41 protein-coding genes and 8 tRNA genes (2 of these 49 running past the window's edge) are annotated in these 57,671 nt (G+C 27.7%); 27 read left to right on the top strand and 22 right to left on the bottom strand.

Features of this window, described 5'->3' with window-relative positions:
- The 3 genes in view from argS to HNP63_RS01290 are tightly spaced (at most 45 nt apart) and all read right to left on the bottom strand, a layout consistent with a single transcriptional unit that may run on beyond the window.
- Nucleotides 1-473, bottom strand: the beginning of a protein-coding gene (gene argS / locus HNP63_RS01300) for an arginine--tRNA ligase (protein ID WP_004789483.1). It extends 1,285 nt beyond the left edge of the window; 473 of the gene's 1,758 nt are visible here — the first part of the coding sequence; the start codon lies at nt 471-473; its stop codon lies off the left edge, out of view.
- Between the two features lie 45 nt (nt 474-518).
- Nucleotides 519-1,118 (bottom strand): hypothetical protein, encoded by a 600-nt coding sequence (locus HNP63_RS01295; RefSeq protein ID WP_183227027.1) that lies wholly within the window; start codon nt 1,116-1,118, stop codon nt 519-521.
- Between the two features lie 21 nt (nt 1,119-1,139).
- Nucleotides 1,140-3,287, bottom strand: a complete 2,148-nt coding sequence (locus tag HNP63_RS01290; RefSeq protein ID WP_015055671.1) for a methyl-accepting chemotaxis protein — start codon at nt 3,285-3,287, stop codon at nt 1,140-1,142.
- Between the two features lie 267 nt (nt 3,288-3,554).
- On the opposite strand from HNP63_RS01290, the gene HNP63_RS01285 reads away from it, so the two are divergent.
- Nucleotides 3,555-5,762 carry a methyl-accepting chemotaxis protein gene (locus HNP63_RS01285; RefSeq protein ID WP_183227025.1) on the top strand — a complete coding sequence of 736 codons (2,208 nt, stop codon included), beginning with the start codon at nt 3,555-3,557 and terminating at the stop codon, nt 5,760-5,762.
- Nucleotides 5,763-5,766: 4 nt separating this feature from the next.
- On the opposite strand, the gene murB is transcribed toward HNP63_RS01285, so the two are convergent.
- Entirely contained in the window at nt 5,767-6,678 is a 912-nt protein-coding gene (murB, locus tag HNP63_RS01280; RefSeq protein WP_004789888.1) for a UDP-N-acetylmuramate dehydrogenase, read from the bottom strand.
- A 51-nt stretch (nt 6,679-6,729) separates the two neighbouring features.
- On the opposite strand from murB, the gene HNP63_RS01275 reads away from it, so the two are divergent.
- Genes HNP63_RS01275 through HNP63_RS01260 form a run of 4 tightly spaced genes read left to right on the top strand, consistent with a single transcriptional unit; the run spans nt 6,730 to nt 11,764 of the window.
- Nucleotides 6,730-8,172 (top strand): cysteine--tRNA ligase, encoded by a 1,443-nt coding sequence (locus HNP63_RS01275; protein ID WP_011601116.1) that lies wholly within the window; start codon nt 6,730-6,732, stop codon nt 8,170-8,172.
- Nucleotides 8,173-8,175: 3 nt separating this feature from the next.
- Entirely contained in the window at nt 8,176-9,732 is a 1,557-nt protein-coding gene (locus HNP63_RS01270) for an IPT/TIG domain-containing protein (protein ID WP_004789633.1), read from the top strand.
- On the top strand, nt 9,732-10,985 hold the full coding sequence (glyA, locus tag HNP63_RS01265) for a serine hydroxymethyltransferase (RefSeq protein ID WP_004789393.1): 1,254 nt from the start codon (nt 9,732-9,734) through the stop codon (nt 10,983-10,985). Before HNP63_RS01270 ends, glyA begins: the two co-directional genes overlap by 1 nt.
- A 26-nt stretch (nt 10,986-11,011) precedes the next feature.
- Complete coding sequence (locus tag HNP63_RS01260) at nt 11,012-11,764, top strand: J domain-containing protein (protein WP_004789851.1); 753 nt, start codon at nt 11,012-11,014, stop codon at nt 11,762-11,764.
- 60 nt (nt 11,765-11,824) lie between these two features.
- Here HNP63_RS01260 and HNP63_RS01255 read toward each other — a convergent pair whose 3' ends face one another.
- Together HNP63_RS01255 and HNP63_RS01250 are read right to left on the bottom strand one after the other, a co-directional pair.
- Complete coding sequence (locus HNP63_RS01255; protein WP_183227023.1) at nt 11,825-13,684, bottom strand: integrin-binding adhesin P66 family protein; 1,860 nt, start codon at nt 13,682-13,684, stop codon at nt 11,825-11,827.
- Nucleotides 13,685-13,922: 238 nt separating this feature from the next.
- The gene (locus tag HNP63_RS01250; protein WP_183227021.1) at nt 13,923-15,425 is read right to left on the bottom strand and encodes a lactate permease LctP family transporter; all 1,503 of its coding nucleotides are present in this window, start codon (nt 15,423-15,425) and stop codon (nt 13,923-13,925) included.
- An 84-nt stretch (nt 15,426-15,509) separates the two neighbouring features.
- Here HNP63_RS01250 and HNP63_RS01245 point away from each other — a divergent pair, with 84 nt between their 5' ends.
- The 13 genes from HNP63_RS01245 (at nt 15,510) to HNP63_RS01185 (ending at nt 27,169) form a co-directional block, all read left to right on the top strand.
- Nucleotides 15,510-16,715 carry a D-alanyl-D-alanine carboxypeptidase family protein gene (locus tag HNP63_RS01245; protein ID WP_183227019.1) on the top strand — a complete coding sequence of 402 codons (1,206 nt, stop codon included), beginning with the start codon at nt 15,510-15,512 and terminating at the stop codon, nt 16,713-16,715.
- Nucleotides 16,716-16,731: 16 nt separating this feature from the next.
- Nucleotides 16,732-17,223: a chemoreceptor glutamine deamidase CheD gene (cheD, locus tag HNP63_RS01240; RefSeq protein ID WP_004789631.1), complete on the top strand. Its 492-nt coding sequence runs from the start codon at nt 16,732-16,734 to the stop codon at nt 17,221-17,223.
- A complete protein-coding gene (locus HNP63_RS01235; protein WP_110482905.1) occupies nt 17,223-19,205 on the top strand; it encodes an ATP-dependent helicase in 1,983 nt (660 codons plus the stop codon). Before cheD ends, HNP63_RS01235 begins: the two co-directional genes overlap by 1 nt.
- Before the next feature lie 112 nt (nt 19,206-19,317).
- Nucleotides 19,318-20,748, top strand: coding sequence for a beta-Ala-His dipeptidase (pepD, locus tag HNP63_RS01230; RefSeq protein ID WP_183227017.1), 1,431 nt, complete (start codon nt 19,318-19,320; stop codon nt 20,746-20,748).
- A 130-nt stretch (nt 20,749-20,878) separates the two neighbouring features.
- Nucleotides 20,879-20,951, top strand: a tRNA-His gene (locus HNP63_RS01225).
- Nucleotides 20,952-20,974: 23 nt separating this feature from the next.
- Nucleotides 20,975-21,048 (top strand) — tRNA-Arg (locus HNP63_RS01220).
- Between the two features lie 79 nt (nt 21,049-21,127).
- Nucleotides 21,128-21,208 (top strand) — tRNA-Leu (locus HNP63_RS01215).
- A gap of 5 nt (nt 21,209-21,213) precedes the next feature.
- A tRNA-Gly gene (locus HNP63_RS01210) sits at nt 21,214-21,285 on the top strand.
- Between the two features lie 40 nt (nt 21,286-21,325).
- Nucleotides 21,326-22,684 carry a trigger factor gene (gene tig / locus HNP63_RS01205; protein WP_011601123.1) on the top strand — a complete coding sequence of 453 codons (1,359 nt, stop codon included), beginning with the start codon at nt 21,326-21,328 and terminating at the stop codon, nt 22,682-22,684.
- Between the two features lie 14 nt (nt 22,685-22,698).
- Nucleotides 22,699-23,283 (top strand): ATP-dependent Clp endopeptidase proteolytic subunit ClpP, encoded by a 585-nt coding sequence (clpP, locus tag HNP63_RS01200; RefSeq protein ID WP_014486401.1) that lies wholly within the window; start codon nt 22,699-22,701, stop codon nt 23,281-23,283.
- Between the two features lie 24 nt (nt 23,284-23,307).
- On the top strand, nt 23,308-24,600 hold the full coding sequence (clpX, locus tag HNP63_RS01195) for an ATP-dependent protease ATP-binding subunit ClpX (RefSeq protein ID WP_004789356.1): 1,293 nt from the start codon (nt 23,308-23,310) through the stop codon (nt 24,598-24,600).
- Nucleotides 24,587-26,977 carry an endopeptidase La gene (gene lon, locus HNP63_RS01190; protein WP_157866533.1) on the top strand — a complete coding sequence of 797 codons (2,391 nt, stop codon included), beginning with the start codon at nt 24,587-24,589 and terminating at the stop codon, nt 26,975-26,977. The genes clpX and lon overlap by 14 nt, the downstream gene beginning before the upstream one ends.
- A 39-nt stretch (nt 26,978-27,016) precedes the next feature.
- On the top strand, nt 27,017-27,169 hold the full coding sequence (locus tag HNP63_RS01185) for a hypothetical protein (protein ID WP_183227015.1): 153 nt from the start codon (nt 27,017-27,019) through the stop codon (nt 27,167-27,169).
- A 61-nt stretch (nt 27,170-27,230) separates the two neighbouring features.
- Here the strand turns inward: HNP63_RS01185 and rpsD are convergent, their stop codons facing one another.
- The 3 genes from rpsD to HNP63_RS01170 form a co-directional block, all read right to left on the bottom strand.
- Nucleotides 27,231-27,857 carry a 30S ribosomal protein S4 gene (gene rpsD, locus HNP63_RS01180; RefSeq protein ID WP_014486402.1) on the bottom strand — a complete coding sequence of 209 codons (627 nt, stop codon included), beginning with the start codon at nt 27,855-27,857 and terminating at the stop codon, nt 27,231-27,233.
- A gap of 28 nt (nt 27,858-27,885) precedes the next feature.
- A tRNA-Met gene (locus HNP63_RS01175) sits at nt 27,886-27,958 on the bottom strand.
- 67 nt (nt 27,959-28,025) lie between these two features.
- Nucleotides 28,026-29,381: a cation diffusion facilitator family transporter gene (locus HNP63_RS01170; protein WP_183227013.1), complete on the bottom strand. Its 1,356-nt coding sequence runs from the start codon at nt 29,379-29,381 to the stop codon at nt 28,026-28,028.
- A gap of 120 nt (nt 29,382-29,501) precedes the next feature.
- Between HNP63_RS01170 and HNP63_RS01165 the strand changes: the two genes are divergently transcribed.
- Nucleotides 29,502-29,870, top strand: coding sequence for a hypothetical protein (locus HNP63_RS01165; protein ID WP_004789641.1), 369 nt, complete (start codon nt 29,502-29,504; stop codon nt 29,868-29,870).
- A gap of 22 nt (nt 29,871-29,892) precedes the next feature.
- On the opposite strand, the gene cdd is transcribed toward HNP63_RS01165, so the two are convergent.
- Entirely contained in the window at nt 29,893-30,333 is a 441-nt protein-coding gene (cdd, locus tag HNP63_RS01160; RefSeq protein WP_004789821.1) for a cytidine deaminase, read from the bottom strand.
- A gap of 119 nt (nt 30,334-30,452) precedes the next feature.
- Here cdd and HNP63_RS01155 point away from each other — a divergent pair, with 119 nt between their 5' ends.
- Nucleotides 30,453-31,415, top strand: a complete 963-nt coding sequence (locus HNP63_RS01155; RefSeq protein WP_004789454.1) for a DHH family phosphoesterase — start codon at nt 30,453-30,455, stop codon at nt 31,413-31,415.
- Here HNP63_RS01155 and HNP63_RS01150 read toward each other — a convergent pair.
- On the bottom strand, nt 31,393-32,988 hold the full coding sequence (locus HNP63_RS01150; RefSeq protein WP_004789639.1) for a glycoside hydrolase family 3 N-terminal domain-containing protein: 1,596 nt from the start codon (nt 32,986-32,988) through the stop codon (nt 31,393-31,395). The genes HNP63_RS01155 and HNP63_RS01150 overlap by 23 nt on opposite strands.
- A gap of 211 nt (nt 32,989-33,199) precedes the next feature.
- On the opposite strand from HNP63_RS01150, the gene HNP63_RS01145 reads away from it, so the two are divergent.
- Together HNP63_RS01145 and HNP63_RS01140 are read left to right on the top strand one after the other, a co-directional pair.
- Nucleotides 33,200-33,273 (top strand) — tRNA-Met (locus HNP63_RS01145).
- A 13-nt stretch (nt 33,274-33,286) separates the two neighbouring features.
- Nucleotides 33,287-33,841, top strand: a complete 555-nt coding sequence (locus tag HNP63_RS01140; RefSeq protein ID WP_004789758.1) for a DJ-1 family glyoxalase III — start codon at nt 33,287-33,289, stop codon at nt 33,839-33,841.
- A gap of 61 nt (nt 33,842-33,902) precedes the next feature.
- On the opposite strand, the gene HNP63_RS01135 is transcribed toward HNP63_RS01140, so the two are convergent.
- Both HNP63_RS01135 and mfd read right to left on the bottom strand, forming a co-directional pair.
- Complete coding sequence (locus tag HNP63_RS01135) at nt 33,903-35,120, bottom strand: acetate kinase (RefSeq protein WP_048830655.1); 1,218 nt, start codon at nt 35,118-35,120, stop codon at nt 33,903-33,905.
- Between the two features lie 24 nt (nt 35,121-35,144).
- Nucleotides 35,145-38,519, bottom strand: a complete 3,375-nt coding sequence (gene mfd, locus HNP63_RS01130) for a transcription-repair coupling factor (protein WP_183227011.1) — start codon at nt 38,517-38,519, stop codon at nt 35,145-35,147.
- Between the two features lie 96 nt (nt 38,520-38,615).
- On the opposite strand from mfd, the gene HNP63_RS01125 reads away from it, so the two are divergent.
- From HNP63_RS01125 to HNP63_RS01115, 3 genes are all read left to right on the top strand, one after another.
- A complete protein-coding gene (locus HNP63_RS01125; RefSeq protein WP_015055693.1) occupies nt 38,616-39,578 on the top strand; it encodes a hypothetical protein in 963 nt (320 codons plus the stop codon).
- On the top strand, nt 39,538-41,634 hold the full coding sequence (locus HNP63_RS01120; protein ID WP_014486405.1) for a LysM peptidoglycan-binding domain-containing protein: 2,097 nt from the start codon (nt 39,538-39,540) through the stop codon (nt 41,632-41,634). Before HNP63_RS01125 ends, HNP63_RS01120 begins: the two co-directional genes overlap by 41 nt.
- A 40-nt stretch (nt 41,635-41,674) precedes the next feature.
- Nucleotides 41,675-41,746: transfer RNA gene (locus HNP63_RS01115), tRNA-Asn, on the top strand.
- On the opposite strand, the gene rnmV is transcribed toward HNP63_RS01115, so the two are convergent.
- On the bottom strand, nt 41,728-42,273 hold the full coding sequence (rnmV, locus tag HNP63_RS01110) for a ribonuclease M5 (RefSeq protein WP_011601133.1): 546 nt from the start codon (nt 42,271-42,273) through the stop codon (nt 41,728-41,730). The two genes, HNP63_RS01115 and rnmV, sit on opposite strands and share 19 nt — an antisense overlap.
- Before the next feature lie 2 nt (nt 42,274-42,275).
- Nucleotides 42,276-43,547, bottom strand: a complete 1,272-nt coding sequence (locus tag HNP63_RS01105; protein WP_183227009.1) for a M18 family aminopeptidase — start codon at nt 43,545-43,547, stop codon at nt 42,276-42,278.
- An 84-nt stretch (nt 43,548-43,631) separates the two neighbouring features.
- Here HNP63_RS01105 and HNP63_RS01100 point away from each other — a divergent pair, with 84 nt between their 5' ends.
- Nucleotides 43,632-44,357, top strand: a complete 726-nt coding sequence (locus HNP63_RS01100) for a hypothetical protein (protein ID WP_004789504.1) — start codon at nt 43,632-43,634, stop codon at nt 44,355-44,357.
- A 27-nt stretch (nt 44,358-44,384) separates the two neighbouring features.
- Here the strand turns inward: HNP63_RS01100 and HNP63_RS01095 are convergent, their stop codons facing one another.
- Nucleotides 44,385-46,250, bottom strand: coding sequence for a fructose-specific PTS transporter subunit EIIC (locus tag HNP63_RS01095; RefSeq protein ID WP_183227007.1), 1,866 nt, complete (start codon nt 46,248-46,250; stop codon nt 44,385-44,387).
- Nucleotides 46,251-46,339: 89 nt separating this feature from the next.
- Here HNP63_RS01095 and pfkB point away from each other — a divergent pair, with 89 nt between their 5' ends.
- The gene (pfkB, locus tag HNP63_RS01090; RefSeq protein ID WP_183227005.1) at nt 46,340-47,263 is read left to right on the top strand and encodes a 1-phosphofructokinase; all 924 of its coding nucleotides are present in this window, start codon (nt 46,340-46,342) and stop codon (nt 47,261-47,263) included.
- Nucleotides 47,264-47,311: 48 nt separating this feature from the next.
- Here the strand turns inward: pfkB and HNP63_RS01085 are convergent, their stop codons facing one another.
- The 6 genes from HNP63_RS01085 to HNP63_RS01060 all read right to left on the bottom strand — a co-directional run.
- Nucleotides 47,312-47,629 (bottom strand): hypothetical protein, encoded by a 318-nt coding sequence (locus HNP63_RS01085; protein WP_006433772.1) that lies wholly within the window; start codon nt 47,627-47,629, stop codon nt 47,312-47,314.
- A gap of 152 nt (nt 47,630-47,781) precedes the next feature.
- Nucleotides 47,782-47,855: transfer RNA gene (locus HNP63_RS01080), tRNA-Asp, on the bottom strand.
- Between the two features lie 37 nt (nt 47,856-47,892).
- Complete coding sequence (gene recD / locus HNP63_RS01075) at nt 47,893-49,725, bottom strand: exodeoxyribonuclease V subunit alpha (RefSeq protein ID WP_004789467.1); 1,833 nt, start codon at nt 49,723-49,725, stop codon at nt 47,893-47,895.
- Nucleotides 49,722-53,234 (bottom strand): exodeoxyribonuclease V subunit beta, encoded by a 3,513-nt coding sequence (gene recB / locus HNP63_RS01070; protein ID WP_183227003.1) that lies wholly within the window; start codon nt 53,232-53,234, stop codon nt 49,722-49,724. The genes recD and recB overlap by 4 nt, the downstream gene beginning before the upstream one ends.
- 5 nt (nt 53,235-53,239) lie before the next feature.
- A complete protein-coding gene (locus HNP63_RS01065; protein ID WP_183227001.1) occupies nt 53,240-56,479 on the bottom strand; it encodes a PD-(D/E)XK nuclease family protein in 3,240 nt (1,079 codons plus the stop codon).
- 3 nt (nt 56,480-56,482) lie between these two features.
- A protein-coding gene (locus tag HNP63_RS01060) for a nicotinate phosphoribosyltransferase (RefSeq protein ID WP_183226999.1) crosses the window boundary here: on the bottom strand, nt 56,483-57,671 show its 3' portion. The gene runs 257 nt beyond the window's last position; the window shows 1,189 of its 1,446 coding nt (coding positions 258-1,446); its start codon lies beyond the right edge, outside the window — the gene reads right to left on this strand; the stop codon is at nt 56,483-56,485.

The following is a 57,671-nucleotide window of genomic DNA, read 5'->3' as shown; positions in this document are numbered from 1 at the left end:
ATTTTTGCACCCACAGCTTTTAATATTCTTGACAGACTTTCCCCTATTACGTCATTTCTAAGATGTCCCACATGCAGTGGTTTGTTTGTATTTGGCGATGAAAATTCTAATATTATTTTTTTATTGTCTAGATATTTACTTGTTCCATAGGTGTCTTTTTGAGCATTTACCATTTGTATTGTATTGTGTATATATTCTTTTCTGGGAATTTTGATGTTTAAGTAAGGCCCCATAGCTTTAATTTCGTATTTAGCTTTAAGAGCTTTTATTATTTCTTCAGAGATAGTTTCAATGGGAAGCTTTAAGGTTTTGCTAAGTTCAAATATTAATATGGAAATATCTCCCAGATCACTTTTTGGAGGTTTTTGAATATTTATATTGATTTCGTCTAGCTTTATGTTTTTTGATAATGCTAGATTGGTAACTATAATATTAATTTCGTCTTTAATATTTTTTTTAACATTTTTAGTCATTTTTTTCCTCTTTAACACTTTTAATATTTTTTTTAAAAAACACTTTTAGTTATTTTTTCCCTCTTTAATGTTTGTTAGCATATTGATTAATAGTAAAATTAAAGACGCTGCAATAAAAATGTTTGAGCTATGGGCTGACATTTTTGTATTTATAAGCTCTTTTATTATAGGTATCTCTTTGTTAAAAAGTTTTAAGCTCCCTGTGTTTAATATTTCTCTAATAAGTGAAATTGTTGAGCTTAGAGTAATGAAAATTAAAATTGGAATTTTAGAATATTTAATTATCATCGATGGATTTTTTAAGATTTTAAAAGGTTCGTTTTTATGGAATGATATTATTATGGTTATTAAAATGGGTATTGAAAATTTGAATTCTTTGTATAGGGTTGGTGTTAAATGGAGCATGAATAAGTAAGTTAGGCTAGTAAAAATTCCTATTATTAATAGATATATTCCCAGTATGTGGCTTTTATGTTTTTTTAGTTCTATTTGATTGATTATTAAGGCAGGAAATATAATGCATAGTGAAATCCAAACAGATATGATACTAGCATCTAAAAAGTTTTTTGTATAAGCAAAAATAGGAAATAACATTAAGTGACTTTTAAGATATTTTTCAGTGCTATAAAATGTCTTTTTTTGCATATTATTTCCTTTTAATCTATTTTATTTAGTTTTAAATTGATTTGTACTCTCACTAATTCCAGAAATATGGCTTGAGTTTGTAGTTCCTAAAACTTTAATACGCTCAATTGCTTCTATTAGTTTATTAATCTCTTCTTTTAAGCCTTTCATTGAGTTTGAGACCGTAATATTAATTTCTCCTAGCAGTTTAACAGTGTTAATAATTTCTTTGTTGCCTCTAAACATATCATTTGATCCAATTTTTACTTCATATGTTATTTCTCTCATTGTATTTAAAGCCTTTAATATTTCTTGGCTACCTATTGATTGTTCTTGCATTGTATGATTTATTTCTTCTATTACTTGAACAACTAGATTGATTGAATCGAATATTTGGTTGAAAGCTTTATTTGTTAATTCAGAAGTGTTTACGGTTTTGGTTATTGAATCCATTATTTCGTTAATTGATGAGGCAACCGATTCTGATTGTGATGTTACTTGTTCTGCTAGGTCTTTTATTTCTTCTGCAACAATTGCGAATCCTTTCCCAGCTTCACCGGCATGAGATGCTTCAATTGCAGCGTTCATTGATAGTAGGTTAGTTTGACTAGCTATAGATGAAATTAAAGAGTTTGCTTCTTGCAATCTTGTTGAGTTTTTGAAAATCTCTTTGATTTGAGCAATAACTTCTTCTTGTTTTTTTCGCCCATCATCAGAGAATCTTTTTAGTTCTTCTGTGCTTTTTGCAGCTTTTTGAGTTATTTCTGTTATTGATTGTATTCCCCCTATCATTTCTTCAATAGCTGATGAGGACTGTTCAACGCTTGCGGCTTGAGTTTCAATTGAGTTGTCAAGAGATGAAATATTTTTTGAAAGACTTTCAATTACGTTTGTTGTATTAGAGATGAATTCTACTTGTTTTTCCACTTCTTCTTGTGTTTTTTCTATGTATTGATTTGAATTTTTTATTGTATTGTGGGTTTTATTTATTTCGCTAAATAAATGGTCTCCGTTTTCTTTTAGCAGCCTCACTCGCTCTTGTAGTGAATTGATTACATTTTTTAGATTTTCAATAAAATGACCAAAAAGATTTATTGTTGAGCTTATTGAATCTTTGCCTTTTGATTCGATTTTAAATGTTAAATCGCCGTTTTTAACCTTTGGAATGACAACATTGAGTTTATCTATTTTTGATATTATTAAAGTTTTTATGGTTGATATCATTATTAATATGAAAATTATTACTAAAATAAATATAATGGAAAGTGAAACCAATCTCATATTTTTAAATTCTTTTGAGAATATGCTATTATAATCTATTTTTATTCCCAAGTACCAATGGGATGTTGTGATCCTTGCTAAGGAGATTATTTCATTTGAATTGCTTGTATTGTAGTTTGCTTTTCCTTGAGACAATGCGTTTAATATTTGAGTTAATGTTTTTGCGTTAAAGCCAAATATGTGCTTTATATTTTTCAAAACCTCATCTTTTCCTCCAAATGCATCCCCACTGCTGTTTATTATGTATATATTAAAGTATTTTGATGAGTTTTGGCTGCTTGCATTTTGTTCTAGCAGTGAGTTTTCTAAAAGCAGTAAAAGATATTCTTTTAGTTCAGAAATTTTTTCTGAAATGTCAGCATATAAAATAATATATCCAATATTAGATTTTTTTGAATCTGTTATTTTATATGCTATTGGAATATAAAAATTGTTATTTATTTTTGTCAAACTGTTGTGAAGAATTGAAATTTGAAATGCAGTTATAGCTTTGCCCAAGATCAATTCTTTTAAGCTCATATATTGACCGGTTCGTTTTTTTTCACTTGATGCGATTATATATCCATCTTTGTTTGCATATTCTATTATTTTAATAAAGGATGGCAGTGTAACTAAAATCTTGTCAGATACCAAGTGTTCCTCACTTTTGTTATTTAGAATTGCAGATTTGTAATCATACCTAGCTGTTAATGTACTTAAAGCTTTTATTATTTCTCTAGATTCATCAGAAAAACTTTTAATCATGGCTTGGTTGATGAATCTAGTAAAGTCTTGAAGTTCTTTTGTTATGATTTTTTTATAGCCCTGATCTAGTAATAAAAAGGTTGTTGCAATAATGATTATTGTATATGCTAAAATTATAAAGTTAAATTTATAAAAAAGATTGGAGTTAAGTTTCTTTTTTTTCACTAAGTTCCCTCAAAAATTTTGATTTTTCATAAAATTTTTAAAATATTAAATTTTTAGTATTCCATATGTTTTATTATATAATTATATATGCATGTAGCTAAATAATAAAATAATTATTTGCAAATATTTGGGGATTTAATCTTTAAGATTTAAAAAGAAAAGTCTAATTTGCTAATTGTTATTAGTAATTATTTATATGTGATTTATGAAGGTAAAAGTTTTGTTTTAAGGCTTTAATAATATTAATGTTATGTTTGGAGAGCTTTTATGCCCGATGAGAATTTAATCGATGTTAATTTGAAAAATACTAAACGATTTCTTTATCTAGTTTTATTTGGATTTCTTCTTTTTAATATTTTATTTATAGGTTATTCATATGTTAATCATAAAAATGAATATTTAGATCGCTTTAAATTTGATTCTAAGTTATTTTTAAACAGTGTGTCTGCTGTTATTAAGGCCAAATACTTAGAATCCTCTAGGGTTCTTGAAGAGCTTGTAAAAGATAGCTATAGGTTTGGGATATTGGTGAATTCTTCAAAGAGCTTTCTTTTGTCTTCAAGTTTAAAATTGAGCGATAGTTTAGATGAAAATAGTGATTTGTTTTTAAAGTCAAGAGAATTTAGTTCTATAGATAAAATTTTTAAAACTATTCCTTTGACAGAAAATTCACTTGAAGGTATATTTTATATTCCTATAGGAAAGAATGTTTTAATATCAAATTCAAATTTTTCATCTTTGGGATTAAAAGATGTTAGATTGGATCCAATTTATTCTGTTCCTGTAGAAAAAAATTCTAAATATCATTCAAGGTATATGAGAATAGATGGGAAAATTTATTCTGTAGTAAGCTTTCCTGTTAGGGATTCTGTTGCAACATTGGGTGTGATAGGGATTCTAGTATGCTTTGATGAGGCGTTTGATATTATTGAAAATCAACTTTATTCTTCTCTTAAATTTAGCAGTAATAATTATAATTTTTTTATGCTTGACAGAAATTATATGCCTATTTTTTTAAACTTTAATAATCTTAAGGCCAAATCTTTTTCTACAGTTTATAGTGAGAATGTTTTGAGTAAAGCTACAGCTTATACTAAAAAAGATTCTTCTACTTCTCAGTACACCTTTAATTATGGAGGCGATTTTTATTTTTTAAACTTTGCAAAAACCGAGGATTTTTTGATTCAAGGATTGATTTTAAATGCCAATTCCATTCCTATTATGTTTAAGTCAAATTGGATTGTATTTTTTATATTTTTGTTATCATCTTTTGCTATCATGTTTTATTTATGTAATACTTTTATTTTTTCATTAATCAATGATTTTAATAGAATTGTTGATTATCAAAAAGCAAAAAGCGATCCTTTTAGTCTTGAGTCTCCTTTAGAGGTTAGGTATTCTTCAGCTATTATTTCTTATATTAGTTCAAAGCTAGACAAGCTGTCGTCTAAGGGTAGTGAATCTTTTAAGAAGATAAAATTTTATTCTAAAGATTTAAATGATTATTTAGAACAAATAGAAACTGCCATATTAAATACTCAGAGTATAGATTCTAGCATTTTAGCTTATGAGCAACTAAGAGATACTTTTTCTAGATTTGAAAAGTCAATTGTTGATATTTTAAAAGGATTTGAATCTGTTACTGATCCGATTAATGACCACAATAAGTATATGTCAGAAATTTCCTCAAATTTTGAAGAGAATGTTAGTTTTTTTTATAGTATAGATAAAAATTTAGAAATTTTTAATAAAGTTGCTACTACAAATTCTGCTGATATTGAAAGCATTAAAAGTAAAGTTTTTGATTTAAATATTGTTTTTGAAAATGTGAATAAAAATTTTGCAGATCTTTTGTCTCAAACAAACAGCTTGCAAAGTGTAAATAAACTTTTAGTTTCAATTTCAGCTCAGACTAATATGCTTGCTATGAATGCAGCAATTGAAGCAGCAAAAGCAGGTGATGCAGGTAAAAGTTTTGCAGTTGTTGCTGAAGAGATTAGAAAGCTTGCTATTAATTCTGGAAAATATTCTAAAACTATTAAAGATGAACTTAAAACGGTTGATAGCATTATTGCAGTAATTAATTCAGAGATTGATACAATTTATAAAAATTTCATAGATATTCAAGATAATGTGGACAGCAATTTTTCAAGACATGAGAAGGTAGATCTTACTCTTGCTAAGCATTTTAAAGAAATTGGTGAGTTTAAAGAAAGATATTTGTCTCATGACACTAAGATCAGAGATGCTAAGAATATGTATAAAGAAATATTTAATAACCATTTCTTTATTAGTAGTAAGTTTAATAACTTTAGTCAGGATTTAAAAGAGCTTAAAGCTTCTAAGATGAATTTAGATGTAGTAAACTCTCTTCAAGAATATTCATCTTTGATGAAATCTTCTAAGGATAAGATATTAAAGACAAAGGAATTGATTCAAAAAATCAATGCTGAGATTAAAGATGTTCTTTTTTAGCTTTTTAATTTTTAAATCCTATGTAAAGGACTTCTTCTTCGAGTAAAAGTCCAGTTTTAAGGTGGACTTCAGTTTTTACTTTTTCAATTAAACTTTTTACGTCATTAGAAGTGGCATTGTTAATATTGATAATAAAGTTTCCATGATATTGGGACACTAAAGCGCCACCAATGCTTAGACCTTTGAGTTTACACTCTTCAATTATTTGTCCACTAGGTTTGAGGAATGCTTTATTATTTTTAAAAGTGCTCCCACTACTTGGGAATAAATAGTGTCCTTTGTTTATTCTTATTTGTTTGTTTTTATTCATTTTTTCTTCAATATTTTTTTTATTTTCTTTTTTTAAATTCAATTCAACTTTTAATATGAGAGAGTTTTTATTTTGAAAAGGTGATACTTTATAATTAAAGTCTTCTTTTTTAAATTCTTTGCAAATAGTTTTCCCTTTGTCGTTTATAAATGTAATTTTTTTTAGTATTTCAGAGATTTCATTTCCAAAGCATCTGGCATTCATCCATACAGCGCCTCCTAATGTTCCAGGTAGTCCATAGATAAATTCTAAACCGCTTAAGCTATTGTCTAGTGCAATTTTACATAAATTTTCGAAATTTGCACCGCATTCGGCGACAATTTTATTTTTGTGAATTTCTATTCTGTTTAGATATCCAGTGTATATTATTGGAAAATCAAGTTCTTTCTCGTCATTGACTAAAATATTAGATCCTCCCCCAAGAATAAATAGTTTAATTTTTTCTTCTATTGCTGCTTTAAAAATACTTTCGGCTTCTTGTATATTTTTAGGAATAAGAAATAATTTCGAAATGTTTCCAATTTTATATGTTGTATAGTCAATCAGATTTTTTGTTTGAGGCTTTATATTGATTTTTTTAAAAAAATTATTTAGGCTTTTAAGCATACTTACTTAATAATAGATTAGACTTTTTATTTTTTCAATTTTGAGAAATGTATGATTTTAAAGTTACATAATACTAGAACAAAGGATTTTTCAGAATTAACAAATTTTGATAATGTTAAAGTGTATGCTTGTGGGCCTACTGTTTATAATTATGCGCACATTGGAAATTTTAGAACTTATATCTTTGGAGATTTATTAATTAAAACTTTAAGGTTTTTAGGGTATAAAGTTAACTATGCGATGAATATTACAGATATTGGGCATTTAACGGGCGATCTTGATGATGGAGAAGATAAAGTTGTCAAGACCGCAAGAGAGAAAGGTCTTACAGTTCAAGAGATTAGTGAATTTTTTACGGAAGCTTTTTTTAAGGATTGTAGAAAATTAAATGTTGTATATCCCGATAAAGTTCTTATTGCAAGTAAACATATTCCCATCATGATAGAGGTTGTTAAAATTCTTGAAGAAAAAAAAATTACTTATTTTTCTAATGGTAATGTATATTTTGATACTTCTTGTTTTAAAAGCTATGGGGAGATGGCTGGCATTGATTTGATTGATAAAGACATGACTTTTTCTAGGGTTGATATTGATAAATTTAAAAGAAATAAAACCGATTTTGTTTTGTGGTTTACTAATTCTAAATTTAAAGATCAGGAAATGAAATGGGATTCTCCTTGGGGGTTTGGTTATCCGAGTTGGCATTTAGAGTGCGCTGCTATGAATTTGGAGTATTTCAAAGATACACTTGATATTCATTTAGGAGGAGTTGATCATATTGGAGTTCATCATATAAATGAAATAGCAATAGTAGAGTGTTTCTTAAATAAGAAATGGTGTGATATTTTTGTTCATGGAGAATTTTTGATCATGGATTACAATAAGATGTCAAAGTCACGTGGAAATTTTATTACAGTTAAGGACCTAGAAGAGCAAAATTTCTCTCCTCTTGATTTTAGATATTTGTGTTTGACATCACACTACAGGAATCAATTAAAATTTTCATTAAATAATCTTCAAGCAAGCAAGATTGCTAGGGAAAATATGATAAACAGGCTAAGTTATTTTTATGCATCTTTAGATCCAGTTGCTTTAGGTGTGCTTAATAAGGATTTAAAAAATTTTGGTTTTAGTGAAGAAAAAGAATATTATGATTCTTTTATAGAAAAAGTTTCTTTTGATTTGAATATTTCTCAAGGATTGGCTTTGCTTTGGGAGATAATTAAATCTGAAAATCTAAGCTTTGTTTCAAAGCTTAGATTGGCTTTTATTTTTGATGAGATTATGTCGCTTAATTTGAGAGAAGAAATTTTAAAAAATTTAGAAAATCATGATGTAGTTGTTGATGAGAATATGAAAACTTTGATTGAAGAAAGAAGAATAGCTAAATGTGAAAAAAATTTTAAGCGTGCTGATGAAATTAGAGACTTTTTTGCTAAAAAAGGTTTTGTTTTGGTTGATACTAAGGAAGGAACCAAAGTTAAAAGAGGCTAATGTTTGGCTATTTTTTTTAAAAACAAATATTTTTATTTAAGCTTAATTTTTCTTCTTTTTTTATTTTTATTTGTTTTTTCTGGATTTTTATTTTATTCAAGGCCAATTATTTATGATATATCCCCAATTCCTACTTCACACAAGGATATCATTGTTATTAAAGGAAACAATTTAGGTTATAGTACAGGCGATATTAATATTAACAATAATTATTTGGTTAAAAGTAGTATCATTAGTTGGAATAACACAGAAATAGTTTTTAAAATTACAGACGAAGTAAATTCCGGACTTATTTTTGTAAAAAGTGAAAGTGGAACTAGTAACGAACTTTTTCTTGTTATTAGTAGACAAGTTCCTGTTAAGCTTAATAGAGAAAATATACCTTTTATTTTTTCACAGGATGAAATAATTTTAAATGCGAATTCTTCAACTTTATTGCAAGGTATGAATTTGTTTTCACATTCTAGCGCTATTAAAATTTTGCTTGAAACTAAGGATAAACTTTATACAATTTTGCCTCAAAATATTTTAAATATTTCTGAGAATAGAGTAGAATTTATTTCTCCTAAAACTTTAAATTCTGGTGGGAAACTTTATGTTTTATTGGACAATCTTCAAAGCAATAAAGTTCCGTTTTCTTTTAAAAATGATTTTTTTCAGTGGACTTTAAGTGATTCAAAAGAGTTTGCAATAATTGAAGAAATTTATTTTTCTCAAGATATTAGTAGCAATCTTGATTCAATTCCCAAAGATATTAATTTTAATGTCTTTTATTTAAAACCAATTGAGAATGAACGTCAAAAAATTACAAAGTATAGCAATGAGCATCTTGATTTTAATATTGGCAATTTATTTTTTGAAAACCTGAAAACAAATAAATTTATTTTTAAGACTAAGTTAAAGACTTATAAACTTAATTTGAAATTTTTGGATACTAAATATTTAGAAAGTATTGAGGCTAATAAAGATATTAATAATCAAGAGTACAAAACTTATGTTCAAGACAAAAAACAAGATTATTTATCTTACAGCTCTGTTGATTTAGGGTCGTTAGATTCTCTAATCTTATCAATTACTGCTGGGAGTAATTCAGTTTATAGGTTGGCTAAAGCAATCACTGATGTTTTGACTTCAAATTTTAAAATTGTTGAGAATAATTTAAGTTTAAAAGATTCTATTAAAGAAAGAAAAATTTCATCTAGCAATTTAATAGTTCTTACGAATTTATTATTTTTAAAGTACGATATTCCACTAAGAAATATAGTTGGACTTTACTATGATTCTAATTCTCTTAAATTGAATGAGCATTTTTGGTTTGAATTTTTTTTGGCTGGGGTTGGTTTTGTATATTTTGATATAATAAATGCAGTATTATTTAAGGATAATTCTAAGTATTTTTTAAATATGTCTGAGAACTATATTCAATATGGGTGCAAAGAGGACTATGATAAAAATGAATTTTTTAATGGATATTCAGATTATAGGTTTTTAAAGTACAAAAGCTTGACAAACGGATCGTATTCTTTGATGCATAGGTTTGTTTTGGAGGATAATTTTTAATGAGAGATGATCAAATATTTAATTTAATTGAGAAAGAGAAATTAAGAGAAAAAGAGCATATTGAGCTGATTGCGTCCGAAAATTTTACATCTTTAGAGATAAGGCAGGCTGTTGGGAGTGTTTTAACCAATAAGTATGCTGAAGGATATCCGTTGAATCGATATTATGGAGGTTGTTCTTTTATTGATGAGATTGAAACCTTAGCAATTTTAAGAGCAAAAGAGCTTTTTGGTGCAAAGTATGCTAATGTTCAACCCCATAGCGGATCTCAGGCTAATATGGCTGCTATAATGGCCCTTATTAATCCGGGCGACAGGATTCTTGGTATGCAATTGTCTCATGGAGGGCATTTAACTCATGGCAGTAGGGTGAATTTTTCTGGTATATTTTTTAACACCTATTTTTATGGTGTTTCTAGAGATTCTGAGTTGATTGATTATGATGAGGTTCTTAAAATAGCCAGAGATTGTAGACCAAATTTAATAATAGCTGGGGCTTCTTCTTATTCAAGAGAAATTGATTTTAAAAAATTTAGAGAAATAGCAGACGACGTTTCCGCTTATCTTTTATGTGATATTGCGCATATTGCAGGTCTTATTGTTGCTGGTTTTCATAATTCTTCGATTGATGTGGCGCATCTTACTACAAGTACTACGCATAAAACTTTAAGAGGGCCAAGAGGTGGAATAATACTTTCTGGAAAAGATTTTAACAAATTAGTAACCTTTAATGGGAAAGAGAAAACTTTGTCTAATGCTGTAAATTCTACAGTTTTCCCTGGAACTCAAGGGGGACCCTTAGTTCATGTTATTGCAGGCAAGGCTATTGCATTCAGAGAGGCCCTTCAAGAAAATTTTAAAGAATACATTTCTAATGTAATAAAAAATACTAAAGTTATGGCTGAATATTTCAAATCGGAAGGATTTCGGATTGTCAGTGGAGGCACAGACAATCATTTATTTTTGGTTGATCTTAGTAGTTTGGATCTTACAGGCGCTGATGCTGAGAAATTGCTTGAGAGGGTAAATATTACTTTAAATAAAAATGCTATTCCTTTTGATAAAAAAAGTCCCGCCTTGGCTTCCGGTATTAGAATTGGAGGTGCTGCTATTACTTCTAGGGGCCTGAATGAAAGTGATTCTTTAAATGTTGCTAAATTTATTGTTAGAGCTTTAAAAACAAGGTCTGATATTGAATTAAAACAAATAAAAAAGGAAGTTGTAAGATTTATTAGAGATTTTGACATGCCTTAATTATGTTTGGAGGTTATGATTAATAAATGCCAAGCTTAATTAGAATCTTTTTTTTAGTGTTGTTTTTTATTTTTATTTTTAATCCCATTTTAATAGGGATGCTTTTTATATTATTTCCTTTTTTTTTGATATTATTTAGTTTTTTAGGTGTTTTTAGAATCTATTTTACAAGAGATTACTCATATTCTAGATCTAGAGAGTTTGAATTTTATAAACTTTCTTTTTTATTAATGGCTAAGTTACTATCTATTTTGGGAACTGTAACGGGAGAACAGCTAAATTATGTCAATTTTATTATCAATTCTTTGAATTTATCTGAACGTGGTAAATCAGAATTGTATACTATTTTTCATTCTGCTATTACTAAAAATAATAATGCAGATAAAATTTTATATACTCTTAAGCTTGGCTATTTCCAACATAAAGATCTTTTTATATGGCTTTTTGCTTCTCTTAAAGAAATTAACAGGCTTTCTAGGTATAAAAACTTAGAAGCTGAAAAATTTATTTCTTATGTTGGCGTTTTTCTTGAACTTGAATCTGATGGTTATGAAGCTTATAAAGATATTAATATTAAAATTGTAAATCCCTATAGTGTTTTGGGGTTGACTTATAGTGCTAGTGATGATGAGATTAAAAAGGCTTATAAAAGCCTTGTTATAAAATATCATCCTGATAGGTTTGCAAATGATCCTGTAAGGCAAAAAGATGCGAATGATAAATTTATTAAAATTCAAGATGCTTATGAAAAGATTTGCAAAGAAAGAAATATTAAGTAATTAATTGATTAATTTGTTTTTAAAGATAAAAAAGAAGGGCTTTTGGCCCTTCTTTTGCTGTTAGCTTCCGCTGTAGGCTATTTTGAATTGCAAGAAAGCACTGCCAATAGCAGCATTATTTGCGTTTTTATTAGCAAGTTCTATAATATTATTTGAATCCCATCCAAGAGAAATTGTTGTAAATCTTATTAGTTTTTCAAGGCTAAGTCCTGTTTTTAAATAAATTTTTGTAGCATCGCTTGATATTTTATTAGAAGGTCCTAAAAGGTATGCTCCAATATATGGTACTACATATGCTTCTGTTGAAATGGATTCTATTGGAATTGCATAATCAAGATATAAAGCTATGCCTAGTTTCATTGCGTCTTCAAATGTTAAATTAGGTGTTATGGCTTGTGTGCCTGTTGAACTTTGTCCAGCTTGATTGTTCTCATTAGCACTTAAGGTTGATGTAGGATAGTTTTCTACAGATTTTTGTCTTAAAATATCATAAAGACCGATAGATGTTATCCAACCCAGTCCATTCATAAGCCCCTTTTTGTTGTCTTCATAGCTTGAGATTTCAACATTTAAGCTTTGAAATGCATTTTCAGATATGGTTTTTAATCTTTTTTCTGTATCTTTAGATCTGTAAAGATTTTGCCCATAGCTTATTCCTAATGCAACTCCAGATTTTTTGTCTTGTTCTCCAAATAGTCTTGTACTGTAGGAATCAGATCCTTTAACTTTCCAAGATTCTTTTTCACCGGCGTCTTTATTCCAAGCAAGCCCTATGCTTGCTCCTGTTGAAAATGCAATGCCCAGTTCTGTATTTTTATTGAAATTAAGGGCATTGCCATTTGGATCAAATATATCCTCGGCTTTTTTACTAGGATCTAAAGATATTCCTTTTTTCAAATTTGCTGCTTTTGAGATGTGTCCAAATACAGAAAAATCGCTTGCAAAAGGATCTATTCCAAAATCAGTACCCATTTGTAAAATAAGATAGGTATTTTTATTATTGATTTTTGTTAATCCAAGCTTATATTGAGCTCCAAAAGATGCCAAAATTGCAGAATTTGATAAAGTTGGGCTTAATAAATCGTTACCAATTAGGGATTTATCTTTTAAAGAGTATGTTATTGATGAATTATTGAATGTTTCATTTCCATAAGCTCCTGATAAGCCAAAGTTTAATTCAAAAGGTGTTTCTGCAATTACAGATTGAGTATCTTCGTTTTGATCAAGTATATTTTTTATTGGCTTCCATGTTGCTTGAATTCCATAAAGGATTCCTTGATAGGTTTTATTGTATGGAGTGTCTTTGTCATTCTCTTGATTTCTATTACCTGTGCCTGTTCCTCCTATTGCAAATGTAAGGTCGATTTGTGGGAGTTTGTATCCCAGTTGAATTGTTCCTATGTTTTTAGAAGTACCTCTTGCAAGAATTGTCCCTCTTACTGCTCTATCATTACTTGGGAATCCATAGTAAGTGCTTTTGAATCCAGTCATAGGCGCAAAGCTAAATAAAGATTCTTTATTAAAGTCAAAATCTGTCATAGTACTTATTTTAATAAAAAAATCGTATATATTAATTTGGGCTGTTATATCTCCTACATCGATTTTGAATTGAGCGTCTTTTTTGCCTTCTGCTTTTAATGCAAGATCTTCCACTTTAATGTAAGCTGAAAATGGATCGTCTTTGCCTAATTCTGGATTAGCTTCAAATGGTTTAAGTTTAATAGTAATTTTACTTTTGTTTTCAAACCCAGGGACAAGTTCATCCATATCAAATCTGAATTCACTTGTGTTTTCAAATCCAAATGTCGGTATCCACGGGTTTATTTTAAATATATCTTTTTCCTTTAATGCGTCTGCTGCAAATATTGCTGCAGATGTGGTTAAAAATATAATTAATTTATATAAAATATGATTTTTCATAATTATACCTTCCTGTTGTAACTATAAACTTTTTATTAGTTTTAGTTATTTATTAAACGTCTTAATAATATATATATAATACATATTACTTATTGTACATAATAACATGTATACAATATTAAAACTATTAGATAAAAATTCAATATCATATTGGTATTTTGTGATTTTTATACTATTCAAATTTATAAATAAGATTAATTGTATTGTCAACTAATCTTATTTATTTTAAATGATTAATTTATACTAAATAAACTAGTAATCCTGTTGCTAGAATGTAGTATAAAGCGTAAGTTATTGTTTTTGATAAAAGTTTGCCCTCTTGTCCAATTAATCCGGCAGTTGTTGTTGCTATTGTGATGTTTTGGGGAGAAATCATTTTCCCTCCAGTTGCTCCTGTTGTATTTGCTGCCGCAAGCCAGTAAGGATTTGTTCCAATATTTTCTGCCATTTGTGTTTGTAAAGGTCCAAAAAGAACGTTTGAAACTGTGTCGCTTCCTGTTAAAAATGTCCCAATAGCTCCAATTAGTGGACTAAATAATGGGCCAAATTGACCTGTTATTATTGAGATTCCATTAGCAAGATCTCTTATCATTCCACTGTGTGTCATTAATCTTGATATTGCAACAATGCATATGATTATAAATGAAGATAATGCCATTTTTTTCAAGGTTAGTATAAATATTTTTAGTTGTTTTAATATTGGGACTCCTCGCATTGAATAGGATATTATTGTTGCAAGTATAATCAAGAAGCCTGGAGAGGTAATCCATTTAAAGTGTAGGGGATTTGCTTCTGGATAAATACTAATAGTGCTTTGAAAAGTTATAAGGTATTCGTGAATTTTGTTAAAAAGAGGAGATACAAGTACTATAAATGCTACTATTAAAATGTAGGGTGAGCAAGCAATAATTCCTTTTGATAAAGGTATTGTGCTTTTATTTTTGTGTTCGTGAGTGTCTTTATTTTCAAAAAACTTTGCATAAACTATTGTTATTGTCATAGAAAGGATGCTTCCAAGGATTGCAGGAAGTTCTGGGCCTAAAGCTTTTGATATGAATACTTGAGATATTGCCATTGACATGCCTGAGAGTAGGGTAAGAAGAAAAACCCCTTTTAATCCTTTAATGCCTCCTCCTGTAAGAATTACTAATACAAAAGGTATTGTTAAGGTTGGGAGTATTAGTTGCAATGCAATCTCAGATGAAAGCTTGTTAGCATCTAAGTTAGTTGCTTGAGCTAAAGATATTATAGGAATTCCCACAGATCCATAAGCGGTCGAAGAGGTATTCATTATTAAACAGATTAAGCAGGCAAAAAATGGTTCAAATCCCATTGCTATTAATATTGATACAGGAATTGAAACAGCAGTTCCGTATCCGGCAACTCCTTCTAAAAAATTTCCAAATCCCCATGCTACTAGTAAGACTATGATTCTTTTATCAGAAGATACGTTTGATAATATATTTTTAATAGTTTCTATGTCTTTTTGATCTTCTGACATTTTATATGTAAATATGGCAGCAATAATTACGGTTACTATTGGCCATATCCCCATTAATGTGCCTTCAAGTACTGCAAGACTTGTGTTTACTATTCCTAAGTTTTTATAAAATATAACTATAGCAATAGTGGTTATTAATGATATAGGTATTACATAGTAAGCAGGTTTTTTTATTATGCCAAGTCCAATAATTATTAGGATCATTGGTGCCAAAGCTGCTATAAAATCATAAAAATTCATGAAAAATGACTCCTTTTAAATTGTATTATGATTAGCGATCAATAAATATTATATAATAATATATATTTTAATATTACTTGCTATATGAATAGTATTTGTGTTGTTGAAAAGTTGTTATTAACTTTATTTTTATTTTTTTTCTTACTTTGTGATGATCTTTTTGCAGTTAATTTAGCTGAGATTAATAAATTATCACAGTATGCAAAATCAATAGTTTTAATGGATTTTGATACTAAGAGGGTGCTTTATTCTAAGAATCCTAATTTGGTTTTTCCTCCAGCATCACTTACAAAGATTGTTACAATTTATACAGCTTTAATTGAGGCTGAAAAGCGAAATATAAAATTAAAAAGCATAGTTCCTATTAGCGATTCTGCTTCATATTATAATGCGCCTCCGAATTCTTCTTTAATGTTTTTAGAAAAAGGTCAAATTGTTAATTTTGAAGAGATTTTAAAAGGACTTTCAGTTTCGTCAGGCAATGATGCTTCTATTGCAATTGCTGAGTTTGTAGTAGGCGATTTAAATAGTTTTGTTAATTTGATGAATATTAATGCCTTTAATTTAGGACTTTTTAATATGCATTTTGTTGAACCTTCTGGATATAGCAATGAAAATAAAATTACAGCACTAGATATGGCCTTTTTTGCAAAATCTTATGTAGAAAAGTTTAAATTTATGCTTAATATCCATTCCTTAAAGTATTTTGTTTATCCAAAGAGTAAAAATTTAGGAACTACTTTATCGTCAAAATTTTTAAACTTAAAACAAAGAAATGCTAATCTATTAATAGATGATTATCCTTATTCAGATGGTCTTAAAACGGGATATATTAAGGAATCAGGCTTAAATCTTGTTGCTACTGCTTTAAAGGGCGAAAGAAGATTGATAGCAGTTGTATTGGGAGTTGAAAAAGGAATTAATAGGTTTGGAGAGAAAATGAGAACTTTGATTGCAAAAAATTTATTTGAGTATGGATTTAATGAATATTCTAAATTCCCTTTAATAGTAAAATTAAAAGAAAAAGTCTATAATGGTACAGTAGATACAGTTGCTCTTTTTTCTAAAGAGCCTTTTTATTATGTTTTGACTAAAGATGAATTTGATAAAATTAATATAAGTTATACTGTTGATAAACTGGTTGCCCCTCTTAGTGGGGATATGCCTGTTGGGAGGGCTATGATTTTTTTAGAAAATGAAAAAGTAGGAGATGTTGCTTTGTTTAGTAGCGAAGTGGATAAATTAGGGTTTTGGCAAGGTCTTTATAAGAGTTTTGTAAATTTTTTTTAAGAGAGTATTAAATTTTATGTTAAATCATTTTAATTTTAAATTGAAACGAGATGTTACAATAATAGTTCCAGGTGAAGCTTTTGTTTCAAATAAAAGAGTTATTTCTACAATTCTTGGTTCTTGTGTTGCTGTTGTGCTTTGCGACGAATCAAGCAATTTAATTGGAATGAACCATTATGTTCTAGTTAAGTCAGATCTTGATATATCTCCTGCTCAAAGGGGAAGGTATGGGATTTATGCTATTCCCATGTTGATAAATGCAATGTTAGAAAATGGTGCTAATAAAAGTAATCTTAAGGCTAAGCTTTTTGGGGGAACTAATTTTATGGCAAAAGGATCGGTTAAGGTGGGACTTGAAAATTCAGAGTTTGCTATTAATACATTAAATAAGTATCGTATTCCAATCTTAGCTAAAGATTTTGATCAATCTAAGTCACGAAAGATTTTTGCTTTTCCTGAAAGCTTTAAAGTTATTGTGGAATATCCAGATGGAACAAAGGTTTTTTAATCTTGCCTGATGATTTTTTTAAAAAATCTCTCAATCAATTTCAGTATGAAGCAGTTACCACTATTGAAGGTGCCCTTTTAATTATTGCTGGTGCTGGTAGTGGAAAAACAAGAGTTGTTACTCATAGAATAGCTTATTTGCTTTTAAAAGGCATTGCTCAAAAGGAAATTTTAGCCTTAACTTTTACCAACAAGGCGGCTAATGAAATGAAGGATAGAATTAAAAAAATTTTAAAAAGTCCTCTTAGCAATCTTATGGTTTCAACTTTTCATGCTTTTGGACTTTTCTTTTTAAAAGAAAATTATAAATTGTTAGGATATAGAAAAAACTTCAGCATTTATGATGATAATGATAGAATTTCTCTTCTTAAAGAGATTTTACTTGATGAGGGCCTTTTAAATAAAAAAGTTTCCTTAAATTCACTTAGTAATGTTATTTCACTTTTTAAAAATGGAATTCTTACCCTTAATGATTTAAAGGAAGAAGATATAAATATTTTTAGACTTTATGAAGAGCGATTAAGGCTTTATAATTCTTTTGATTTTGACGATTTGATTTTAAAACCAAAAGAATTGTTAAGTAATAATTCTGATATTAGAAATAAATATTCTAAAAGATATAAGTATGTTTTGATTGATGAGTTTCAAGATACTTCTTTGATTCAATATAATTTTATTCGTCTTTTGATAAATCATAGTAATTTATGTTGTGTTGGAGATGATGATCAATCGATATATTCTTGGCGTGGGGCTAGTTATAATAATATGTTGCAATTTGAAAAAGATTACAACGCTAAAGAAATAAAGCTTGAACAAAATTATCGTTCTGCAAAAAATATTTTAGATGTTGCCAATTCTGTGATTTTAAATAATAAAAATAGGAAAGAAAAGACTTTGTGGTCTTCAAAGATGTGTAGCAAAGTTATAGATTTTTTTATATTTGAGGATGAAATTCAAGAATCTGAGTTTGTTGCAAGCCAAATCATAGAGCTTTCAAAGCTAGAAGGTTTTCAATCTAAAAAGATAGGAGTTCTTATGAGAACTAATGCTCTTTTTAAAAACGTTGAAATGATTTTTAAAAGACAGGGCATAAAATATAAAGTTTCAGGGGGAACATCTTTTTTCCAAAGAAAAGAAATAAAAGATATTATTTCTTATTTAAATGTAATAATAAATCCTAAAAGTGATTATGATCTGCTTAGAATCATTAATATTCCAAGAAGGGGGATTGGCAAGGAATATTTGAAAAAAATTAGAGATATGGCAGACAAGAAAGGCTGTTGTATTTATGATGCTCTTTGTGATATTGCTTTTTCTTTTGCAAGCATTTCTAGTTATGATAAAGTTTTAAATAAACAAGTCATTGAAAGTATAGAAGATTTTGTATCTTTTATTGAAGAGTATCAATATAAATTTAGCATAAAAAAAAACACGTATTCTAATATAATCAAAGAAATGATAGAAAGTATTGAATATTGGGGATTTTTAGTTAGTGAAAATCCTAATTCAATTAAAGTAGCTGAATATAAATATCAAAATATAGAAGGGTTTTTAAGTATAATTAAAAATTGGGAATCTAAACAATTAGGTGAATTGAGAGATTTAAGTAGTTTTTTAAACTATATAGTTCTTCAATCTAATGAAGTAAGTGAGGAATCTGAAAATATCAATATTAATTTAATGACAGTGCACTCTGCTAAAGGCTTGGAATTTGATTATGTATTTTTTATTGCTGTTGAAGACAATATTATTCCTCATCATAGAATCATTGAAGATAGTGAACTTGACTTAGAAGAAGAGAGGCGAGTTTTTTATGTTGCATTAACTCGTGCAAAAGATTCTCTTGTTATTACTATGGCTAATAAGCGAAAAAAAGATAGGCAAATTTTTGAGCAGTTGCCTTCAAGATTTATTTCAGAAATTCCCAAAGAATTTTTAAATTTTAATTATTATGCAGATTTTATTGAAAATAAAGCCCGATAAACATTATTGAATTTATTGAATGAATTTAAAGATTGATTTAGTATATTATATGATTAATTATAATTTAGTATAAGCATATTTATAAATTTAATATAATCAAAGGAAAATTATTATGAGTATTGTAATTGATTCTTTTAGAGAAATATCAAAAATTCCAAGATGTTCAAAAAATGTCAAAGGAATTATTAATTTTATTAAGGAGAGAGCCAAAAAATTTGGTTATTCTTTTAAAGAAGATAGTGTTGGTAATATTGTGGTGCAGATAAAATCTAATAATAACATTGATATGCCTCCTATTATTTTACAATCTCATGTTGATATGGTTTGTGAAAAAAATGAATCAAGTTTACATAATTTTGAAACAGATCCAATTAAAATTGTTGAAGAAGATGGATATCTTAAAGGAGTAGGGACTACTCTTGGAGCTGATAATGGGATTGGGGTAGCTATGATGTTGGGCATTATGAGTGAGGCCGATAGCTTCCCCCATCCCGATTTAGAACTTCTTTTTACCGTTGATGAAGAAATAGGTTTAATAGGTGCTCTTGGTCTTGATTCTAAATTATGTAATGGTAAAAGCCTTATTAATCTTGATGGAGAGGAAGAAGGATATTTTTTAGTTGGTTGTGCGGGATCAAGACTTGTTGAGATTGTTTTTTCTCCTCAATATAATCTTGCAACAAAAAAAACAAAAGTGGAAATTTTGCTCAAAGGACTTAAAGGTGGTCATTCTGGGGCAGATATTCATTTAGATTTGGCAAATTCTTTAAAATTAATGTTTTTTGCTCTTTTTGAAATTAAAGCAAATATTGATTTTGAGATTGAAAGTATTTTTGGTGGAGAGAGCAGTAATGCAATTCCAAATGAAGCTAAGGCTTTAATCTGTATCAATGATAGTGATTATGAATTATTAAGTAAAGAGCTTAAACTTTTTGTATTTAAAGTTAAAAGTATATATTCTCTTGAAAATGAATTTGACATTATTGTTAATAAAAAAGAATTTTCATCAGTTAAAGTTCTTGATGAAAATAGCAAAAGCAGGCTTTTGAATATGGGAATGGGATTTTTACATGGAGTTCAAAGAGTAGAAAATCATGAAAATAAGCTTATCAAGACCTCTTTAAATTTTTCAAGTCTTTTAAAAATGCAAGATGAGTATATTTTTACTTTTTTAATAAGATCTTTATTGGATTCAGACAAAGAGTATGTGTTTAATCATTTACAATCAATAAGTGATTTATCAGGAGCTAGTTGGCGTATAATTTATGATTATCCTTCTTGGAAATCCGATAAGAATAGTAGTCTTTTAAAACATCTTCAAGGCGTTTATAAAGAGATGTATCTTGAAGATGCTAATGTTTCTTTAATACATGCAGGGCTTGAAACAGGTATAATATCTTCTAAGTTAGGAGGCATAGAGTCTGTTACTCTTGGACCTTGGATTGAGTCGCCCCATACTACTAGAGAAAGGGTAAATATTTCTTCGGCTATTAGAGTTTATGATTTTTTGAAAAAAAGTTTAGAAAGATTTCAAAAATTTTAGTTTTAAAAGTTTGATGTTTTAACATTTATTTTATAATAAAAGTTGTGTGACTTTTATTGTTCTTGTCTTTTATTGACTTAGAAATTAAATATCTATAAAATATTATAGTAAATATAGTCACTCGTTATTGGTGGTTGTAGCTCAGTTGGTAGAGCGTCGGGTTGTGGTTCCGAATGTCGCGGGTTCAAGCCCCGTCAATCACCCTGTAATAATTTTCTTTTTAACTGCATTCATAGCTCAATTGGATAGAGCAGTGGACTTCGAATCCGAAGGTTGCAGGTTCGAATCCTGCTGAGTGCGAAAATATTATTTATTTGATAGATTAGGCATACTTGCAAAAGCTTTTAAGTTTTTGTATACTAGTTTGAGTATGAAGTATGCAGGAGTGGTGGAATTGGCAGACACGCTAGACTTAGGATCTAGTGCCTTTGGCGTGTGGGTTCGACTCCCACCTTCTGTAAAAGTGCGAAAGTAACTCAGGGGTAGAGTGTCACCTTGCCAAGGTGGAAGTCGCGGGTTCAAATCCCGTCTTTCGCTTTTTAATAATTATCAATAAAGTTTAATTGAGGCATTAACAGTGATTTTGAGTAAAGATATTAGGCTTCTTCCAGGTTCAAAAGTTGAGGCTGTCATTAGAGTTTCAAAAAATATTATTCAGGAAAAATATAACTCATTATTGCAAGATTATTCTTCCCGGCTTAAGATTCAAGGTTTTAGAATTGGAAAAGTTCCTATTAGTATTATTGAGAAGAAATATTCTGAGGGTTTAAGAGCTACTGTTTTAGAAGAAGTGATCAATAATTCTCTTAAAGAATTTTTTAAAGAAGAACCCAAAAGGCCTTTAAGTTATGCTTCTCCTACTATAAAGGAAGAAAATTTAAGATTAAATCTTGATAAAGATTTTGAATTTACTTTTGTATATGAGACTTATCCTGAATTTAAAGTTCCAAATATTGATGATATTGATATTAAAGTGGAGGTTCCCGAAGTTTTTATTGATGATTCTGATATTGATAATGAGATTAAGTCTCTTCAAATAGAAAATTCAATTATTATTGAAGATGAGGAAGGAGTTGTCAAGAAAGATAGCATTGTTAAAGTTGATTTTGTTGAACTTGATGATCTTTTAAATGAAATAGTATCAACAAAAAGACAAGACTTTGTTTTTACAGTTGGTAAATCTGAAACCTATTATGATTTTGATAGAGATGTAATTGGTATGAGAATAAATGAGGAGAGAGTTATAGAAAAATCCTATATTACTGATTACAAATTTGAAGAACTTGCGGGTTCTTTAAAAAAATTGAAAATTAAGATTAAAAGTATTAAAAAAAGAGATCTCCCTTTAATAGATGATGAGTTTGCAAAAGATATTAGCGAGAGATATAATACGCTAGATGATCTTAAAAATTTTATAAGATCTAAGATTTTAAGTCTTGTTGAAGAAAAAAAAGAAGCTTTAAAGCTAAATAAATTTTTTTCTACTATTTCTGAAAAATTAGAAATAGATATTCCTCGTTCAATGATTGAAGCTGAAATTGAAATTGCTTTTAAGGATGCCAAAAGACAAAATAAGATGAGTCTTGAAGAGTTTAAAAGTATGTTTTATTCTTCAGGATATAATGGTAGTGATAGTTTAAAAGATGAAATTCTTAGCAATTTGAAATCTAAGTTGATAATTCAGAAAATGGTAGATTTAGATCCAATTAAAGTTACTGAGAATGATCTTAAGGATGAGATGGTTAGGCAGTCTGAGAATTCAGGTGTGAGTTATGAAGAAATTAAAAAATTTTATGAAGATCAAAATTTGATTTTTTATTTAAAGGATGATATCAAAAGGAAAATAGTTGAGAAAAAAATTTTAGCAAGTCTTAAAGAGGTAAAGGGTAAGCAAGTTTCTTTTAAAGATTTTGTTAATTATAAAATTTGTGAGTAAGAAAAATGGAGTTTATGCATAATTTAATACCCACTGTAATAGAGCATACGGGAAATTATGAGAGGGTATTTGATATATATTCAAGATTGCTTAGAGAGCGTATAATATTTTTGAGTGGTGAGATTAATGATCCTAAGGCAGATACTGTGATTGCCCAGCTTTTGTTTTTAGAATCAGAAGATTCAAACAAAGATATTTATCTTTATTTAAATTCTCCAGGAGGCAGTATTACTGCAGGTCTTGCGATTTATGATACTATGCAATATATAAAACCTGATGTAAGGACAATTTGCATTGGGCAAGCTGCTTCAATGGGAGCTTTTTTGCTTGCTGCTGGTGCCAAGGGGAAAAGAGAATCCCTAACTTATTCTAGAATAATGATTCACCAGCCTTGGGGTGGAATAAGTGGTCAGGCTAGCGATATTAATATACAAGCTAATGAAATTTTAAGACTTAAAAAATTAATAATAGACATTATGTCTAATCAGATAGGGGTTGATAAGGAAAAACTGGCTCTTGATATGGAAAGAGATTATTTTATGACTTCAAGTGATGCTCTTAAATATGGTCTTATTGATAATATCTTAGTAAGGGAGTAGTTTTATTTTTGGTAAAAAATTTTTATGGCAAGAGTAAAAGGTCAAAAAGTAAAAGAATGTTCTTTTTGTGGACTTAGCGTTGCTGAGCTTGGGGGCAATGTTGTTATATCTAATGGGGTAGCGATTTGTCCGGAATGTTCCAAGATATGTCACAATCTTTTTAAAGAAAAGTTGTGCAAGTCGCTGGATTCTAGATCCAATGGTTTGCCAACCCCCAAACAACTTAAAGATCATTTAGATATGCATGTTGTTGGGCAAGAAGATGCAAAAAAAGTTTTATCTGTGGCTGTTTATAACCATTATAAGAGAATATTGAAAAATAATAAATATGATGATGGTATTGAGATTGAAAAATCTAATATACTTTTGGTTGGGCCTACAGGTAGTGGTAAAACTTTGCTTGCAAAAACGTTGGCTGCAGAGATGAATGTGCCATTTGCAATAGCAGATGCTACAACTTTGACAGAAGCTGGATATGTTGGTGAGGATGTAGAAAATATTTTACTTAAATTGATACATGCTGCTCATGGGGATGTTAGTCTAGCTGAGAAAGGGATTATTTATATAGATGAAATAGATAAAATTGCTAAAAAAAATGAAAACGTTTCAATAACAAGAGATGTGTCTGGAGAAGGGGTTCAACAAGCTTTGTTAAAGATAATCGAGGGTACTATTGCTAATGTTCCCCCAAGAGGTGGTAGGAAACATCCTTATGAGGATACTATTGAAATTAATACTCAAAATATACTCTTTATATGTGGTGGTGCTTTTGTTGGGCTTGAAAATATTGTTAAGAATCGAATAAATAAAAGTTCTATTGGGTTTTCAGCAATTGAAAAAAAGAATATAAGAGATGACACTTCATTAAAGTATTTGGAAATGGAAGATTTGATTAAATTTGGTTTAATACCAGAGTTTGTTGGTAGACTTCCTGTGCATTCGTATCTTGAAAAGCTAAGTAAAGAAGATTTGATTAAAATATTAGTTGATCCTCAAAATTCTATTGTTAAGCAGTATTATCATATGTTTAAAATGGACAATGTTGAATTAGTCTTTGAAAAAGATGCTTTAGAATCAATTGTAGATGAGGCTATTTTAAAAAATACTGGAGCAAGAGGCCTTAGATCTATTTTAGAGGGTCTTCTTAAAGATGTTATGTTTGAGGTTCCTTCGATTAGTAAGACTAAGAAGGTTATTGTTACAAAAGAATCTGTTTTGAATGCAGATATTAACCCATTAATTTTGGTGGGGAATGCAATTAAAAAACCTTGGGCAAAAGAGTTATATGAAATCAATCTTAAATATGATAAAAAATAGAAAAGAAGATCTTCCAATTGTTATTTTAAAAGAAAATGTTCTTTTCCCAAATGTGACATTGTGGGTAACCTTTGATAATGAATATGTAATTAACTCCATAGCTCAATCCATGCTAGAGGAAAGATTAATTCTGTTTGCTTATCCAAATGAATCTAATTATGACGAATCTGGTAAAGAAGGGGTTAAAAACCTATGTTCTGTGGGCACTTATTCTAAACTTATCCAGGTTATAAAGGTTAGTAAAGACGTAGTAAAAGTTTTGGTTGAATGTCAAAGTAGGGTTCTAATAGGCAGTGTTTCAAAAAAAAATGATTATTTGAGAGCCAAAGTTACTTTTGTGTCTGATGCTGAGGGATTAAATAGGGAGCTTTTTACTTACGCTAAATTTTTAAAAGAAACTTATGAAGTTTATAGAAATTCCCTATCTTTAAAATCTTATGATAGCGATAATGAGCCAATTAATTATTTTGAGAATCCAAGCAAGCTTGTCGATATTATGGCCTCTAATTCAAACTTAGAAAATAGTGTAAAATTAGATCTTTTACAAGAGTTAAATGTTAAAACTAGAATAGAAAAATTAATTGTTAATTTAAACATTGAGATTGACCTTTTAGACCTTAAAAAAGATATTAATTCTAAAGTTAGAGCTAAGCTGGATAAGGGGCAAAGGGATTATTTTCTTTCTGAGCAAGTTAAAGAGATACAAAAAAGATTAGGTAAAGATGAAAACGAGTATATTGATAGATTAAATTCTAAAGATATTCCAGAAGATGTTAAATCTAAGGTTGAAAAAGAAATTTCTAGATTATCTAAAATGCAGATGAATTCCCCTGATGCTAATATTATTAGAAGTTATATAGAATTAATATTAGATCTTCCGTGGAATGAAAATACTGTCATGAAAAATCATTTAAGCGAGATTGAGTTTATCTTAAGAAATTCTCATTATGGCATGGATGAAGCAAAAGAAAAGATAATAAATTTTTTAGCTGTTTATCAAATTAATTCTAAGGTTAAAGCTCCCATTTTATGCCTTGTAGGGCCTCCTGGTATTGGCAAAACATCTCTTGTAGAATCTATTGCAAGATCATTGTCTAGAGAATTTGTTAAAATATCTCTTGGTGGCTTAAGAGATGAGGCAGAGATTAGAGGGCACAGAAGAACTTATGTTGGCTCTCTTCCAGGTGTTTTTATTAGTGCAATGAAAAGATCCGGCAAGTCTAATCCTGTTATTCTTCTTGACGAAATAGATAAAATTAATAATAGTTATAAAGGAAATCCCGAATCTGCCCTTTTAGAAGTTTTAGATCCCGAGCAGAATTATAAATTTATAGATCATTATTTAGAAATTCCTTATGATCTTTCTAATGTTTTATTTGTTACAACAGCCAATTCTCTTAATGGTATGTCAAAGCCACTTCTTGATAGAATGGAAATAATTAAAGTTGAGGGTTATTCTTATATTGAAAAGTTAGAGATTGCAAAGATTTTTTTGATTCCAAGCATAATTAAAGAGAGTTTTTTAGACAAAGTTTATATAAGAATAGAAGACGATGTTATTTTTAATTTAATTAGAAATTATACTATGGAATCTGGCGTAAGGGGACTAAAGAGAGTATTGACTAATTTGATTAGGAAACTTGTAAGGGAGTTGCTTTATAAGTATTCTAAAGATCAAATTATCAAAGGCAATTTTTATTCACCAAGTTCTTTAATACATGGAAATAATTCGCTTTTTACTCATGATCCTGATATTCCAGGTATTTATAAAATAATCAATATTAATAATTATTATAATTATGTTGATACTGAGTATAACTTGGATTTAATTAAGATTGACTCTTCTGGATTTGTTTATGGACTTGCTTGGACAAATTATGGTGGCACAGTTCTTCCTGTTGAGGCAACTAAGTTTGAGAAAAAAGGAGACATTATTTTAACAGGTAGTCTTGGAACTATTATGAAAGAGAGTGCACAGCTTGCATATTCTATAGTTAAGACCTATTCTTCTAGGCTTAATTTTGACGTAAAAGAAAGTCCCGAAATTCATTTACACTTTCCAGAAGGAGCAACACCAAAAGATGGACCTTCTGCAGGTATTACCATTGCAACAGCAATTGCTTCAATACTGTCTGATAAGAAAGTTCCTTTGGATCTTGCAATGACTGGTGAGGTGACTTTAAAAGGTTTTGTTCTTCCTGTGGGCGGCATTAAAGAAAAAGTTTTAGCAGCCTATAGAAACGGCATAAATAAAGTTATTTTGCCCAAAGATAATAAAAAAGATTATTTTAAGCTTCCAGAAGAAGTTAAAGATAATATAGATGTTAAGTTTGTTTCCAGTTTGGAAGAAGTTTTTGATTATTTGAATATTATTTAAAAATTTGCATATTTAAATTTATATTTTAGGAGTAAATATATGAAAGATGGAGTTAGAAGGCCTTCAGGCAGCAGGGCGTCTTTTATTTCTCAACCTTATACTAAAAGCTTGAGAAATAATAACAGTTTTTCTTGTTTTGCTAAAAATAATTTGGGGAAAAATTTTTCAAAGGGTAAAAAAAAAGGTAAATAAAAAAAGTGGCTTTAATTGGCCACTTTTTGTTGTTTTAATAATACAAAAATAAAAGATATGTTTATGCTCTCTTAGAATAATACTCTACAACCATTTGCTCATTAGCAAGTGTAGGTATTTCGTCTCTTGATGGAGCATGCTTTACTTTTATGTTTAAATCGTCAGCGTTTACTTCTATCCAAGTTGGTAAATTTCTAAGAGACGAAGTTTTTTCTATATTTGATCTTATTAATTTTTTTAAACTATCTTTTTCTTTTATTTGAATTTGATCATTTGCTCTTAGTATTATTGAAGGTATCGTAACTCTTCTTCCATTTAATATAACAATACCGTGAGAAACTATTTGCCTTGCGTGTGCTCTTGAGATGGCAAATCCAGCTCTATATACAATATTATCAATTCTTCTCTCAAGTATTGAGAGTAAGTTGTCTCCGGTAACACCGTGGTGTTTTTTTGCCTCTTTGAAAGTATTGGTTAACTGTCTTTCGCTTACACCATAAGTAAACTTTATCTTTTGCTTTTCTATTAATTGTTTTCCATATTCTGTGATTTTAGCTTTTCTAGCTTTTCCATGCATTCCGGGAGGATGTGGCTTTTTTTTAAGGATTTTATCATATTTTGGCTGCTCAAAAATGTTAATGCCAAATCTCCTTACCAACTTGCCTTTAGCTATTTGTTTCCTATTCATCAATTCCTCACATATTAAAAATAAAACATAGCAGGGATAGGACTCGAACCTATGACCTTCGGGTTATGAGCCCGACGAGCTACCAACTGCTCTACCCTGCGTCTTACAGTTTAAAATGTTAACACAACTTTATTATAAGTGTCAATTATTTATTTATTATTAATTGAATTAGACCAAAAAATGTATATCATCTATTTCTTCATATTCTTGTTTTATTATTTTTCTAATATCTTTTGTTTTATTTATAAAACTTTGAAAGTCATTTTCTGAATTTAAATTTATTTTGATATAAAGTACAAGCTTGTTGCCTTGATTATGGAAATTAAGTGCTTTAAAGTTTATATGTAAATTTTTTAATGTATCTTTTACGCTTCTTTTAAGATCTATATTTTGTTTTGAGAGTAAATTGTTTGCGTTATTTATTATTACATTAAGTCCCTCTTTGATTATGATAAAGCCAATAAATATAGACATAATTTTGTCAAATCCGCTCCACATGTAAGTTGCAAGTAGTAAACTTAGTGTAATCCCACCATGTGAGAATATACAGTTTTTATCAGCTGAAGCTAATGCTAAGAGAAGTTGATTATTGTATCTTTTGCCTATTTGGAATTTTGTCAGATATTCTATTATTTTCACTATAAAAAAAATGAAGGGAGTCATTGGTATCCATAAGCTTTTTTTAAGGGATTTATTTGAAAATATTTCTAGTATATTTTTTTTGTCTTCTTCGTTGTGGTTGTGTGCTTGATCGTGATCGTGATCGTGTGAGTGGCCATGGTCATCTTCATATATATTATCATTTTTATTTTTCTTTTGGTGTATGTGCAGATTAAATCCAGACTCTCCCCCAAGAGTGATAAATTTATTTAATCCGGTTGTATTTAAAAATAGTGTAAAGCCTGCCATAAGTATAATTATTCCCATGATAAAAGCTATTAAGCTTTCCATTAGTTTGTGTCCATGAGGATAGTAGATGGTTTCAGGTTTGCTTGTAATTTTTAAACTAAAGTAAGTTATTGTAGACAAAACAAAGTCGGCCATGACGTGGAAAGCATCAGCAATAAGTGCAAACGAGTTAAACAGTATTCCAACAGTAAGCTTAGAAGATATTGATGCTACTTCGGTAAATATAGAGATTATTCCTATTCCCATTACAAATTTATCTTCTTCTATTTCAGATGCTAATTCTTTTTTATATTGAGAATCTTTGTTTTCAAATCCTAAGCTTAAAAGCTCTTCTTGTATTTCAGTAATTTTACATGAAATTGTTTTAAATTTATTTTTTTTGCCATAATGAATTAAATTACTAATCATTATTCTTTCTATGCCTTCTGATTTAAAATCGTCACTGATATAAAAATGAATTATTTCAATTTGATCACCTTTTGTTTTTGTTTTAAGATTTGCAATTAATTTTGAATTATTTTCAATATAAACAATGTAATTATCTTCCTTTTTTAAAGGATCCAGTTTTAAATAAGCAAATTTATGAATGTTTTTTAAGCTTATTACCTTGACCATAATTGTAACATTCTCCTAGTTATTGCATAATTTTGTTAATGTAGCATTAATGCTATATTTTATCAGTTATTAAATTCAAGCTCAATCTTGGTTTGTTAAGATAAAAGTGAGGAATATTTTATGCGGCAAGCGGATTTTTTTGTTAAAAAATGTAAAAAAATTATTTTAAATAATAATAATTTGCACAGTTTAATTGAGAATATTAAAAATATTTTTTGTGAGATTTTAAAAGAGTTTGACAGAAAGTCATTAGAGGATATATTTAATTATTATTATGAAGCTTATGATCTTAATAATAGTTTATATAGCTTTGTGGAAAAATTTATTCCAATTATTAATTTTTTATTATTTGAAAATTTGGAATATAACTTTAATTCTGATGAGAAAAAACTTATTTTAAATGTATTCGATTTATCTGCTAATACTCTTGAAAGCGACAAATTAAATAGGCTTGCATCCGCTGTAGTTTCTCTAAAGATATTAGATTAATTTAATTTTTGTGCGAAAGTTACTATTGTGTTACTCTGTGCAGCTCTTTTCGATCAAAAGGAACTTTAAGTAAATCTTTTAATGTATAAATTTTTGTTGGCATTTTATTTTCATTAAAAGATTTAGATTCTGTTATTATTATTTTTGTATCTTGATCAAAAAATTCTGCCATTACTTGTAGGCATATAGCACATGGAATAGCTTCAGGGCTTGTATTAAGTAATAAAAAATCTATTGTTTGTACACCAATTTTTGCAATCATATTTGAAATCGCACTTCTTTCTGCGCAACAAGTTGCTCCAAAGCTTGCATTCTCAACATTTGTTCCAATGAAAAATTCGTTTGTTTTAGTCTTAATGCAAACACCTACTTTGAATTTTGAATATGGAGAATATGAATTGTTTCTTGCTTTTTCTGCCATATAAAATGCTTTATCAATATCTTCTTGTTTTGGTTTTTTCACAATTGTCCTCACCTGTTATATTTTATTAGCTTTTGTGGTTTATTTTATTGAAATATTGTAATATAGTCAATGTGAAACAAGCTAAAAACTTGTTTTGCGGAGGGTTTGCGAATTTTATTATGAGAGATGTTATTAATTTTATTGAAAAGTATAATAATTTTATTATTATTGGGCACAAAGATCCTGATTTTGATTGCATAGGTTCGTCTTTAGCTTTATCGTCTTTTCTCTCAAGAATTGGTAAAAATTCTATTTTGTTAAATGAAGGTCCTTTTGCTAGAAAAGAAATAGCTCCTTTTAGGGATAAATTTTTATCTGAATGGCCTAATATTAAGCTTTCAGAGTATTCAGTTATTATTTTGGATTGCTCAATTTTAGATAGAATAGGTGATGAATTTATATTTTATGTAAAGGATATGCCTATTTTAGTAATCGATCATCATATGTCTGGTGAAAAATTAAAATGTGTAAGTTATATTGATCCTTTTGCACCCTCTACCACTTTTTTAATTGAAAAATTAATAAGAGAGTTTGGACATGATCTTACAAAAGAAGAGGCTTGGTATATTTTAGTGGGATTTTGTACTGATACTGGGTTTTTTAAATTTATTTCAAGAAGTGATCCAGAGCCTTTTGAAATGGTTGCAAGATTAGTTTCAAAAGGAATAAGTCTTAAAGAAGTTTACAGCTATATAGAAACAACTAAAAGCCTAAAATCAATAGAAACTCTTAAGTTAATGTTAAACAGTCTTGAATCTTATTGGAATGGTAAGGTTTTGTTTACATCTTTATCTTTTTCTACTTCTAGCAAAGATGGTAGCTTTAGTGGGGTTAATGAACTTTTTTATATGATTTTAAGTAATGTTGAGAATAATGAAATTTTAGGTATTTTAAAAGAAATGGAGGATGGTTCGATTACAGTTGGGCTAAGATCTAAAGATTCTTTTAATGTTGGAAAATTGGCAGAAGATTTTGGAGGCGGGGGGCATAAAAATGCTAGTGGGTTTAGAATTAAACAAGGTTCTCTAGATATCGTAAAAAATCGAATGTTAGCATATATTAAGGATAATATTTATTTATAATATTGCTTAAAGGGATATTTCCTTTTGGATCAAAATCTTTAGTGAGTGTTAAAAATCCAGATTTAAATGCTAGAGGCGTTGTTCCATAAATAATTACTATGTTTTTTATCCAATTTAATTTTTTAATATGTTGAGGGGTAAGAGATGCAATTACACTTATTTTATCTTTATATTCTTTTAAATTTTCTAAATATTTTAGGCTTCCGGGCGTTGATAAATTAAAGATGACTTGTTCAAAATTTTTAATTAATTTTTTAATTTCGTCGAGTTTTTGGAGATTAATCCCGTTTAAGGGATAATAGTTGTAATAATAAGCATATATATTTTGAAATATTTTTTTGCCTTCTGTAATCATTTTATAGTAAGGAGATATTATAAGTGTTTTTTTAGTTTTAGATATTTCTTTTTCTATTCTTACTTTTGTAATACCCCTTAATGTGTTTTGTTCAAAAAATTTTTCACCTTCTTTTGAATATATTTTCTCATCTTTATTGAAATTAGGATAAAGATCAGATTTATTTTTATTTTCTTTTAAGTATATTAATTTAATTCTTAATATTCTTTTATTAGCTTCAATAATATTATTTTTTATTTCTGAATCTTTTTTCATTAAGTTTAGCAGCATGTTGTAAGCATTTTTTTGTATATTTTCATTTAAAGATATTAAAAAAATGTCACTTTTGGTTCTAGCTATTCTTTCAATTGTATTGTAAATACTCTCATTATTGTATTTTGCTGCGGCCATCAATAGATCATCGGTAATTATTATATTATTGTATTTTAATTTCTTTCTTAGTATATTTTTAATTATTTTTGTTGAGGATGATGCGGGAATATTTTCTCCATTTGTAAGCTTTGGATATGCTAGGTGGCCTGTCATTATTACCGGGATATTTTCTTGGATTAGTATTTTATATGGCAAAAGTTCATTTAAGTTTATTTCTAGTAGATTAGAATTTATTATTGGAATATTTATATGGGAGTCAAGAGTAGTATTACCGTGTCCTGGGAAATGCTTTGCAGTAGAAATTATTCCTCCTTGTTTTTGCCCTTTGTAAAAGGCTAGAGAAAGAAGTGATACTATTTTAGGGTTATCTGAATATGTTCTTGGACCTATTGTGAAATTATTTTCGTCGCTATATATATCTACTATGGGTGCAAAATTTAAATTTATTCCTAGCCGACTTAACTCTTGTGCTATATAATACCCTGTATTATAAGAGTCTTTTGAAGACAGAGATGCTGCAATTCCAAGATTGCCAATTGTTTCTGATGTATTTGATTTTATGTGGTGTGCCAATCCTCCTTCTTGATCTGTTGCTACAAATAAAGGAATTTTAAATTTATTATTTTGAGATGTTTTTTGAGCTTTATTAATACTTTCTGTTAAGTTTTTTAAATTTTTTGCGTTCCATCCAAAAATTTTAATTCCCCCAAGGTTTTTTTGACTTATAAAATCAAGAACAAAATTTGTTATTGATTGATTTGGATAGCTTATCATAAACATTTGTCCTAGTAGCTCATGATCTTGCATTTTACTTACCATTTCATTTATTAATTTTTCTCTTTCCATTGTATCCCAAAAATCAATGGAGAAGCAGTTGTTAGCTATAAAAAGGAGAATAAGATAAAAATTTCTTTTCATTTAACCATACAAATAATAAATTTTAATATTGGTATCTATGTTTATTAGCAAATCATTTTGTATTATACTTTATAATAATGCTTTTGAATAATAACATTGACAAAGCATTGTTGAATTTATACACTTAATAAAAGTTTAAGCTGATGTAGCTCAGTTGGTTAGAGCACTCGGCTCATATCCGAGTTGTCGTGGGTTCAAGTCCCTCCATCAGCATTAGGGGTTGTAAATGGTAGTGGGAATTATTCTTGCAAATGGCTTTGAAGATATTGAGGCTATAGTCCCGATTGATATTTTAAGACGGGGCAATGTTAATATTCAAGTTATAAGCATAAATGATAACAATGTCGTGACAAGTTCAAAAGGCGTTTCTTTTTTAACAGATGATATAATATCAAACTGCAATGAGAATCGTTTTGATCTAATAATTCTCCCGGGAGGCATGCCTGGGGCTACTAATCTTTTCAATTCAAAAGAATTGGATCTAATTTTAAAAGATATGAATGCTAAGGGTAAATTTATTGCAGCTATTTGTGCTTCTCCAGTAGTAGTGCTTGCTGCTAAGGGTCTTCTAGGATTTAATAAATTTACATGTTATCCAGGTATGGAAGAGAATGTGGTTGATGGTGAGTTTGTAGATAAAAATGTTGTTAGAAGCAATAATTTTATTACTTCTAAAGGAGTTGGAACTTCATTTGAATTTGCTTTTACTCTTCTTGAAATAGTAAAGGGAAAGCAAATAATGGAAAATGTTAAAAAAGCAACTTTACTTTATGATAGTTGAATATAAAACTATTTAAAATGGTTATAATAAATAACTTAAATTTAAGTTTTAAAATTGAAAACTATAAATTTTTTGGAATTAAATTATAAATATCTTCAAGAATAGTTGATTCTTCGTTTGTTGGTATTGCTAGTATTTTTACTTTACTCTTGATGGTTGAAATTTCGGATTCTAAATTTTTGTTTTGAGCCATTTCATTTTTTTTAAGGTCTAGCTCTATTCCAATTTTTTCAAACCCTTTTAGTGAAAGATCCCTTACTTTATAATCAACAACGCCAATCCCACCCGTAAAAACTATTGCATCAACATTAAAATCAAGAATAGCAATGTAAGATCCAATATATTTTTTTATTCTATATGTCATTATCTCTACTGCAAGTTTTGATTGATATTCTCCTTCTTCAATTTTGTTCCAAATGTCTCTCATATCATTTGATTTTTCAGAAATTCCTAGTATACCGCTTTCTTTATTTAATATTTCTTCAATTTGTTTAGTTGTTTTATTTAATATGGTGCTCATCAAATTAATAATTGCTGGGTCTATATCACCACTTCTTGTTCCCATTGCAAGGCCTTCAAGTGGAGTAATTCCCATGCTTGTGTCGTAAGATTTTCCATCTTTAACGGCATTAATGCTTGCTCCATTTCCAAGATGTAATATTATTAAATTTAGATCATCTATGTTTTTATTTAAAATTTCTGAGGATCTTTTTGTTATGTACGAATAAGAAAGGCCGTGAAAGCCATATTTTCTAATATTGTGTTTTTTATACCAAGAATATGGGGTTGCATAAAGAAAAGCGTGTTCTTTTATGGTTTGATGCCATGATGTATCGAAGCATAAAACTTGTTTTGCGTGTGGTAAAATCTTAAGTATTGCCTCTATTGCGATGATTGCACTTGGGTTGTGAAGTGGAGCAAGTTCGGAAATTTGTTTTAATTCATTATAAATACTGTTGTTAAGAATTACTGAATTTTTAAAGTTTGATCCCCCATGTACAACCCGATGTCCTATTATTTTAATTTCATTGATGGTTTTAAGGATTTTAGAATTGCTGTTTAACAATATTTTAAACATTTTTTCTATTGCTTTTTGGTGATTTTCAATTCCTTTCTCAAATCTTTCTATTGTTGATCCATCAGTATTTATTATTTTTATGATTGATTTTTGCTTTTTTATTTTTTCAATAATTCCAGATATTAATTTTTTTGAATTTTCATATTGATAAATAGCAAATTTCAACGAAGAACTTCCTGTGTTTATGATTAATATTTTCATTTTTTTCCTTTTATGATTGACAAGCTATGAGCTTGTTTTTAGCAAGTTAATATTTTTATATATGTAATTCATTTTGTCAGATTTTTCAATATTTTTAAAGCTTAAAAATATTGATTTTTGATACGATGGATTTAATATTAATAAATTAGGATGCTTTTGAAGTATTTCTATTATTTTTTCCATAGGGATGCTTTCTATATTTTTATATTCTATTTCCAAAGTTTTGTTTGTTTCTTTTATTTTTATTATGTTTAATTTTTTTGCTAAAATTTTAAGTTCAGCTAACATTAATAGACTATTTATTTCTTTAGGTATTGGGCCAAAGTTGTCGTGGATTTCTGATCTTATCTTTTTACTTTCTTCTTCAGTTTGAATTTCAAAGATTTTTTTGTAGATTAGTATTTTAGTCTGTTCATTTTTTATATAATTGTCAGGAATAAAGCCACTATAGTTAATTTCAATGTCAACTTCTTCTTCTGATGATATTTTTCCCATTTTCTTTTCAATTGCCTTGTTTAACATTGTTAAATAGTAATCCAATCCAATCGATTCAATTTCTCCATGTTGTTCTCTACCAAGCAAATTTCCAACACCCCTTATTTCCATATCCTTCATTGCTATTTTAAATCCTGATCCTAAATCTGAAAATTCGGTTATTGCTCTTAGTCTTTCAATAGAGCGTTCATTGAGTTTCTCGCTATCTTGGTATAAAAAATAAGCATAAGCTTTTTTGGATCCCCTTCCAACTCTTCCTTTTAGTTGATATAATTGCGCAAGTCCAAACTTGTTTGCATTGTTAATTATTATTGTATTTGCATTTGGAATGTCTATCCCATTTTCAATTATTGTTGTTGCTAATAAAATTTGATACGCTTTTTTAATAAAATCGTGCATTATGTTTTCAATCTCGATTCCTGTGAGTTTTCCATGAATTATTGCAATCCTTGCATAAGGAGTTAATTTTTCAATTAGAGTTTTTAAATAATGCAACTCTTCAATATTATGATTTACTAAAAAAACTTGACCATCTCTAGATAGTTCATTTTCAATTGCATGTTTTATTAAAAGTTCACTAAACGATTCTAAATAAGCTTCTATTTTTACTCTGTTTTTAGGAGGAATTTTTAAAACGGAAATATCTCTAAGTTTAATTAGCGACATATGAAGAGACCTAGGAATTGGTGTTGCAGAAAGAGCAAGACAATCAACTGAGATTCTTATTTCTTTAAGTTTTTCTTTTTCTTTTACACCAAATCTTTGCTCTTCATCAATTATTATTAATCCTAAATTTTTGCAGGAGAATTTTTTTGAAAGAATTTTGTGTGTTCCTATTATTATATCAATTTCTCCGCTTTTCAATTCTTTTAAAATTCGTTTTTCTGAGTTGTTTTTTATAAATCTGCTTAATACTTCGATTTTGATTGGGAAGTTTTTGAATCTTTTTTTAAATGTATTGAAATGCTGTTCTGCCAGGATAGTTGTTGGGGATAGTACAACAACCTGTTTGTTTCCCATTACAGCTTTAAACGCAGCTCTCATTGCGACTTCAGTTTTTCCAAATCCAACATCTCCACAAAGAAGGCGATCCATTACTTTGAAACTCATCATATCTTCTTTAATTTCTTTTATTGCTGTTATTTGATCTGGAGTTTCATCATATGGAAATTCAGATTCAAATAACAATTGTAATTCGTTATCTTTTGGGTATTTAATACCTTTAATACTTTCTCTTTTTGAATAAAGTTCTATTAATTTTTCTGCAATCTCTTCGATTCTTTTTTTTGCATTTACTTTATTTTTTATCCATGTTTTAGAACCAATTTTATCCAATTTTATATTTTTAGGATCACTTCCAATGTATTTTTGGATTAAATTTGTTTGTTCAATTGGAATAAATAGTCTTTCTCCTTCAGCGTATTCAATCTCAATATAATCCTTTTCAAGAGAGCTTGTTTTTATTCTCTTTATTTGCCTAAATATACCAATTCCATGGTTTATATGAACTACATGACTATTTTTCTCAATCTCAATAAAAGAGGCAATAGCTTTTGTTTTTGAAGATTCAAAGGATTTGTTTATTTTTTGTTCTGTATTAAAGATGTTTGATTCAAGAATAATAGCAATTTTTTCTTCTTCTATTATTAAAGAGCTAGATATTTTTAAAACCTCAATAGATACTTTTGGTAATTCTTTGAAAATATATTTAAGTTTTTCTTTTTGTGATTCAGATTCCGCTGCAATAATAATTTTAAATCCATTTTTTAGCCAATTTTTGAATTCTTCTTTTGTAAGCATAATATTTGAAAAAAAGCTTCTCTTGCTTTCAATTTTAAATTCTATAACTTCTTTGGATTTAGAACTTTCAATTTTTGAAAATAAAACATCGCTTTTTAGATTGAAGTCTTTGGAATTTAAGAGGATTCTTTTTGGATCAATTGTATTCTTACCAGCTTCTTTTGCTTCTTTATAAAGATTTTCATATTCTTGGTGTATTTTTTCAATTTCTTTTTCGAAATTGTTAATTTCAAAGCTTACAATAGGCGTGTGTTTTTCAATCTCATCACTTAAATAAGTATTTGCTACTAGCGGATAAAACATTTCTTCTGTTTTTGTTTCTTTTTTTAAATTCAACTCTTCAAGAATCTTTTTATATTCAACAGATTTAATCTTTGTTTTTAAGTTGTTAATAACTTCATTCTTCCAAATAATTTCTTTTTTTGGAAGAATTTGGAATTCTAAAATTTCATTATCCTGTTTTAATTGGGTTAAAGGATTGAATTTTCTTATTTCTTCTATTTTGTCGAAGTTGAGTACAATTTTTATTGGGTTTTGTTCTCCAAAAGGGTATAAGTCTATAATTTCTCCTTTTATTGTAAATTCTCCTGGAATTGTTACTCTGAGTGTTTTTTCATATCCTAATGTTATAAGGGTTTTTTCAATGTCTACTGTATCAATCTTAGTATTTTTTTCAATTTTATATATATTCTTTAGTAGTGTATTTTGATTAGGTATTTTACTGAGCAATGATTTTAAGACTGTAATATATATTCCAGGATTTTTTTTATAAAAATTGATCAGGAATTTGATTCTTTCGTTAAAGATTGTACTTTTTGAGCCAATCCCCTTGTATACAAGGGGACTAAAATAGTTAAACTCAAAGATTTGACTTGTAATTACTTTTAAATCATTTTTGATTTTATCTAATGTATGCTCATCTTTAACTATTAATATTATTTTTCCGGTTTTACTATATTCTTTGATTTTTTTAATTAAAAAAGCTTTGAAAAATCCTTCATATCCTGTTAATGAAAAAAATGTATTTTGTTCTAAATATTCTTTCATTTTTTTTAAATTGGAATTATTTTGTAATATTGTTGTTAGTTCTTCATCTATATTCATTTTTTACCTTTTTGTTTAATTAATTTAGTATAATAATATACTATAGGTATTATTACTTTCTTTATATATAATGTGGTTAGGTTTTGAGGGGAGCTTATGAAAATTAGAAAATTGCTTTTTTGTATCTTTTTTACGAATATTTCTTTTGTTTTGTTTGCTGAGGATTACAAGGGCCTTGATTTTAAAATCAAGTTTTTTAATCAATCTATTTATCGTGTCAATAGTAATGTTTTTATTGAAGTTTCTCTTAGTAATTCATCTGACAGTGTTTTAACTTTAGAAATAGGTGATATTAATTCTTTTGGTTTTGATTTTGATGTTACTGATACCACCAATATTAAAGTTAAAAGACCTATTGAATATGTTAAAAGGAGATCTAAAAATGTTGCTATTCCTGTTAGAAATATGAGCTTGAGACCTAATGAAAAGTTTTCTGTAGTTATTAACTTAAATCAATTTGTTAAGTTTAGTAAAGATGGAGTTTATTTTGTTAAGGGTATTTTTTTCCCAGACATTTCAGATCCATCTAAGAAGAAAGAATCCAATATTATTACGCTTTTTTTAAATGATAGTTTTGATGAAAATCCAGGAAGTATAGATCTTGTTAATTTGTCTGAAAATCAGGATATTCAAGATGTCTTGAAAAAGAAAAAACTGTCTCCTGATGAGATTGTTAAATATTTATTAAAGGCGTTGCAGCTTGGAAAAAAAGAAAAATTCTTTTTATATCTTGATATTGAAGGATTGTTATTAAATGATAAAGGCAAGGCATACCTTTATAAACAAAAGTTATCATCTGTTCCTAATAAAAATGTAGTTGAAGAGTATAAGGAATATTTGTGGAATTCTAATAATTCAGATATTTCAAAAGCGCCAAATGAATTTTCTATTATTGAGACAAGTTATTCTGATACTGCAGGCAAGGTGATTGCTGATTTATATTTTGACGATGGGCATTTTTATATTTCCAAAAGATATACTTTTTTCTTCAAAAAATATGATTATTATTGGATAATTTATGACTACATTGTTCAAAATACTGGCATTAAGGAAAAGTAAAACGTTTTATGTTTTGCAAATTATAAAACTTATTATATTATTTTATTTTTTAATAATAAGTCCTGCTAATCTTAATGCTGATTTTGAGTATAAGGTTGGCAAAGGAGATACTCTTTTTTCAATTGCAATTAAGTATAAAGCTAAAGTAAACGATCTTAAAAGGATTAATAAACTTAATGCTGACAATATTAGAGTAGGGCAAATATTAATTATTCCAAGTGATTCTAGTTTAGATCCAAATATTACTCATAAGGTCAATCATTCTCTTAATTCGCTAGAATCTATTAAGAAGGGGGTAATTCTTTACACTGTAAAAGAGGGTGACACTATTGAGAGTGTTTCAAAGCTTGTTGGGCTAAGCCAAGAAGAGATAATAGCTTGGAATAATTTGCGATCTAAAGATCTTAAAGTTGGAATGGAGCTTGTGTTAACTGAGCCTGATTTTTTAAAGCCCTATGTAGTTAAGAAAGGCGATTCACTTTCAAAACTTTCTCAAGATTTTGATATTAGTTCTAAGGATATTTTAAAATTTAATTTTCTTAATGATGATAAATTAAAGATTGGTCAACAGCTTTTTTTAAAGAGAGCTACTAAGAATATTGATTTTCATTATGTTAAAAAAGGAGAAACCCTTGGTAGAATAGCTTATATTTATGGTGTTACTGCTAAGGATCTTGTAACTCTTAATGGTAATCGTGCTGTTAATCTTAAAGCAGGTTCATTGCTAAATGTTTTAAAGATTGTAAATGATGATTTAGAAAAGTCTGTTGAGGAAGATTTAAAAATTGAAAAAAAAACAGATAATCAGTTTATCTATCATTCAGTTGCTGTAGGGGAGACTTTGTATAGTATTGCTAGACATTACGGCGTTTTAATTGAGGATCTTAAAAATTGGAATAATTTAAGTAGCAATAATATTATGTACGATCAAAAATTGAAAATTTTTGATAAAAAACTTTTATTTGATTCTTCTATAGCTAAATCTAAAAACGATTTATATATTAAAAATAAAGTTGATTCTAGCTCTAATTCTTCTAATGAAGTTAAAACAATAGTTAATCTTCCCTCAAGTAAAAACAAAAAGCTAAATTTAAATACTTTTAGAATTACTACCAATCAAGATCTTTTTGATATTAGCTCTTTGGTTATTTTAGACTCCAAAATACCAATATTTGAGGTTGTTGGTGATTTCTATTATTGGTATAGACCAAAAAAGATAAGTCAGCCAAGTGAGTTTTATTCAGAAGATTGGCATTCTCCTTTAAATTCCTATAAAAAGGCAACTCAACTTTTCAAAAGTTTTGAAAAGTTGGTAAATTCTAGGTTTAATAAAGGATCAAGACTTAAAGATAAGTTAATAATTCTTGATCCTGGTCACGGAGGCCTTGATCCTGGAGCTATTGTTAAATCTAGAGATGGTCTTGGAAACGAAGTTTTTGTTGTTGAAGATGAATATGTGTATGATATTGCCTTAAGGCTTTATGTATACCTTAAAGAAGAGGGTGCTAATGTCGAACTTACTATTTTGGCCCCCGATCATTTGATTAGGAATAGTGTTTTTGCTAACAATACTTTTGTTAATGTTAAAAATGAGGTTTACAATGATTATGATCTAAATAAAAATGATACTGTTGATTCCTGGATAAACGGTACTCCATCAGGCCTTAAAAAAAGATTGGTTGTTGTTAAAAACATTGTTAGTAAATATAAACATATTAAAGATAAGGATATAGCCTTTTTTAGTTTGCATGCAGATAATAGTGTTGGAGCACCTAAGAGTATGGGGTTTTATTATCAAAAAGATGACGAAAAAAAATATGATATTCATTCAAAGTCTGTAGCAGAAAAAATTACAGAAGGAATGAAAAGAAGTTTTTATATTAAGGGTCAAAATCTCCATGTTTTAAGAAACAATGTAGTAATGACTAAGCTTTTAATAGAAGTTAGAAATTTAGCATTTCCAGAAGAAGCTTGGTCTATTAGATCTTCTAAGCTTAGAGATCAAGATTCCAAAATTCTTGCTAATGGGATTTTAAAAATATTAGAAAATAATTGACAAAAATTTTTAAATTTAAGATAATACTTTTAGTGTTCATTCCCCTATAGCTCAGTGGTAGAGCGGGTGGCTGTTAACCACTAGGTCGGAGGTTCAAGTCCTTCTGGGGGAGTTAATTAAAGCTAATTGTTTTTTTAGCTCTATTTTTGTTATTTTAAAGTAATTAAGTCTTTCTAAGAGTTTTTTATTATTTCCATGTCCCAAGCAAAGCTGCTTTTGTATTTTTTGTCTATTTTTTTTTGAGTTTTCTCCTATTATGCCAAGTTCTAACAAATCGCTTAGTGTTAATAAATTTTTTTGATTATCTTTAGACAAAGTTCCAACTTTTTTAAGTATTTTTATTATTTCTGTTTTATTTACTGATTCAACTTCAGTATCTTTAGTATTAAGATACGCATGTTTGATTTTATTATTTTCTCCTAGATATTTGATTATTTTTTGTCTAATAATATTTCCAGATTTATCGCTATCTGTTAAGATTATTATTCCTTTGTATTTCAAGGCTTTTTTTAGTAATTTAATAGTTTCGGTTTTTAAAGCAAATCCTTTTGTTTCTATTACTGTGCAGTCAAAAGATTCTTTTATTCTTTTAAGATCATCTTTTCCTTCAACTACAATTATTTCTTTTATTTTTTCCAATTTTAAATTCCTTTTTCAAAGAAAGCCCTTAGCAATTTAATTGCTTCTATGTGGTCAGCTATTGATACTGTTTCTCGTAGGGAGTGCATTGCCCACATTGGTGTTCCAATGTCAATAGTTTCTATTCCTGTTCTTGCATTTGAGATTGGACCAATTGTTGTGCCTGAAGGAACATTTGCTTTCATTATTATTTCTTGAATTTTAATATTATTTTCAATAGCTAAGTTTTTTAATTTTGCAAATCCCGTTGAAGTTGTTGCATATCTAAAATTGGCGCTATTTTTTACAACTACACCTTTACTTAGAGTCGCTTGATAGTTTGGATCATGTTTGAATGCATATCCTGGATGAATTCCGTGAACGCTGTCAATCGATATATTAAATGATTTGTTTGTTTTTATTAAATGCTCTTCTCTGGTTAAGTTAAGGGCAAGATCGATTCTTTCTAAAACTTCTGATAAAAAATTGGAATCAGCGCCCCTTGATGTTAAAGATCCTACTTCTTCATTATCAAAAAATACAGCTATTTTATTTTTATTATTACTTGTATGAACATAAGAGTTCATGATTGCATGGCATCCCGATTTATTATCAAGATTTTTAGAAGCTAAAAATTCTCCTTCAGTTCCTATTATTTTTGAGAGTTGTGATTCTGTGAATATTAAATCACAAGATAGAAAATTTTCATATTTTATTCCAAGTTGTTCTAAGATATTTTCTTTTATTGTTTTTTTAGTGCTGTTGATTACTGTTAAATTGTCATGAGTATTATATCCAAATCCTTCGTTAATTTGTCGGTTTAAATGGATTGCAAGGTTTGGAATAATTCCTATGTTTTCAATATTGATTAATTTTGAATTAATGTTTTCATTTTTTTTGAAATATACAATTCCTGCTAAGCTTAAGTCTCTGTCAATCCAAGTAGAAATTATTGGGCTACCATAAACTTCAATATGGTTGTAAAACATCCCACCTTTTTTTTCTGTTGCATCTATTTTTAATTTTAATCCCGGACTATCTGTGTGTGCGCTTGCTATTAGAAACGGTTCATATTTTTTTTCAACATCAATATTAAAGGCAATAAGGCTAGTTCCTTCTTTTTTTATGTAATACGATCCTGTTTCAATTTTCCATTTTTCATCAAGTTTTAATTGTTGTGCATTAAAATAATTTATTAATTTCTCTTCAATATAGTTTACTAAGTGATAAGGGGTAGGGTTATTATCTAGTAGATTTTGAAAAAATTTTGGTTCTAGTGTTTTATCGTGCACCATAGGTGTTCTCCTTTAAGTTTATTGCTTTATAGTTATATATTCTATTATAATAGTTTTTAACTGTATATTAGTTGGGAGTTTGTTATGAGAAAGTGTTTTGTCAACTTGAGTTTATTGTTTATTTTTTTTGCTTGTAGTTCTAATGTTGAAATTGAGTTAAAAGATGATATTAGCGGTATTGTTTCAATATTTATTAATGTTAATAAAGAATTTGAAAAAATTAGAAAAGAACTCTTAACAACTTTAGTGGGAGGAGAAATTGCAAATATGCCTCTTTTTCCTGTAGATGAAATAAAAAAATACTTTAAAAATGGAGAGGAAAAGCTTGGACTTAAGCTTTTGAGTATTAAAACCCAAGGAGACTCTATTAATTTGGTTGTTAAGTTTGATAATTTAATTAAAATTTTAGGTGATTATATGGAAAAATCTGATATGTCTGTGTTTAAGATAGAAAAAAAAGATGGTAAAAATATTATTGAGCTTAATATTAATTTGGAAAATGCTACTAAGAATATTAATGAAAATAAAGAATATATTAGTGATGCACTTGCGGCTCTTTTGCCATCGGATGAGATTCCCATGTCTACTGAAGAATATAAAGATGTTTTGGTTTATTTTTTATCAGATTTTACTTCGAAAGCAAATGAACTTATTGACAATTCAAAACTTAATCTTATAGTTAAGACTTCTAGAAATGTTCAAGAACAATTTGGATTTAAACAGATTAACTCAAACACACTAAAGTTTGAGATAGACATGCTTAAAGGATTGAGTCTTGAAACACCAATAAAACTTAGATTAGTTTATTGACAGAAATTCAAGAATATAAACTTAAGTTTATATTCTTGAATTATATTCTTTTTTAAAAATTCCTATTAAGACAGCTGTTATAATTGATCCTGTTAAGATAGATATTATCCACATTAATGGGTTTACTACTATCGGTAGAATAAATATCCCGCCATGCGGTGCCATAACTTCTACTTTGAAAAGTGCAGAAATAAATCCTCCTACAGATGAGCCTAGTATGCATGCAGGTATTACTTTTAAAGGATCTGACGCTGCGAATGGAATTACCCCTTCTGTAATAAAGCATGCTCCTAAAAAATAGCAAACTTTGCCGGATTCCCTTTCTTCTTTTGAAAATTTGTTTTTAAATAAACTTGTAGCAAGGGCAATTCCTATAGGAGGTACAATTCCACCTGTCATTATGCTTGCGTGAGGAATATAATTTTTTGCAGTTATCATTGCAATTCCAAATGCGTATGCAGCTTTATTTACAGGTCCTCCCATATCTATTGCCATCATTCCTCCAAGTAAAGCTCCAAGTATTGCCATATTGGTTCCGCTAAGTTGATTTAGTATATCTGTTATTGATTTATTAATAAATGATATTGGACTAAGCATTACATATATTAAAATTCCTGAAATTATGACTGATAAAAAAGGATAAGTTAATACTGGATTTATTCCTCTGAAATTGCTGGGAATGATTTTGTCAGATATTTTTTTTACAATTAATGTAACGTATCCTGAAATAAATCCCGCTAAGATGCCTCCTAGAAATCCTGCATTTCCGTTGTTCATCATTAATCCTGTAATCATTCCAGGTGCAAGGCCCGGTCTTTCTGCTATGCTAAATGAAATATAGCCAGCAAGTATTGGGATCATTAAAGCAAATGCGCTTCCACCGCCGATTTGCATCAGAATATCTGCTATTTTGTTGTAGCTTGGGTCGTTTATATCAAATGCTTTTATTCCAAACATAAACGATATTGCTATTATTATTCCTCCTGAAACTACAAATGGAAGCATAAATGAAACTCCATTCATTAAGTGTTTGTAGATTCCTATTTTTTGGGTTTGTTTAGGTTTTTCGGCGGTTGTGTTTATGTCGCTTTTTTTATAAATTTGTGCTTCGTTTTTAAGAATCGTTTGAATAAGCTCTTTTGCTTTATGTATGCCGTCTTTTACGCCTACTTCGATTAAGGGTTTTCCGCTAAATCTTTCTTTGTTGATAGTTTTCCCAGATGCGATAATGATTCCTTTTGCATTTTTTATTTCTTCTTCTGTTATTGGATTTTCGGTTCCACTAGATCCATTTGTTTCTACTTTTATGTTTACGTTTAATTCCAAAGCTGCTTTTTTCAGGCTTTCTGCTGCCATATAAGTGTGAGCTATTCCCACAGGACATGCTGTTACCGCAAGAATGAAATCTTTTTTTGTACTTAAATTACTAGATTCATTTATATTGCCACTATTCATAATTATTTCTAAAAATCTATCTTCATTATTTGTGTTCATAAGTTCATGTCTTAACAAGTTGTTGCTAAAAGTATTGCTTAGGTATGATATAGCTTTTATGTGTGCGTTGCTGGGAGTTTCTTCGGGGAGAGCCATCATGAAAAACAGTTTTGAAAGTTTTTGATCAGAAGAGTTGAAATCAAATCCATTACCATTAATTCTTAAAATAGCAATTCCGTGTTTTTTAATGAAATCACCTTTTGCATGAGGCATAGCTATATGTTCTTCAATGCCTGTCCCGTTAATTTCTTCTCTTTTTTTAATTTCTTTTATGAATGCTTCCATGTCATTTAAGTATCCATTTTCATTGAGCATGCTAGCCATTTTTCTAATTACATCTTCTTTGCTAGTTGCATTGTAATTTAAAGTAATCAAGTTTTTTGAAAATAAATTTTGCATAATAATCACCTTTATATATTATATAGTGTATATATATTTATTAAATTTTACATTTATTTAATTAATTTTATCAATTAAAGGAGATTATCTTGATATATACTCTAACACTTAATCCTTCTGTGGATTATAAAATAATTTTAAAAGAATTTCAGGAAGAAAGTCTTAATTATGCTTTGAATAACAATTTCTTTGCTGGTGGTAAGGGAATAAATGTAAGTACTGTTCTTAAAAATTTAGGAAAGTCCAGTACGGCTCTTGGATTTTTGGGGGGGTTTACGGGCGATTATATAAGATCTTCTCTTGATTCTAAGAATATAAAAAACGATTTTATTAAAATAAAATATGATACAAGATTAAATATTAAAATGATAGCAAATGGCAGAGAAACAGAAATTAATGCCAATTCTCCAGATATTTCTGAGAATGAATTTGAACTTTTGAAAGATAGGCTTAAAAGTTTAACAAATAATAGTATATTGGTGATGTCAGGGAGTGTTCCTGCATCTCTTGGCGAGGATGCATACAACGAAATATCTAATAGCATTTCTAATGATGTTAAGCTTATTATTGATACTAGTGGAAAACCTTTAAAAAAAATTCTTAGATTAAATCCCTTTTTAATAAAGCCTAATATTTATGAACTTGAGGATCTTGTTAATGCTAAATTTAATTCTACAAAAGAATTGATTAAAATCGGGAAAAATCTTGTAGAAAGTGGGGTGCAAAATATGATAATTTCTATGGGAAGTGACGGAGCTATGTTTATTGGTAGTCAAAATGTTGCTTTTAGGGCTTTTGTTCCAAAGATTAACTCTATTAGTACCATTGGGGCAGGAGACTCTGTGATTGCAGGATTTGTGTATGCTTTTGATAATGGAAATACTTTGAAAGATTCATTCAAATTTGGTGTTGCAGCTGGTACAGCTACGGCATTAAAAGGTAATCTTTGTGATTTTCAAGATGTTAAAAAGATGCTTTGTGAGATTAGGGTTGAGGACATTTGTAATATTTGATTTTTAAACTTTACTGTAGCTTTTAAAAAGCTACAGTAATTAGTTTGCTTAAATTTTCAAATTTTTTAATTTATACAATTTATGTGTTGCTAGAGCTAATCCTATAACTGCCAACAATGCAAGTGTAGCTATGCTTACAAATGAGCCTGTTGTATTTGATTGTGTGATTTTTGCAGCGATTTCTGTAGTTTTTTCATCGCAAATACAGTTAACATATCCACATATTGGGCAGATCTCTTCTACTCCAAATTGGCTTAGGTTTCCATTTGAATTTATATTTTCTTTTGTTATTGTGTTGGTTTGTGCAAAAACAGATGTTGAAATCAATAATAAAGTAGTGAAAAATAAGTATTTTTTTAGATTCATTTAACCTTCTCCTTATAGGTTTTATTTTTTTGAATTATTTAAATTATAACTTTTAAATTAAATATTTGTAATTTTTTATTATTCAAAACTCGTTAGAGCATCAATAAATTCTTTAAGAAAAACTTTTGATATAATAAAATAAAAGTTGGCATCGGGAGCGACGGGTCTCGAACCCGCGACCTCCTGCGTGACAGGCAGGCGTTCTAACCATCTGAACTACGCCCCCAAAGTCATTCTTTTTAAAGATTATAGTAGTTTTTAATTTATTTGTCAATTTCTTTAAATGAGTTTAAGTGTTCTAGTATTTTTGAATCTCTTTCGCAAGATTTTTTGCTTAGCTTAAGAATAGTCTCTTTATTAGAAATTATTTCTAAGCTATCTTTAGCTCTTGTTATTGCAGTATACATAAGTTCTTTTGTTAAAAAAGGGTTATTTTCTAATATTACTTTTATATGTTTATATTCAGATCCTTGGCTTTTGTGTATTGTTGTAGCAAAGCTGAATTCATAATTTGTTAGTAAATCTAGATTTATTTTTTTATATTTTTCATCTTTTCTTTGGAATAAAGCATAAAATTTAGAATTTTCATTAAAAATGACACCCCGTTCTCCATTAAATAATTTATTTTTATAGTCAGTTTTAGTTATCATTATTATTTGCCCAATAAAGTTTCCATAGATCTTTTTTAGGTAAGTTTTTATTATTTCATTTAGTGTTTTAGTTCCAAATTTTCCAAAATTTTTTGAACTTAAAATTATATTTTCAAGTAAAGTTTCAAGTATTGTTTCAATTTTTGAATCTTTTAGTAATTTAAGATTAAAAGTGGATATTTTTCCATATAAGTTGTTTGCATATTCTATTAGATCTTTTTTTAAATTTATTTTTTCTATTTCTTTTAATTGAATATTTTTATTGTTATTAATGTATTTGCAAATTAAGGTGATATCTTCTTTGTATATGGCTTTTGAGAGCAAGTTTATTTCTTTGTTGCTCCTGAAATTTTCTTTAAGATCTACTACATTATCTTTGTTTATATTTTCTATTCCTAGAAGACTTGAATATACATTTCCTTCATTTACCGATGGAAGTTGATTTTTATCTCCTACCATTATTAATTTAGTAGTTATTGGTGTTGCTTTTAATAGCTTTAAAAAAGTATATGCGTCTACCATTGAAGCTTCGTCAATTATTATTACGTCAAAATTTAGTTGATTTTCTTCATCATATAGATTTTTTTTGTTTATAAATTTGATTCCCAATAGTTTTTGGATTGTATTGCATTCTATTTCTAAATTTTCGAATGAATAATCGATACTTGCTTGTAGTCTTAAGCTGGCTTTTCCTGTAGGTGCTCCAATTGCTACTATTCTTTTTTTTTTATTGTTTAATGTTTTGTTAATTGCCTTTAAGATATAGTTAATAGTTGTAGTTTTGCCTGTTCCAGGGCCCCCGCTTAATAGAAAAAAGTTGCTTTTTAATGCCTTTCTCACGGATGTGATTTGATCTTTATTTAAATTATTGGTGTTCAAATTTGATATTATATTTTGTATTTCGGTGTCATTTAATTCACTTTTATTGTTTTCTAATCTTTTTATAATTTGTTTTATTAAATCTTCTTCTTCTCTATAGTTTTTTTGAGTATAAATGTAGATATTGTTTTCCAGGATTAGGGGAGTTGTAATTTTAAACTTATTAAATTCCATTAGTATGTTGCTTTTTTTCAAAAGCGAGACTATATCTTTAATAGTTTCTAGATTCCCAAATATTTCTAAACTTTTTAGCATTTTTATTAATTTGTTATAACCTTTATTGGTTTTTTCTAGGTTATCTTTTGTGAATGTTATTGTATTTTGAATGTCTTTTGCTAATAGATTTATATTAGCTCTTAAGTGGCCTTTGTCAAAGTAGTTAAATAAAAATATTAAAAATATTACAATGTTTTCATTGTTTATGGACTTTGCAAGTGTTTGTGCTTTATAGTAATTTTTTTTATTGATATTTAAAAGTTCAATTATTTCATAAAGCTTAAGTTCAGGAGTTAAGAATTTTTTGTTTTTATCTTTTAAAAATTCTCTTAATACTAAAAAATCTCTCATAAGTGCCTTTTAATACTTAATTCTAGGATAATTTCATCTAAGTTCACATCATTAAATTTGGGAAGATCAAAATAAATGCCATTTTCAAATTTTGATTGCAAGCAGTCAATATTATCTTTAAATGCTCTTGTAAAAAGATATATTATTCCACCAAATTTTTGATCATATTCTCTTTTAGTTTTAAATAATATTTTTTTTATTCCAAGTGCATATATTTTATATTGCAAATCATAATATTCTTTTTTTATTATATTTTCTAAATTTGTTATATTATAATCATCTTTATCTTTTCCAAGATAGTTTGTTTTGTAATCCAGGATATATATTTTATTATTAGCTTTAAATATGAGATCTACTATTCCTTTTAAATATCCATCGCTTAGTTTTATGTGAAGATCTTCAAAGTGCTTGTTAAAAAGATTTTTTTGTTTTTGAAATTTAGGATTTATTTTGATTAAAAATTCCATTTCTTTTTGTAATTCTTCAATATCGCACAGACGAGCATTAATTGCTCTTATATTATAAGTTAGTATATTATAAATCATTTTAGTTAATGAATTTTGTATTTCTATTGTATTAAGATTTGAGTTAATTTTTTGTATTTGTTTTTCAATAATTTTAATGTTATTTTTTTTAAAATTATCAAATGTATCTTTTGCTGTACTAAAAATTATTTCCTCCATTGCGGCATGCAAAATGTTTCCACTATCTTTTCCTTTAGGCAGAGTCTCTTCTAATGTAGGGTCGTAATCATCAAGATCTGTTTCTTTTTCATAGTTGGTGTTTTTAAAATCATAGTTTTCGTAAAATGTTGTATGATGAGCTTGTGCTGTTAAGCTTGAAAAACTAGATGTATATTCTTTTTTAAACATGTTTTTAATTATTGGTTTTGGTGGAATTAATTTCGTATTTGTATTTGTATTGTTCTTTTTTTTATTGAATTTCTTTTGGCTAATAAATTCATATATGTTAAAGTCATGTTTGATGCCATCAATAGTAAAAATTTTTGCTATTTCTAATAATTTGCTAGTTATGCTATTTGTTTTTGTAATAAAAAGAGCAAATTTAGCTCTTGTTGCCCCCACATAAAATATATTTTTTTCTTCACTTAATATTTTTAGTCTTGCATATTTTTTGTTTTCTTCCAATTTAAAAAAATCATATTCAATTTTTCCGTTTTGATAAAATTTGTAAAAACAATTTTTTTTTGAAAAAATATTGCTATTTTCTATTGGAGATGTATTTATTAAGAATACGATATTTATACTAAGCCCTTTTGATTTGTGTATTGTCATCAGTTCTATAGATTCATTGTCATTATTTATATTATTGATTCTTTCTTCTATTTCTTCAGGTTCTTCGTTTATTATTAGGCTTTCTAAAGTAGAGATTAGAGATTGTATGTTTTGTTCTTTATGATATATTTTAGATATGATCTCAAGTACTGTTTCATAGGTTTTTAAATTTTCAAGCTTGCCTTCTTTAATAAGAAGACCTTTGTAATTTATTTTATTTTCTGCCCATTTAATAATTTTTTGATCGTTGGTGCTATTTGCAATTTTGATCCACAAGTTTTTTTCGAGTGTGATTTTGTTAATTGCATTTATTAATGTTATTTCATTTTTTTCAAGCAAAGCTGTTATATTTTCAATAAATTCTTCTATAAGGTGAATTTTGTCTTGTTTGATTAAAATTCTTTGCAAATTCCATGGTACATTTAGTATTTTACTGTTTAGAATATAATTTAAGGCTTTAAAATTTTGTTTTCGGTCTAAGCACTTAAGAATATAGAAAATTTCGCTAAATTCTTTGGTTTTTAAAAATTTTTCTTGAGTTTTGTTTGTTTGGATTAGCTCTTTTTTTAATGCTTTATCTATTAAATTGATTTCATTTTTTCCTCTACAAAGTACTTTAATGTCTTGCATTTTAATATTTCTAATCTTATTGTTTTCAGTAATTGTTCCATATGTAAGCAAGTATTTTATTGTCAATGCTGTTTTTTGGTAAATGTCTTCTTCGTTTTCGGTATTTGTAGTTATTATATTGATTCCTTCTATTTCTTGTCCGTTTATGAAAATGTTGTTATTGTCATTTTTTTGATTTGGAAGTGAATTGGTAAATTCAATTTTTTCAATATCATGGACTATTGTATTATTGTATATATTATCAAAAATTCTATTGAAAGGGTTGATGAGCTTTTTACTTGATCTATGATTTGTTTTTAATACAATTCTAGCATCTGAGTTAATTTTATTTTTTATTTCTTTGTTATAAAATGAAATGTCTGCTTTTCTAAAGGAATATATTATCTGTTTGGGGTCAGCTATGAATATCAATTTTATTCCTGCTGTTTTTAATATTTTAAATATTTCGATTTGGGTTAAGCTTAAGTCTTGTGCCTCATCAATCAAAATAATTTTGTATCGATTTTTGATTGCATTTAGAAGCTTTTTGTCTTCTGATTTTAAGTAATTTTTTAAATTTGAAATTATGTAATTTTGGTCTATTGTGTTTGTGGATTTAATAATTTTTTCTAGTTTTTTTTCTATGTACTTTAGTATTTTGTATTCAACTTTTAAAATAACATATTGCTTTAAATTATTTCTATTTTTATTTCTATTGTCTTCTGATTTGTATTTTTCATGTTTAATATTAATTCCTAAATGGATTAAATCATTTTTAATCTTAAGTTCTTTAGGTGATAATTTGGTATTTTTTTTAATTTCTTTTTCTATTAGGGTTGAAAAAAATTTATTTTTTAATAATGTTTCTGCTATTTTGAATATGTCGTTTTCTTTAGAATATTCTATTTCAAGTTTGCCAGTTTGAATATGTTTATTATAAAAATTTAATATTTCATCTGCTGTCATTTCATCTAAGTTTTCTATTATTTTGTTGTAATCTTTGATCAATTCTTCCTTTTTAAGAAGAATGTTTTCAAATGGTGTTTGGGTTTTAAGCCAGTCTCCAAGTTCTTGAGTTGTGTCTCTTTCGTAAGCTTTTTTTATTTTTAAAACAATTTCTTCTGTTTTTTTAGCATCAGATTTAAATACTTTGAGTTCATAGTCTTTAATATCAAGAGCTTGAATCAAGCTGTCTGATTTTCTTAAAAAGTCATAAACTATCTCATCTATTTCTTTTGAAAATTTTTCTTTAGGTTTATATTTGGAATAATTTTCTGTTTCAATTTGAAAATTATTTAAGGCATGTAATGAAAATTTATTGATTGTTGATATAAAGAGTTTTTTTGATTGCTCATAAGCTTTTTTTAAAATTTCATTTGTTTTTGAGTTAAAATAAGCATTTTCTATTGCTTTTAGTATTCTTGCATGCATTTCTTCTGTGGCTTTTTTTGTAAAAGTTAATACCAAGATTTCATTTATAGAGTAAAGTTTGGTTTTCATTAAATTGATAACTAAATTTTCAAGTATATAAGTTTTGCCAGTGCCTGCCGATGCTTCTATTAATATCTTTGAGTTATTTTGAATTTTTTCTAGGATTTTGTCCATGAATTTTAATTTTTTGTCCTTGCAAATTTAATATAAAATTTTTCTATTAATGTTAGTAAATTTTTGTCTAGCTTGAAATCATGAGTGTCTTTAAATCTGTTGTAATAGTCACAAAGCGTTATTTCGCTACTTTTTAAAAATCTCTCGTGTGCTTTGCTTGTGAAATAAGCTTTGGGAGGATTTTTTATTTGCATTTTTATGAAATTCTCAAAACAATTTGAAAAATTATTTTGATTTATTTTTGATAAAATTTTAATTATCAAGCTTTGGTAAATTGGAGTTGGATAGCTTGATATGTATGCAAATTGCATAAGTATATTTTTAATGTCATCAATTATTATTTCTTTATGGTGATACCAAATAGTTGTTTTTGCAGATAAGCTTTCAAGATCAATTCTTATTTCTGTTAATGAATTGAAATTTTGTATTTCTTTTTTTATTAGTAGTCCTGTTATATATAAATCTATTTCATTTTTTATTTTATCTGGAATGCTACAATAGTCTTTTTTTACAAAATTTAAATAAAAGTAATCGTTTTCGATTTTATATACATTCTCAATATCTTTTTTTAATTCAAATTCTATAATTTTTTTTTGAAAATTTAGTTTTATTGTTTGACAAAATTTAATTTTGGTTTTTACCATTATTGGAAGATTTTTTAAGCTTTTAGCAGCGTTATGTTTTAATTTATTTATCTTTTTAAAAATATCATTCACGGTTGTTTTTTGATCTATGTTGAAAGGAATGCTTCCTTGTTGTATTTCATATCTAATATGGTTTTTAATAATTTCTATTGCTTCATTTGTATCATTTTTTTTCCCCATTATGTATTCATGTAATAGTGTTGAATTTTTTATAAGTCTGTAAATAATCTCAATAGTGTTGAAAATTTGTTCTTCTTGTTTTTCTTTGATTTCATTTTCTAATCTTATGTCTTGTATTTTAACGTTTAAAGTTTTTTCATAAAAATGTTTATAAGGATTGGAAAGGGCGTTTTTTAATTCGTATAAATTCAGCTTAATTGGGCTTTCTAGTTGAATTTTATTTTGCTTAAACTTAATTGGTTTAGAATTTTGTAGTATTTTTGCGATATTAAAAGCTTCTAAATCATAATTTATTAAATAATTCTCTTTTACATCTTTAAAATAAACTAGGTCATGATTTTCATTTGGATGCTTTTCTATTTGAAAATTTTTTTCATACTTTTGTATGTGATCAAGTATTTTGTTTATTGTTTTTGATGTATTAATTTCTGGGCTTAGATTGTCTTGAAATGAATAGTAAAGATAAAATTTTTCTGTTGTTGCAAAAATTAAATTAAAAAGAATTGCGATTGCTTCTTTTTCGGTGTTCTCATATTCATAGTATTCATTTAACAAATTCATATTATCATAATTTATCTTAGAGTTGAATTTTTGAAATCCCAAAAAATGAATTTCTTTTTTTTGAAGATATTCCATTTCTTTGTAATCGGCAATCAATATTCCATTTTTTTTATACATTATTCCGTATTTTTCTTTTTCAAGACTTTCTTCAAACATAATCTTAAAAAGAGAAAATTCAATTTTTATTTCATTAATTTCTTTTAAATAGTTTTTGTAAAGATTGTCATTTAAATCTTTGGGAAAATTTTTAAAGGATTTTATTTTATTTCGTAAATATTCATCAGTTGTATTAAATTCTTCAAGATCAATGTATTTTTGAATAAAAATTTCTATTATTTCTGCCCATTCATATACTTTATATGATTTATTTTTAAAATAGTTTATATCTTCATACAAACTTTTTACTATTGTTATAAGTTTAATTATTGATTCTTGATCTTGAAATCTTATGCTTTCTTTTTGAATTTCCTCTTCGTATTTTTCATCAAATATTTCAGACATTAAAAATCGGTTAAATCCGTCTTCCCATGAGTTTAAAAAGTTTTGATCATACTTTAGACTTTCTTTGTGGGTGTTGTTTGCACCAAAGTTAATGTTCATTGCATCGCTAAATTCTATTAAATAGTTTAATTCAGATGTTGATATATTAAATTTTTTCATTACTTTGTTGTTACTTAACAGGGTAAATACTTCTTTTTTGCTGAAATTACTAATTGTTTCGTTTTTTGATATAAAAAGATCCATTAGCCTTTTTAAGGCTATTATACTTTCTCCTTTTGACAAATTGTTATGGCATAGAGTGCTATATTCAATTTCATATTTATTTAGACACTCTTCTATATATGGTAAATATTCATTAAATGTTTCTTGCAAACAAGTTATTGCTATTTCGCTTAATTTCAGGTTATTTTTTTGTATTGAGTGTACTATTTGATTTACTAAAATTTCTACTTCACGTTTTTGATTTTTAGCTTCTATTATTTTAAAGCTATCGTCTAATTTTGAAATCGGAGTTTTTGCTATAATGCTATTTTTAATGCTTGTTAAAAAATTTGTACCTTCAAATAATTCAATATCTACTTTTTCTAAAGCCTGGTATTTTATTGGATTGATTTTTGTTTTTGTTAACAATAATTCTTCAACAAGAGTAGATTTATAGTTGAGCAAATCTTCAAAAATCAACACATGCACTTCAAAATCAAAAATTTTTTCTAAAGAATTAAGAATTTTTTTCTCAATCTCTTTATTATTGCCAATAAATATTATTTTTTTAATTTCAATTTCTATATTTTTTGTTGGTTTTTCCTGAATTATTTTTTCATGTAAGTTTAAAATATTTTTTTGCTTTTCAAAGAGTTTGTTAAATAGTTCTTTTTGCATATTCTCGTAAGGCTTTAAATTTTCTTCTTGGCATAAGAATCTATTGTCTTTCCAAGTTTCAATTAATTTTGAAAATTTTGAGTAATAATGGTGGAATAAATCTATTATTTTTGATGCAAAAAAGTACCTATTCTTTGTTGATTTAAAATCTTTTATGTATTTTAGCTTTTCAGCTTTCAATATGTTATATAAAATGAATTTTTCTGTTTCCAAGTAAAATGAAAAAGTGTTCTTTTCTATGTATTTTTTTATGTTAGGATTTTTTAAAGAAATTTCATATATACTTTTTACAGCATTTTTTTTAATATTTAGATTATAAGAAATTCCATTTAGTCTTGCTATAGTTTTTTTAATTTCTTCTTTTAAGAGATCGTTTTTTACTATAATGAGTGTTTCTTTTTTAAAGATATTATCGTTTTGAGTTAATTTCTTAATTTTATTATAAATTTTATTTATTTTGTTAGTTTTATATATATTCACAGATTAATTGCTTTTATTATCTTTTGTGAGCTTGTTTCTTAATTTTCTTAAGTTTTTACTGATGCTCACTTTATATATGTGAGGATTAATTATTCTTCTGTATGTATGTTCAAGCTTGCTTAAGTCAAGCTTAGCTTTATTCCTAATTTTATTTAAACTAGATTCATAGCCTTTGTGAAGTGTTCCATTTTCTAAGACAGTGTTAATCAAAAATTCAAAATCGTCATATTGCTTGATGATTTTAGAAACGTTATCTTGTATTGGATGAAAAATGGTAAATTCTTTTCTTGAATTTAGATGATCTTTTATTTTATCTTTTTCTTCTTTTAAAAATATAAAATCAAAGATCATTTGACCTTTTAAATAAATTCTTGCAACTTCTTTTTGTGCAGGTAATGTTGATTTTTCTGCGTTATTTGATATTTTTATTTTTGGTATAAATTTTCCATTTTTTTCTATAGAAATCATTTTATATACTCCTGAAAGATTTGGATCTCCTTTTGCTGTAACTAAATTTGTTCCAACGCCCCAAATATCAATTGGAGCATTTATTGAATTTAAGTACATGATAATATTTTCATCAAGCTCATTAGATGCAATAATTTTTACGTGACTTAAGCCATTTTGGTTTAATTCTTTTCTTATTGCTTTACTTAAATATTCAAGATCTCCGCTGTCAATTCTTATTGAAAAATTGTTTTTTTCCTCTTGTTTGAATTCCTTGAATATTTTAATAGCATTTTTTAATCCACTGTTAAGTGTGTCGTAAGTATCAATTAATAAACTTACTTTGTTTGGATATGTTTTTGCATATTCTCTGAATGCTTGCTCTTCGTTTTCAAAACTCATTACCCAACTATGAGCCATTGTTCCTGTGATTGGTATATTGTACTTATATCCAGCAAGCATATTGCTTGTAAAATCTGCTCCTCCTATGTAGGCAGCTTTGCTAGCAGAGAGTGCTCCATTTATTCCTTGTGCTCTTCTTAACCCAAGTTCTGCTAAAATTTTTGCACCCGATTCTTTTATTCTTGCGGTTTTTGTTGCTATTAAACTTTCAAAGTTTATTATATTTAAAACTAGTCCTTCTATTAATAGCAATTCTATTAAATGCCCTTCAATCACAACTACTGGTGTGTAGGGGAAAACTAGGCGACCTTCTTCTATTGAGCTTATTTTTATGTTTAGTTTA

The sequence above is a fragment of the Borreliella afzelii genome (genome assembly GCF_014202295.1).
GTDB classification, from domain to species: domain Bacteria; phylum Spirochaetota; class Spirochaetia; order Borreliales; family Borreliaceae; genus Borreliella; species Borreliella afzelii.
The sequence above is the reverse complement of the archived record's forward strand: the minus strand, read 5'-3'. Positions and strand labels throughout refer to the sequence as shown.

What these genes read in the sequence shown, in the direction of transcription:
- HNP63_RS01135 (WP_048830655.1), bottom strand. Translation starts at nt 35,120, where the DNA reads ATGAAAATATTAATCATAAACACAGGAAGTTCTTCGTTGAAATTTGCT.
- HNP63_RS01100 (WP_004789504.1), top strand. Translation starts at nt 43,632, where the DNA reads ATGAGAAAGTGTTTTGTCAACTTGAGTTTATTGTTTATTTTTTTTGCT.
- clpX (WP_004789356.1), top strand. Translation starts at nt 23,308, where the DNA reads ATGGCAAGAGTAAAAGGTCAAAAAGTAAAAGAATGTTCTTTTTGTGGA.
- HNP63_RS01255 (WP_183227023.1), bottom strand. Translation starts at nt 13,684, where the DNA reads ATGAAAAATCATATTTTATATAAATTAATTATATTTTTAACCACATCT.
- HNP63_RS01155 (WP_004789454.1), top strand. Translation starts at nt 30,453, where the DNA reads ATGAGAGATGTTATTAATTTTATTGAAAAGTATAATAATTTTATTATT.
- HNP63_RS01170 (WP_183227013.1), bottom strand. Translation starts at nt 29,381, where the DNA reads ATGGTCAAGGTAATAAGCTTAAAAAACATTCATAAATTTGCTTATTTA.
- recB (WP_183227003.1), bottom strand. Translation starts at nt 53,234, where the DNA reads ATGGACAAAATCCTAGAAAAAATTCAAAATAACTCAAAGATATTAATA.
- HNP63_RS01260 (WP_004789851.1), top strand. Translation starts at nt 11,012, where the DNA reads ATGCCAAGCTTAATTAGAATCTTTTTTTTAGTGTTGTTTTTTATTTTT.
- cheD (WP_004789631.1), top strand. Translation starts at nt 16,732, where the DNA reads ATGTTAAATCATTTTAATTTTAAATTGAAACGAGATGTTACAATAATA.
- mfd (WP_183227011.1), bottom strand. Translation starts at nt 38,519, where the DNA reads ATGAATATAGATGAAGAACTAACAACAATATTACAAAATAATTCCAAT.
- HNP63_RS01085 (WP_006433772.1), bottom strand. Translation starts at nt 47,629, where the DNA reads ATGAATCTAAAAAAATACTTATTTTTCACTACTTTATTATTGATTTCA.
- HNP63_RS01150 (WP_004789639.1), bottom strand. Translation starts at nt 32,988, where the DNA reads ATGGAAAGAGAAAAATTAATAAATGAAATGGTAAGTAAAATGCAAGAT.
- lon (WP_157866533.1), top strand. Translation starts at nt 24,587, where the DNA reads ATGATAAAAAATAGAAAAGAAGATCTTCCAATTGTTATTTTAAAAGAA.
- HNP63_RS01120 (WP_014486405.1), top strand. Translation starts at nt 39,538, where the DNA reads ATGACTACATTGTTCAAAATACTGGCATTAAGGAAAAGTAAAACGTTT.
- HNP63_RS01295 (WP_183227027.1), bottom strand. Translation starts at nt 1,118, where the DNA reads ATGCAAAAAAAGACATTTTATAGCACTGAAAAATATCTTAAAAGTCAC.
- HNP63_RS01275 (WP_011601116.1), top strand. Translation starts at nt 6,730, where the DNA reads ATGATTTTAAAGTTACATAATACTAGAACAAAGGATTTTTCAGAATTA.
- HNP63_RS01125 (WP_015055693.1), top strand. Translation starts at nt 38,616, where the DNA reads ATGAAAATTAGAAAATTGCTTTTTTGTATCTTTTTTACGAATATTTCT.
- HNP63_RS01140 (WP_004789758.1), top strand. Translation starts at nt 33,287, where the DNA reads ATGGTAGTGGGAATTATTCTTGCAAATGGCTTTGAAGATATTGAGGCT.
- recD (WP_004789467.1), bottom strand. Translation starts at nt 49,725, where the DNA reads ATGAGAGATTTTTTAGTATTAAGAGAATTTTTAAAAGATAAAAACAAA.
- HNP63_RS01285 (WP_183227025.1), top strand. Translation starts at nt 3,555, where the DNA reads ATGCCCGATGAGAATTTAATCGATGTTAATTTGAAAAATACTAAACGA.
- murB (WP_004789888.1), bottom strand. Translation starts at nt 6,678, where the DNA reads ATGCTTAAAAGCCTAAATAATTTTTTTAAAAAAATCAATATAAAGCCT.
- rpsD (WP_014486402.1), bottom strand. Translation starts at nt 27,857, where the DNA reads ATGAATAGGAAACAAATAGCTAAAGGCAAGTTGGTAAGGAGATTTGGC.
- pepD (WP_183227017.1), top strand. Translation starts at nt 19,318, where the DNA reads ATGAGTATTGTAATTGATTCTTTTAGAGAAATATCAAAAATTCCAAGA.
- HNP63_RS01185 (WP_183227015.1), top strand. Translation starts at nt 27,017, where the DNA reads ATGAAAGATGGAGTTAGAAGGCCTTCAGGCAGCAGGGCGTCTTTTATT.
- clpP (WP_014486401.1), top strand. Translation starts at nt 22,699, where the DNA reads ATGCATAATTTAATACCCACTGTAATAGAGCATACGGGAAATTATGAG.
- HNP63_RS01165 (WP_004789641.1), top strand. Translation starts at nt 29,502, where the DNA reads ATGCGGCAAGCGGATTTTTTTGTTAAAAAATGTAAAAAAATTATTTTA.
- HNP63_RS01250 (WP_183227021.1), bottom strand. Translation starts at nt 15,425, where the DNA reads ATGAATTTTTATGATTTTATAGCAGCTTTGGCACCAATGATCCTAATA.
- HNP63_RS01245 (WP_183227019.1), top strand. Translation starts at nt 15,510, where the DNA reads ATGAATAGTATTTGTGTTGTTGAAAAGTTGTTATTAACTTTATTTTTA.
- HNP63_RS01105 (WP_183227009.1), bottom strand. Translation starts at nt 43,547, where the DNA reads ATGGTGCACGATAAAACACTAGAACCAAAATTTTTTCAAAATCTACTA.
- HNP63_RS01095 (WP_183227007.1), bottom strand. Translation starts at nt 46,250, where the DNA reads ATGCAAAATTTATTTTCAAAAAACTTGATTACTTTAAATTACAATGCA.
- glyA (WP_004789393.1), top strand. Translation starts at nt 9,732, where the DNA reads ATGAGAGATGATCAAATATTTAATTTAATTGAGAAAGAGAAATTAAGA.